Source organism: Cytobacillus spongiae (assembly GCF_021390075.1).
In genome coordinates this window covers 3,228,570-3,286,240 of the sequence record NZ_CP089997.1, presented here as the reverse complement: position 1 = coordinate 3,286,240, position 57,671 = coordinate 3,228,570, and the positions used below count along the sequence as shown (strand labels likewise).

Annotated in this window: 55 protein-coding genes and 1 other annotated feature (2 of these 56 cut by a window edge); of the genes, 40 read left to right on the top strand and 15 right to left on the bottom strand. The window is 38.4% G+C overall.

The features are described 5' to 3' along the window. On the top strand, positions 1–172 hold the 3' end of the coding sequence (locus tag LS684_RS16550; RefSeq protein WP_233807558.1) for a potassium channel family protein. 842 nt of this gene lie to the left of the window's left edge; the window shows 172 of its 1,014 coding nt (coding positions 843–1,014); its start codon lies beyond the left edge, outside the window; the stop codon is at positions 170–172. Positions 173–184: 12 nt separating this feature from the next. After that, positions 185–1,603, top strand: a complete 1,419-nt coding sequence (gene pepV / locus LS684_RS16545) for a dipeptidase PepV (RefSeq protein WP_233807557.1) — start codon at positions 185–187, stop codon at positions 1,601–1,603. Positions 1,604–2,063: 460 nt separating this feature from the next. On the opposite strand, the gene LS684_RS16540 is transcribed toward pepV, so the two are convergent. Together LS684_RS16540 and cysK are read right to left on the bottom strand one after the other, a co-directional pair. After that, positions 2,064–2,627: a glutathione peroxidase gene (locus tag LS684_RS16540; protein WP_233807555.1), complete on the bottom strand. Its 564-nt coding sequence runs from the start codon at positions 2,625–2,627 to the stop codon at positions 2,064–2,066. 176 nt (positions 2,628–2,803) lie between these two features. Continuing rightward, positions 2,804–3,736: a cysteine synthase A gene (gene cysK, locus LS684_RS16535; protein ID WP_233807553.1), complete on the bottom strand. Its 933-nt coding sequence runs from the start codon at positions 3,734–3,736 to the stop codon at positions 2,804–2,806. 215 nt (positions 3,737–3,951) lie between these two features. On the opposite strand from cysK, the gene thpR reads away from it, so the two are divergent. From thpR to LS684_RS16510, 5 genes are all read left to right on the top strand, one after another. Continuing rightward, the gene (gene thpR, locus LS684_RS16530) at positions 3,952–4,518 is read left to right on the top strand and encodes an RNA 2',3'-cyclic phosphodiesterase (protein ID WP_233807551.1); all 567 of its coding nucleotides are present in this window, start codon (positions 3,952–3,954) and stop codon (positions 4,516–4,518) included. A 231-nt stretch (positions 4,519–4,749) separates the two neighbouring features. After that, positions 4,750–5,733 (top strand): nuclease-related domain-containing protein, encoded by a 984-nt coding sequence (locus LS684_RS16525; protein WP_233807549.1) that lies wholly within the window; start codon positions 4,750–4,752, stop codon positions 5,731–5,733. Positions 5,734–5,754: 21 nt separating this feature from the next. Continuing rightward, positions 5,755–6,738, top strand: coding sequence for a diacylglycerol/lipid kinase family protein (locus LS684_RS16520; RefSeq protein WP_233807546.1), 984 nt, complete (start codon positions 5,755–5,757; stop codon positions 6,736–6,738). Beyond that, on the top strand, positions 6,725–8,866 hold the full coding sequence (pulA, locus tag LS684_RS16515) for a type I pullulanase (protein ID WP_233807544.1): 2,142 nt from the start codon (positions 6,725–6,727) through the stop codon (positions 8,864–8,866). Before LS684_RS16520 ends, pulA begins: the two co-directional genes overlap by 14 nt. Positions 8,867–9,135: 269 nt before the next feature. Further along, on the top strand, positions 9,136–9,921 hold the full coding sequence (locus LS684_RS16510) for a phosphotransferase family protein (protein ID WP_233807543.1): 786 nt from the start codon (positions 9,136–9,138) through the stop codon (positions 9,919–9,921). On the opposite strand, the gene LS684_RS16505 is transcribed toward LS684_RS16510, so the two are convergent. Together LS684_RS16505 and LS684_RS16500 are read right to left on the bottom strand one after the other, a co-directional pair. Further along, on the bottom strand, positions 9,918–10,196 hold the full coding sequence (locus LS684_RS16505; RefSeq protein WP_233807542.1) for a YtzH-like family protein: 279 nt from the start codon (positions 10,194–10,196) through the stop codon (positions 9,918–9,920). The two genes, LS684_RS16510 and LS684_RS16505, sit on opposite strands and share 4 nt — an antisense overlap. Positions 10,197–10,308: 112 nt before the next feature. Continuing rightward, positions 10,309–10,479 (bottom strand): hypothetical protein, encoded by a 171-nt coding sequence (locus LS684_RS16500; protein ID WP_233807541.1) that lies wholly within the window; start codon positions 10,477–10,479, stop codon positions 10,309–10,311. Positions 10,480–10,866: 387 nt separating this feature from the next. Here LS684_RS16500 and trmB point away from each other — a divergent pair, with 387 nt between their 5' ends. Further along, positions 10,867–11,505, top strand: a complete 639-nt coding sequence (gene trmB / locus LS684_RS16495; protein ID WP_233807540.1) for a tRNA (guanosine(46)-N7)-methyltransferase TrmB — start codon at positions 10,867–10,869, stop codon at positions 11,503–11,505. Between the two features lie 123 nt (positions 11,506–11,628). Continuing rightward, positions 11,629–12,471 carry a YtnP family quorum-quenching lactonase gene (locus tag LS684_RS16490; protein ID WP_233807539.1) on the top strand — a complete coding sequence of 281 codons (843 nt, stop codon included), beginning with the start codon at positions 11,629–11,631 and terminating at the stop codon, positions 12,469–12,471. Between the two features lie 332 nt (positions 12,472–12,803). Here LS684_RS16490 and LS684_RS16485 read toward each other — a convergent pair whose 3' ends face one another. Next, positions 12,804–13,118 (bottom strand): PepSY domain-containing protein, encoded by a 315-nt coding sequence (locus tag LS684_RS16485; RefSeq protein WP_233807538.1) that lies wholly within the window; start codon positions 13,116–13,118, stop codon positions 12,804–12,806. 631 nt (positions 13,119–13,749) lie between these two features. On the opposite strand from LS684_RS16485, the gene LS684_RS16480 reads away from it, so the two are divergent. The 5 genes from LS684_RS16480 (at position 13,750) to LS684_RS16460 (ending at position 18,428) form a co-directional block, all read left to right on the top strand. Then, a complete protein-coding gene (locus LS684_RS16480; RefSeq protein WP_233807536.1) occupies positions 13,750–14,823 on the top strand; it encodes a M42 family metallopeptidase in 1,074 nt (357 codons plus the stop codon). A 65-nt stretch (positions 14,824–14,888) separates the two neighbouring features. Then, positions 14,889–15,404, top strand: coding sequence for a DUF84 family protein (locus LS684_RS16475; protein ID WP_233807534.1), 516 nt, complete (start codon positions 14,889–14,891; stop codon positions 15,402–15,404). Between the two features lie 23 nt (positions 15,405–15,427). Then, positions 15,428–16,132: a helix-turn-helix transcriptional regulator gene (locus tag LS684_RS16470; protein ID WP_233807532.1), complete on the top strand. Its 705-nt coding sequence runs from the start codon at positions 15,428–15,430 to the stop codon at positions 16,130–16,132. Positions 16,133–16,215: 83 nt separating this feature from the next. After that, positions 16,216–17,127 (top strand): EamA family transporter, encoded by a 912-nt coding sequence (locus LS684_RS16465; protein ID WP_233807530.1) that lies wholly within the window; start codon positions 16,216–16,218, stop codon positions 17,125–17,127. A gap of 23 nt (positions 17,128–17,150) precedes the next feature. Then, on the top strand, positions 17,151–18,428 hold the full coding sequence (locus LS684_RS16460; RefSeq protein WP_233807528.1) for an MFS transporter: 1,278 nt from the start codon (positions 17,151–17,153) through the stop codon (positions 18,426–18,428). Positions 18,429–18,470: 42 nt separating this feature from the next. Here LS684_RS16460 and LS684_RS16455 read toward each other — a convergent pair whose 3' ends face one another. Next, positions 18,471–18,917: a YtoQ family protein gene (locus LS684_RS16455; protein WP_233807527.1), complete on the bottom strand. Its 447-nt coding sequence runs from the start codon at positions 18,915–18,917 to the stop codon at positions 18,471–18,473. 161 nt (positions 18,918–19,078) lie between these two features. Between LS684_RS16455 and LS684_RS16450 the strand changes: the two genes are divergently transcribed. Together LS684_RS16450 and LS684_RS16445 are read left to right on the top strand one after the other, a co-directional pair. Then, positions 19,079–19,594, top strand: a complete 516-nt coding sequence (locus LS684_RS16450; protein ID WP_233807526.1) for a lipoprotein — start codon at positions 19,079–19,081, stop codon at positions 19,592–19,594. 123 nt (positions 19,595–19,717) lie between these two features. Then, positions 19,718–20,938, top strand: coding sequence for an MFS transporter (locus LS684_RS16445; RefSeq protein WP_233807525.1), 1,221 nt, complete (start codon positions 19,718–19,720; stop codon positions 20,936–20,938). Positions 20,939–21,426: 488 nt separating this feature from the next. Here LS684_RS16445 and LS684_RS16440 read toward each other — a convergent pair whose 3' ends face one another. Together LS684_RS16440 and LS684_RS16435 are read right to left on the bottom strand one after the other, a co-directional pair. After that, complete coding sequence (locus tag LS684_RS16440) at positions 21,427–22,533, bottom strand: DUF1648 domain-containing protein (protein ID WP_233807524.1); 1,107 nt, start codon at positions 22,531–22,533, stop codon at positions 21,427–21,429. Positions 22,534–22,535: 2 nt separating this feature from the next. After that, the gene (locus tag LS684_RS16435) at positions 22,536–22,916 is read right to left on the bottom strand and encodes a GntR family transcriptional regulator (RefSeq protein WP_233807523.1); all 381 of its coding nucleotides are present in this window, start codon (positions 22,914–22,916) and stop codon (positions 22,536–22,538) included. A gap of 195 nt (positions 22,917–23,111) precedes the next feature. Between LS684_RS16435 and LS684_RS16430 the strand changes: the two genes are divergently transcribed. The 12 genes from LS684_RS16430 to LS684_RS16375 all read left to right on the top strand — a co-directional run bounded on the left by LS684_RS16430 (position 23,112) and on the right by LS684_RS16375 (position 35,269). After that, on the top strand, positions 23,112–24,140 hold the full coding sequence (locus tag LS684_RS16430) for a PTS sugar transporter subunit IIC (RefSeq protein ID WP_233807522.1): 1,029 nt from the start codon (positions 23,112–23,114) through the stop codon (positions 24,138–24,140). Further along, on the top strand, positions 24,127–24,438 hold the full coding sequence (locus tag LS684_RS16425) for a thioredoxin family protein (RefSeq protein ID WP_233807520.1): 312 nt from the start codon (positions 24,127–24,129) through the stop codon (positions 24,436–24,438). The genes LS684_RS16430 and LS684_RS16425 overlap by 14 nt, the downstream gene beginning before the upstream one ends. Before the next feature lie 160 nt (positions 24,439–24,598). After that, positions 24,599–25,405, top strand: a complete 807-nt coding sequence (locus tag LS684_RS16420; protein ID WP_233807519.1) for a DUF1444 domain-containing protein — start codon at positions 24,599–24,601, stop codon at positions 25,403–25,405. 15 nt (positions 25,406–25,420) lie between these two features. Further along, a complete protein-coding gene (locus tag LS684_RS16415) occupies positions 25,421–25,963 on the top strand; it encodes a GNAT family N-acetyltransferase (protein WP_233807518.1) in 543 nt (180 codons plus the stop codon). A gap of 181 nt (positions 25,964–26,144) precedes the next feature. Continuing rightward, the gene (locus tag LS684_RS16410) at positions 26,145–26,519 is read left to right on the top strand and encodes a hypothetical protein (RefSeq protein WP_233807517.1); all 375 of its coding nucleotides are present in this window, start codon (positions 26,145–26,147) and stop codon (positions 26,517–26,519) included. Then, positions 26,470–27,024: an RNA polymerase sigma factor gene (locus LS684_RS16405; protein ID WP_233807516.1), complete on the top strand. Its 555-nt coding sequence runs from the start codon at positions 26,470–26,472 to the stop codon at positions 27,022–27,024. Before LS684_RS16410 ends, LS684_RS16405 begins: the two co-directional genes overlap by 50 nt. Next, positions 27,021–27,257: a hypothetical protein gene (locus tag LS684_RS16400; protein WP_233807515.1), complete on the top strand. Its 237-nt coding sequence runs from the start codon at positions 27,021–27,023 to the stop codon at positions 27,255–27,257. The genes LS684_RS16405 and LS684_RS16400 overlap by 4 nt, the downstream gene beginning before the upstream one ends. Before the next feature lie 121 nt (positions 27,258–27,378). After that, entirely contained in the window at positions 27,379–27,639 is a 261-nt protein-coding gene (locus LS684_RS16395; RefSeq protein ID WP_233807514.1) for a hypothetical protein, read from the top strand. Between the two features lie 823 nt (positions 27,640–28,462). Next, entirely contained in the window at positions 28,463–31,546 is a 3,084-nt protein-coding gene (locus tag LS684_RS16390; RefSeq protein ID WP_233807513.1) for a DNA translocase FtsK, read from the top strand. 233 nt (positions 31,547–31,779) lie between these two features. Then, a complete protein-coding gene (locus tag LS684_RS16385; RefSeq protein ID WP_233811688.1) occupies positions 31,780–32,877 on the top strand; it encodes a nicotinate phosphoribosyltransferase in 1,098 nt (365 codons plus the stop codon). Positions 32,878–33,291: 414 nt separating this feature from the next. Further along, complete coding sequence (gene murC, locus LS684_RS16380) at positions 33,292–34,593, top strand: UDP-N-acetylmuramate--L-alanine ligase (protein ID WP_233807511.1); 1,302 nt, start codon at positions 33,292–33,294, stop codon at positions 34,591–34,593. Between the two features lie 193 nt (positions 34,594–34,786). Continuing rightward, entirely contained in the window at positions 34,787–35,269 is a 483-nt protein-coding gene (locus tag LS684_RS16375; protein WP_233807509.1) for an NUDIX hydrolase, read from the top strand. 142 nt (positions 35,270–35,411) lie between these two features. On the opposite strand, the gene LS684_RS16370 is transcribed toward LS684_RS16375, so the two are convergent. Then, positions 35,412–36,527, bottom strand: coding sequence for an aminopeptidase (locus LS684_RS16370; protein WP_233807507.1), 1,116 nt, complete (start codon positions 36,525–36,527; stop codon positions 35,412–35,414). A 287-nt stretch (positions 36,528–36,814) separates the two neighbouring features. Between LS684_RS16370 and LS684_RS16365 the strand changes: the two genes are divergently transcribed. The 3 genes from LS684_RS16365 to ytxJ all read left to right on the top strand — a co-directional run bounded on the left by LS684_RS16365 (position 36,815) and on the right by ytxJ (position 38,183). After that, a complete protein-coding gene (locus LS684_RS16365; protein WP_233807506.1) occupies positions 36,815–37,288 on the top strand; it encodes a DUF948 domain-containing protein in 474 nt (157 codons plus the stop codon). A 19-nt stretch (positions 37,289–37,307) separates the two neighbouring features. Then, positions 37,308–37,754 carry a YtxH domain-containing protein gene (locus tag LS684_RS16360; protein ID WP_233807504.1) on the top strand — a complete coding sequence of 149 codons (447 nt, stop codon included), beginning with the start codon at positions 37,308–37,310 and terminating at the stop codon, positions 37,752–37,754. Positions 37,755–37,853: 99 nt separating this feature from the next. Further along, positions 37,854–38,183, top strand: a complete 330-nt coding sequence (gene ytxJ / locus LS684_RS16355) for a bacillithiol system redox-active protein YtxJ (RefSeq protein WP_233807503.1) — start codon at positions 37,854–37,856, stop codon at positions 38,181–38,183. Positions 38,184–38,543: 360 nt separating this feature from the next. Here the strand turns inward: ytxJ and pilM are convergent, their stop codons facing one another. Further along, complete coding sequence (pilM, locus tag LS684_RS16350; RefSeq protein ID WP_233807502.1) at positions 38,544–40,706, bottom strand: cell division protein FtsA; 2,163 nt, start codon at positions 40,704–40,706, stop codon at positions 38,544–38,546. 241 nt (positions 40,707–40,947) lie between these two features. Here pilM and LS684_RS16345 point away from each other — a divergent pair, with 241 nt between their 5' ends. From LS684_RS16345 to motS, 4 genes are all read left to right on the top strand, one after another. Further along, complete coding sequence (locus LS684_RS16345; protein ID WP_233807501.1) at positions 40,948–42,024, top strand: bifunctional 3-deoxy-7-phosphoheptulonate synthase/chorismate mutase; 1,077 nt, start codon at positions 40,948–40,950, stop codon at positions 42,022–42,024. Positions 42,025–42,584: 560 nt separating this feature from the next. Then, the gene (gene ccpA / locus LS684_RS16340; protein WP_233807500.1) at positions 42,585–43,583 is read left to right on the top strand and encodes a catabolite control protein A; all 999 of its coding nucleotides are present in this window, start codon (positions 42,585–42,587) and stop codon (positions 43,581–43,583) included. A 139-nt stretch (positions 43,584–43,722) separates the two neighbouring features. Then, positions 43,723–44,544, top strand: coding sequence for a flagellar motor protein MotP (gene motP / locus LS684_RS16335; RefSeq protein WP_233807499.1), 822 nt, complete (start codon positions 43,723–43,725; stop codon positions 44,542–44,544). Continuing rightward, positions 44,534–45,301 carry a flagellar motor protein MotS gene (gene motS / locus LS684_RS16330; RefSeq protein ID WP_233807497.1) on the top strand — a complete coding sequence of 256 codons (768 nt, stop codon included), beginning with the start codon at positions 44,534–44,536 and terminating at the stop codon, positions 45,299–45,301. Before motP ends, motS begins: the two co-directional genes overlap by 11 nt. Before the next feature lie 46 nt (positions 45,302–45,347). Here motS and LS684_RS16325 read toward each other — a convergent pair whose 3' ends face one another. From LS684_RS16325 to LS684_RS16315, 3 genes are read right to left on the bottom strand one after another with little or no spacing between them, the layout of a single operon-like run. Continuing rightward, positions 45,348–46,517 (bottom strand): acetoin utilization protein AcuC, encoded by a 1,170-nt coding sequence (locus tag LS684_RS16325; RefSeq protein WP_233807495.1) that lies wholly within the window; start codon positions 46,515–46,517, stop codon positions 45,348–45,350. A gap of 2 nt (positions 46,518–46,519) precedes the next feature. Beyond that, positions 46,520–47,161, bottom strand: coding sequence for an acetoin utilization AcuB family protein (locus tag LS684_RS16320; RefSeq protein WP_233807493.1), 642 nt, complete (start codon positions 47,159–47,161; stop codon positions 46,520–46,522). Between the two features lie 31 nt (positions 47,162–47,192). Beyond that, complete coding sequence (locus LS684_RS16315) at positions 47,193–47,825, bottom strand: N-acetyltransferase (RefSeq protein ID WP_233807491.1); 633 nt, start codon at positions 47,823–47,825, stop codon at positions 47,193–47,195. 332 nt (positions 47,826–48,157) lie between these two features. On the opposite strand from LS684_RS16315, the gene acsA reads away from it, so the two are divergent. Continuing rightward, on the top strand, positions 48,158–49,876 hold the full coding sequence (gene acsA / locus LS684_RS16310; protein WP_233807489.1) for an acetate--CoA ligase: 1,719 nt from the start codon (positions 48,158–48,160) through the stop codon (positions 49,874–49,876). Positions 49,877–49,932: 56 nt separating this feature from the next. Here acsA and LS684_RS16305 read toward each other — a convergent pair whose 3' ends face one another. Beyond that, on the bottom strand, positions 49,933–52,899 hold the full coding sequence (locus tag LS684_RS16305) for a transglycosylase domain-containing protein (protein ID WP_233807487.1): 2,967 nt from the start codon (positions 52,897–52,899) through the stop codon (positions 49,933–49,935). A 168-nt stretch (positions 52,900–53,067) separates the two neighbouring features. Beyond that, positions 53,068–53,281: a binding site (T-box leader), on the top strand. Positions 53,282–53,464: 183 nt separating this feature from the next. Here LS684_RS16305 and tyrS point away from each other — a divergent pair. Next, a complete protein-coding gene (gene tyrS / locus LS684_RS16300) occupies positions 53,465–54,724 on the top strand; it encodes a tyrosine--tRNA ligase (protein ID WP_233807485.1) in 1,260 nt (419 codons plus the stop codon). A gap of 68 nt (positions 54,725–54,792) precedes the next feature. Then, positions 54,793–54,930, top strand: coding sequence for a hypothetical protein (locus LS684_RS16295; protein WP_233807484.1), 138 nt, complete (start codon positions 54,793–54,795; stop codon positions 54,928–54,930). Between the two features lie 303 nt (positions 54,931–55,233). Here LS684_RS16295 and rpsD read toward each other — a convergent pair whose 3' ends face one another. Beyond that, entirely contained in the window at positions 55,234–55,836 is a 603-nt protein-coding gene (gene rpsD / locus LS684_RS16290) for a 30S ribosomal protein S4 (RefSeq protein WP_233807483.1), read from the bottom strand. Between the two features lie 322 nt (positions 55,837–56,158). Between rpsD and LS684_RS16285 the strand changes: the two genes are divergently transcribed. Together LS684_RS16285 and LS684_RS16280 are read left to right on the top strand one after the other, a co-directional pair. Beyond that, on the top strand, positions 56,159–56,770 hold the full coding sequence (locus LS684_RS16285; protein ID WP_233807482.1) for a hypothetical protein: 612 nt from the start codon (positions 56,159–56,161) through the stop codon (positions 56,768–56,770). A 125-nt stretch (positions 56,771–56,895) separates the two neighbouring features. Continuing rightward, positions 56,896–57,671 carry the 5' portion of a sensor domain-containing diguanylate cyclase gene (locus LS684_RS16280; protein WP_233807481.1) on the top strand. 1,117 nt of this gene lie beyond the right edge of the window, so the window shows 776 of its 1,893 coding nt (coding positions 1–776); the start codon lies at positions 56,896–56,898; its stop codon lies beyond the right edge, outside the window.

Sequence of the window (57,671 nt, the reverse complement as noted above, 5' to 3'; positions counted from 1 at the left end):
GAGAACGTATCGAGATGCATTTAATGATTTACTAGAGCAAGGAGCAACACTTATTAGTGATCGAGAGCAGATGAACATTAATAAGCGTTTAGATGAGCCAATTAATGAAAATGCAGTGTTGTACATAATATGTGATGGTGAAACATATGAAAGGCTCACGGCTTTAAAATAAGGAGGAAAATAGATGTCAAATATCAATTGGATGCAGGAAGTTGAAACAAGAAAAGACGAACTACTTGCAGATACACGAAAGCTACTTCAAATAAAAAGTGTACTTGATGAAGAAGGTGCGACTGCGGATGCTCCTCTTGGAGAAGGGGTAAAAGAAGCTCTTGAATTTATGCTACAGCTAGGGGAGAAGGATGGATTTTTAGCAAAAAATGTAGGGAATTTAGCTGGTCATTTAGAATTTGGACAGGGTGAAGAAAGCATTGGGATTCTCTGCCATGTGGATGTCGTTCCAGAAGGAGATGGCTGGTCTAGTGATCCATATGGAGCAGAAATTCGTGATGGAAACATATATGCACGTGGTGCGATTGATGATAAAGGCCCGACAATGGCAGCTTACTATGCAATGAAAATTGTAAAAGAGCTTGGTGTACCTTTAAATAAACGAGTACGTATGATAATTGGTACAGACGAGGAAAGTAACTGGCGTTGTGTTGATCACTATTTTAAGCATGAGGAAATGCCAACGATGGGATTTGCTCCAGATGCCGATTTCCCAATAATTTACGCAGAAAAAGGGATTTCAGACTTTGACATTGTTCAAGAACCGCTGAAAGTAGAACAAGAAAATGACTATACTGCAATCGTAAAAACGTTTGCTGCTGGTCGAAGATACAACATGGTACCTGATTTTGCAAAAGCAGCACTTGTCTCATCAACAGAGCAAACGCGAGTGGTACAAGCATTCCAGGATTATCTTAAAGAACAAAGTTTAACAGGAAAAAGCTATGTAGAGAATGGTGAATTGATTCTTGAGGTGGAAGGAATTTCTGCTCATGGAATGGAGCCGAAAAATGGAAGAAATGCTGGCCTTTATTTAGCTCATTTCCTTTCACAGCAGAAAATGGATAAGCAAGCAGAACAATATTTTCAATTTGTTACAAAATACTTCTTTAAAAATTCCCGTGGGCACCAGTTAGGTATAGCCTATTCAGATGATATTACAGGGGACTTAACAATGAATGTCGGCAAGCTTTCTTATACACAGGAAACAGGTGGTATACTAGGCATCAATCTTCGCTACCCTGTAACAAACGATATGGATGAAACAAAGGCAATGTTAGAGAAATTATTGGAAGAGATTGGTTATCGAATTGAGAATTTCTCAGATTCAAAGCCACATCATGTGGATGAAGATGATTTCCTTATTCAAACACTAAAAAAAGTGTACGAGGAACAAACAGGTGAAAAAGCAGAGCTCCTTTCCATTGGTGGTGGGACTTATGCGAGATCATTGAAATCAGGCGTCGCATTCGGTCCATTATTCCCAGGAAGACCAGATATCGCTCATCAAAAGGACGAATATATGGTTGTTGAAGATCTACTGAAGGCGACTGCCATCTATGCTCAAGCAATTGCGGAGCTAGCAAAGTAACAAGAATTGTATATGTAAGTACATTTGCATTATATGTGAATAGGAATGGTCTTTAACTATAAAAAAGCATGTGAATTTTTTTCGCAAGCTTTTTTCTTATATTCTGTGTTAAACCTCAGTGTTGAATTTCTACCAAGGTTATTGAATTAAAGGTGGGAGACTTCATACTCCTGTAAGAATTGTTTCTGAGACTCTGCAGGAGCATTAGCTAGATAATGAAAAAACTGCTTATTGTCTCTTTTTACGTCTATTTTGTATCTCGGTTTCAGAACACTAGGTTGATTAGAACGGAAGGTGCATGGACTCCCGAGGGATAAGCATGACAGGCATGACCCAGCAGGGTGCCTTTCGTGCTAAGGAGGTTCATCTCCCCCCTCGGAAAGCCAAGCATCCTGTAGTGGAAATCAACCGTCCATGACCGAGAAACCCAATCTCGATCCCATGTTATTAAGAAGATATATTAAACAGCTACATTCTCTAATAATGATTCGATATCTTCCTCCATATCAATCGGGTCTGTTGTACTTTCAAAGCGTTTCATCACTTGGCCATCTACATCAATTAGAAATTTGGTGAAATTCCATTTAATGGAGTAATCATCAGCTAAATATTCTGGATGCTTCTCATTTAATAAAGGCAAAAGAATTTTGGCAACTGGATGAAATTTATTAAAGCCTTCAAATGGTTTCGTGTGTGACAAATACTCAAATAATGGATGTGCACCTTCGTCGCGCACCTTTACCTTTTGAAATAGCGGGAAACTCACTCCATAGTTTAACAAGCAGTTTGTTTGAATTTTCTCATTGGAATCTGGCTCTTGTTTATCAAATTGGTTACAGGGGAAGCCAAGAATAACAAATCCTTTGTCTTTATATCGATCATATAAACGTTGCATGTCTTCATATTGGTAAGTAAACCCGCACTTTCCAGCAGTATTAACAATTAAGACAACCTTTCCTTTGTACTCAGCTAAAGATTTGACTTGACCATTCATTGCTGTTGCTGAAAAACCATAAATGCTCATATGTAAGCCTCCTAATATATAGTAAAATATAACTAAGACTTTAGAATTAGTTTAATTATTATTATTATATCGATACGTACGGATTCGTCCAATTTAAATGCTTTGTACAGTGTAAAAGTTGTGATTTGAATATAAGAAAGGGGTCTGCAATGTATGCAAACCCCAAATAAACAGTCTTATTCAAATTTAAATAGATCGCTTGATAGGTACCTTTCTCCTGTGTCACAAACAATAAACACAACCGTATCAGACGGTGTAAGTCGCTCTGCTACTTTTAAAGCTGCAAAGCATGCCGCTCCAGATGATGGACCTACTAATAATCCTTCCATCGTAGCTAAACGCCTCGTCGTTTCATAAGCATCATCATCTTCAATTAAATGAATTTCGTCGTATACCTTTTGGTTTAAAATGTTTGGGATAAACCCAGGACTAGTTCCTACAAGCTTATGCTTGCCTGGTTTGCCACCTGAGAGTACTGGTGAACCAGCGGGCTCAACAACATGGACTTGTAGATCAGGATAAGTCTCTTTTAACACTTCACCTGTTCCAGTAATAGTACCACCTGTTCCAGCTGTAGCTACAAATGCTGTAAGGGAACAATTAATTTGCTTCATTCCGTCAATGATTTCGAGTGCAGTAGATTTACGGTGCGCATCTGGATTGGCTTGATTTTCAAATTGCATCGGGAGAAAGCTATTCGGAATCTCTGCTGCAAGCTCCTTCGCTTTTTTAATCGCACCAGGCATCTTTTCATCCCCTGGTGTTAAAACAACCTCAGCGCCGTAAGCCTTTAACAAATTGATTCGCTCTTGAGTCATCGTGTCAGGCATAACAAGAATGGAACGATATCCACGTGCAGCTGCATTCATCGCTAGGCCAATTCCTGTATTACCGCTCGTCGGTTCAATGATAGTCGAGCCTTCCTTTAGCCATCCTGCTTTTTCAGCTTCCATAATCATATTAAATGCCGCGCGATCCTTAACACTTTTACTAGGATTGTAAAATTCAAGCTTTGCATAAACAGTTGCGCCATTCTTAGAGGCAATATGATTTAATCTTACTAATGGAGTATCACCGATCAGCTCCGCTATATTTTGTACTACTTTCATATTCCAACTTCCTTTCAAGGTTTTACATATGGCTTTATTTGATACGACAATGTTTATTGTCATTCGATAAAATACATCCTACTTAATAAGCTTCTATCTGTATCATACAGAAAACGAACGATTCCAATCAACTCTTATGGAATAATAGTGTATATCACATATCTCCTAGGGTTGTAATTTGTTAAAATATAGTTAGATAAATGAGAGGGTTCACCATGAACATGAATAAACATTATTTCCTAGCGGTTAAAATTCCAATAGAAACGAAAAAAATACTGGCAACCCTTGTTGAGGGTATTAAGACAGAGCTTATATTCCGTAGCTGGGTTCATCCCGATGACTACCATATTACGCTTGCCTTTCTTGGAAATGCAACAACAGCACAATTACACCAAACGATTCGTGGAGTAGAGCAAACTGTTTTCAATTATCACCAATTTACCTTGCAAATTGAGCAATTCGCTACTTTTGGAAGAAAGGACTCTCCAAGGGTTTTTTATGGAGATGTTGTTGAGAATCAGCAACTGACAGAGCTAAGGGATTCTGTGTTTACTACCTGTGAAAAAGTGGGTTTCTTACTTGAAACAAGACCTTATAAGCCCCACTTAACACTCGCACGAAATTGGACGAAGGATGAACCTTTTCCACCAATCGAGCTTAAGCTGAACAACTTCTCTTGGGAAGATTGTCTGTTATTTCAAGCGGAAGAAGTTGTGCTCTATCAAACAAACATGGAGAAGACACCAAAATACGAAGAGATTCATGTTTTTTCACTTCGATAAGTGAAGTTGCACATTGTCCATTAGAGTAAATTTGCTTCATTCAAACATTCAAATTCTACAAAATGATTCGATATAAGAAATAGAGCCTGTTAATTATAGGCTCAATTCGAAAACCATTCATTCATTAACATTTTATGTTATCACAATATGTTTGAACGAAGATACAGGTTTGAAACTATTTCAAAGAGTGGAATTGTATAAAACAAATTGGACAAGGCAGGGCATTTAGCGATGGGACAATTGATCAAATTAGAGGACTATGTTTCTCGGTATGAACAGAATATATTTCTTTATCCTTCTCGTTTTGTGAGGTTAAAGAGGCAGCAATGGAACAATATTCAAAATGCCTGGGAAAATGATGAATTAGATATTCTTGCAGAAGAACAAAGAAAGGAATTATCAATGGTTGAAGAGGAGAAAGAACCTCTACTAAGTAAAATGAAGGGTCTATTAAAATTACGGAAACGAGAAAATGAAATTCTAGAAGATATGATTGTTATGGATCAAGACCAAGCAAAAGATGAGATGGCAGATCGTGGGTTGAAATTTTCAACTACTTTTCCTGTTGTTCCAGAGTCTCTAGAGGAACTTAAGAAGCAATTTTTAGACCAGCTCCTTCGTTTTCAGTTAAAGTGGGCAAGCTCAACATTAACGGAAAAATCCTTCTTAAATAAAAAATATTTATTTGACGAAAAGTTAAATTATTTTCTACAAAGGTTTCCTGATACATATCTTATAATGTATAACCCGATTTTTCTTCTACAACAGGCACCTGTAGAGGTAGATATTATTATTGTTAGTCCAACAGAGGCGATTTGTTTATCGTTTGTAGAAGAGGAGCAATCAGCTGTATTTATTGGGTCTAAGGAACGGTTTTGGTTAAAACGATATCAAGATGAAGAAAAGAAAGTATTGAATCCTCTTCTTTCACTAAATAGAACGGAAAAAATTGTCCGGAAAATCTTTGAAACATATGAAATTGATCTTCCGATTCAGAAGTTAGTAATGAGCAGAACAGGCTATATTGATTATCCGACAGCACCGTATGATGTGCAATTCGTAGAAAGAAGAAGCTATGATAAATGGTTTCAGGCTATGCGCTCAAACCGTACACCACTGAAGCATACCCAATTAAAAGCCGCTCAAGCCTTGCTACAATATTGCCAAACAACTAGTATTAAACGTTATGAATGGGAAATATCTGATGATCTATAAGTAGAATAAAGGGCTGATATTATGGAAAAGCTCTATTTTATTGTGAACCCACTTGCAAGGAACGGCTATAGTCAAGAGGTTTGGGACAAAGTGGAGGGAGAACTACAGACAAATCAAATACAGTATGCTGCCTATTTTACAGAATATCGTGGACACGCGAAGGAAATATGCTATGAGTTGCTAAAAAGAGTGGAGGACCATCCTTTATTCATTATTGTAGTAGGCGGAGATGGAACGATTCACGAAGTTATTAATGGAATGTCGAACGAAAGACAAGCTCGAATTGGTTTTATTCCTGCTGGTTCTGGGAATGATTTTTCAAGAGGATTTGGCTTCCCAAATAAACCATTAGAGGCATTTCGCTATGTGATTGATTCGATTGTTAAGGGTGAGGGCATTGTTGATATTGGAAACGTAATTAGCTCTTCTAATGAAAACACTTCTTTTATAAACAATTTAGGTGTTGGATTCGATGCATTAATATCCTATGAAGCAAACCGATCACCCATGAAAAAACGGCTTAACCGTTACTCTCTAGGGAGTCTCGTCTATGCCTATATATTGATTAAAAAGCTTTTTACCTTTAAGTGTAGCTCAATGGAAGTTGTGGTGGATGGCAAGGCATATGTCTTTCCGTCCGTTTGGTTTATCACGGTATCCAATCAACCATATTTCGGAGGTGGGATGATGATATCTCCAACAGCTTCTCCGACTGATGGCATATTAAACATTACAGTGGTTGATAATCTATCTAAGTTGAAGCTATTATTTGTGTTTATTAGTGTATTTTGGGGTGGACACACTGTCTTTAATGAGGTAAAGAGTCTAACAGGAAAACGAATCACTGTTCGAACATCTGTACCACAATTGGTTCATGTAGATGGTGAACATCTAGGGTGCACCCCAGTAGAAATACAAGTAAAGCCAAGGGCGGTGTCTGTTATCGGCAACGTGAAGGCAAAAAAGGGGGAAATCAAGGAGGCTAACGAGCATGATTTCCATTAAACGAGATTTTTATGCATATTTAGACAAGATGAACCTTATGACGATTCTTCTTCCATATGATTATCACAATGGACACTCTACTAAATTTACAATCGTAAATGACACAACTAACTTTCCTGTAAAAATCGAAAGGGTCATTAAATTATCCGATTCGATCAAATATATTTGTAAATTAGATCAAGAGCTAGAAATAGGAACCACTTATTGGATAGAAGAGGAACACGGTGGGAAAACAGATCTTCAAATTGGGGCGGTTATACGTACGGAAGAATTTGATGCTTCATTTTATTATGATGGGAGATTAGGGGTTAGCCACTACAAGGACAAAACTATTTTTACGATATGGGCGCCAACTGCGTCCCAAGTAAAATTGAAATTGGTCACTCCCTTGGGGGAGCCTCAAGACCCAGTGGAGTTGAAAAGGCATGATAAAGGGGTATGGCAGAAAGAGGTTGTTGGAGACTTAGAGGGGTATCTGTATTCTTATTTGGTTTGCATCAATTTAGAATGGCGAGAGGCAAATGATCCATATGCTGTTGCTGTTACTGCAAATGGGAAGCTTGGAGTAGTGGTTGACCTAAAGAAAACAGCTGTAGAAAAAAAGCAAATTACACCTCTAAAATCTCCTGTAGATGCAATTATATATGAAACACATATTAGAGACTTTACCGTTCATGAAAAAAGCGGAGTGAAGCAAAAAGGCCTATTTTTAGGTGCTGCTGAAATCGATACGGTTGGAGTAGACGGTAGTGCGACCTGTTTATCTTATGTAAAAGAGCTAGGGGTCACCCATCTCGAACTGTTACCGGTAAATGATTATGGAGGGATAGACGAATTAACTAGTTCGAAAGAATACAATTGGGGTTATAATCCAATCCACTTTAATACTCCTGATGGAAGCTATTCGAGTGATCCAAATAACCCGTATGCTAGAATTGTCGAGTTGAAGAAGCTTATAAACGTAATACATGAACAAGGAATTGGTGTAATTATAGATGTTGTGTATAACCATGTCTACATTCGAGAGGAATCCACTTTTGAAAAAGTGGTTCCGGGCTATTTCTTTCGTCATGATGAGCATGGCATGCCTTCAAATGGAACGGGCGTTGGAAATGACATAGCCTCCGAACGAAAGATGGTTAGGAAATTTATTTTAGATTCTGTCTTATTTTGGCTAATGGAATATGATATTGATGGTTTTCGCTTTGATTTAATGGGAATTTTAGATATTGATACGATGAATGAAGTGAAGAAGATCGTAGAACGCCATAAGTCAGGTGCATTAATTATTGGTGAGGGCTGGGATCTAAATACGCCATTGCCAGTAGAAAAAAAAGCAAGCATTCGAAATCAAGAGAAGCTGATTGGAATTGGTCATTTTAACGATTGGTTTCGTGATGCAATTAAAGGGAGTACCTTTAATATTTATGATAGAGGCTATTGCTTAGGTAATGAATCCTACTATGAGTCAGCAAAGCAGGTATTAGCAGGAAGCATAGGAATCGACAAGCGGGAACAGGGGCTATTTTCAGAGCCTTTTCAATCGGTCAATTATGTGGAATCTCATGACAATCACACTCTTTGGGATAAATTAACTGTTTGTTTTCCGGATGAGGATGAGCTAAACCGAAAGAGGCATCGGCTAGCTTCGGTAATGGTTCTTCTTTCTCAAGGCATTCCCTTTCTCCACAGCGGACAGGAGTTTTTTCGTACGAAAAAGGGTGTCGGAAATAGCTATCAATCACCAGATGAAATAAACCAATTAGATTGGGATAGGAAGACTATTTTCGCCGAGAATGTAGCGTATTTAAAAGGGATCATTGATATCAGAATGTCTCACCGAGCATTTCGATTTGCTAGCGCAAAAGAAATTCGAGAGCATCTGCACTTTTTGCCTTTACCAAAGCCTGTCATAGGAATTGGCTTAAGGGAGGTAGGGGAATATGGAGATTGGAATGACCTTTTGATTATCTTTAATCCAACTACAGTTACAAAAGAAATTCAACTTCCAAAAGGAAATTGGTATGTATTAGCGAATAACAAGCAAGCAAATAGCCAAACAACCCTTCAAGTTTCTAGCCCTGGATTAACGATAGAAGCATGTAGTGCATATATTTTAGCGAAATAGCGGTTTCTATCTATTAGATATACTTGACGAAAAAAACATATAAAGGATAGAATTATAAGGATAGCTATTGTATCTCTATTTACTTCAATAGCTGTCTTTTTTATTCTAATGCTTCAATATGCTGAATAAATAAAAGAAATTTGTAAGATTAATATTAATATGGTTATTCTCGATTGGACGAGTACAGCTAAAAACTCTCATTCCAATCATATAGTAAAGTTTTAATGTGCATAAGAATGGAAATTGTCATAAATTGAAGGTGAACCAATTTGGAACATTTATTTGGACAAGATTGGGAGATTGTTCCTGCTGGCGGGGCAACTGGGGAAGCGTTTATAGCTTTACATGAAGATCAGAAGCTCTTCTTAAAGCGAAATTCATCGCCTTTCCTAGCGGTTCTATCTGCTGAAGGGATTGTTCCTAAGCTAGTGTGGACGAAAAGATTGGAAAATGGCGATGTCATAACAGCTCAGCAATGGTTGGATGGCAGAGAATTAAAGCCTCCTGAAATGAATAACGAACGTGTGGCGAGGCTGCTAAAAAAAATTCATCGTTCAAAGCCGCTACTTGGTATGCTAACAAGGCTTGGAAAATCACCACTCTCTCCAGAAATGCTTCTTCACGTATTAGAAGAGCAATTAGATTCAGAATTAATGGATCAGCCAGTTATACAGAAAGCAATTGAATTTTTAAAGAAAGAAGTCGTTCATTTACATTGTAAAGAATTGGTGGTATGTCATTGCGATGTCAATCATAACAACTGGCTGCTTTCTGAAGACAACCAGTTGTATTTGATCGACTGGGATGGGGCCATGATAGCAGATCCTGCGATTGACCTGGGAATGCTTCTTTACTGGTATATCCCTAAAAACAAATGGAGAAGCTGGCTCAATCGCTATGGTCTGGAGTTAACTGATCAATTAGCATTACGTATGAAGTGGTATGTGATCGCACAGACGATTACTTCTATACAGTGGTATAAAAGCAAAGAACGCTTTCAGGAAATGGATCATTGGGTACATTTTTTATCAGATCATTTACAATCCACAGGCTAGGAGTATTGATTGATTTCTTCTACCCAGTTAGATAATGAATGTTGATTTGTCTCGATGTGCTGGTCAAGGTTACTGGAATTAATGCCATCTTGACTATAGCTATACACCTGCTCTAATATGGTTTTTACATTATTGTTGATACGAGAATTGGCTATTAAAGATTTCACTAAACGTTCTAATTGTTCACATTCAGAAACAGATCCACAACAGTCTGATTGATGGTTGTTTAATATATCGGTCAATAAATTAAGCTGATCTTGATTGCTAATCGGCATGGTACACACCCTTTCGTAACGTCCATTATATTGTTAATGCAAACAAAAAAGGAATTCACATTTAGGTTGTGAATTCCTTTTTTATTTATACCTCATGGAAAAGAAATAACGGTTAATCCTCTATCGGTGATCCTACTCTTGAATATGGTCTTGATGAATATTGTTTATTCTTCCATTTTTCATAAGGATATACGGTTAAGCTATACCCAACAAACATGAAACCAACAGCTGTTACAATGCCTAGTTCTGCTGTAGTTTCTAGTACTTTCTTCAATGTTTGCAATCCAATCAGCTCCTATTTAATTTCCCGGCAATCATTACATATTTAACGGTATCAAATTGCTTCTCAATTAGAAAATAGCAAGATAGATGAAATAGTCTGAAATGAATGGATATGTAGTGATGATTGCGTTTTCATTACTAGCTGTCGTTTGATTTCGAAGAGATCCTTTCAAATGCTTTGAATTAAACAAATTTAGGGTTGCATCGACAGATTTTGCATGATATTGTTTTTTAGGATAAGATGGGTCTTAGCTTATTAATACTCGAAACGATGGAGAAAAAGGGATCTCTTCATTTAAATTAGAAGCTTCAACTGGAACATCTACAAAGTGTTTGGTAGAACTTAAGAAATCTGAAATAGAGATAAATTATTTTTAGGAGTGTCGAAATGAGATTACGAAATAAACCTTGGGCGAAGGAAAAGCTGGAGCAAAACCCTCAATATGTGATTGCTTCACCGGAACAGTATAAAGGTAAATGGAATGAGTTATTCGGAAATGAACATCCATTGCATATTGAAATCGGAACTGGTAAAGGGCAATTCGTTACAGGAATGGCAAATGCGAATCCACATATCAACTATATTGGCATTGAGCTTTATGAAAGTGTCATTGTTTCTGCGCTAGATAAATGTATTGAAACAGATGTACCAAATGTTAAACTAATGAATGTGAATGCAAAGGACTTACTCGAGTATTTCGCAAAAGGAGACGTGAGCCGAGTATACTTGAACTTTTCTGATCCATGGCCAAAAACACGTCATGCTAAACGTCGTTTAACATATAAAAGCTTCTTGAAAATATACGAAGATGTTCTCGTCGACCAAGGTGAAATTCATTTTAAAACAGATAACCAAGGCTTATTTGAATCATCTTTAATGAGCTTTTCAGAGTATGGATTGTTATTAACATTCGTTAGCTTAGATCTTCATAGCAGTGATTTTGAAGGAAATATTATGACTGAATATGAAGAAAAATTCTCAGCTAAAGGTAGTAGAATTTACCGTAGTGAAGTCAGATACAAATAACCGTTTTCATATGGTCGATAAAAGGTATCGAGAGTAGAGTCTCTTGATACCTTTTTTAGCATTTTTCATATTTTTTCTCGCTCTATCTTAATGGTAAAATAAAGAAAAGAAAGGGAGATGGATATGGAAGTTTTAGAACTGAAAGGGATTAGACTAACTTGGTTAAACGGCGGTGTTACACATTTAGATGGAGGAGCAATGTTTGGTGTGGTACCTAAACCTCTATGGTCAAAAAAATACCCTGTAAATGAACAGAATCAAATTGAATTACGTACCGATCCAATTCTAATTCAAATGAATGGGAAAAACATTCTCGTTGAAACTGGTATAGGTAAAGGAAAGCTTACTGAAAAACAAAAGAGAAATTACGGAGTATTTGAAGAATCAGAGCTAGAAAATAATCTTACACATATGGGTCTCACCTTTCATGATATTGATTATGTATTAATGACTCACATGCATTTTGATCATGCGTGTGGTTTGACTACTTATGTGAATGGGGAATATGTATCAACCTTTCCAAATGCAGAGATTATTACATCAAAAGTAGAATGGGAAGAAATGAGACAGCCTAATATTCGCTCAAGAAATACATATTGGAAAGAAAATTGGCAAGCAATTGAAAATCAGGTTACCCCATTTGAGGGAGAATGGTCTCTAGGAGAGATCAAGATGGTGCATACTGGGGGACATAGTGATGGGCATTCGATTCTGTTAATAGAGCAAGTAGATCAAGTTGTTATCCATATGGCAGACCTAATGCCAACACATGCTCATGAGCATGTGCTATGGGTGATGGCGTATGATGATTATCCAATGGATTCTATTAGTGCCAAGCAAGAATGGATGGAGTACGGGAGAAGCAAGCAAGCCTGGTTTACGTTTTACCATGATGCTCATTATCGTGCAATTAAATGGGATGAAGAAGGATCAGTCCTTGAAAATATTGAAAGGAAGATGAAATAACAGTAGAGCTAAGTCTAAAGTGAATGTCCATTTTATTATCCTTTGGGGTTAGAGAATAGAGGTAAAAGGGAGATTATCGCTCCAATTCCAATTCCCTGGTTTGGCTTTCTAAACGGGAGATAATAATAAAAATTCCAAAAGTACATTGCTGAATGATGAGTCAATCGTAATCTTCTTCATCACTATTAGGATTTGGTAACAGCATGTTGATTACTGCTCCAATCCCTAGGCTAGGTTTTTTAAGCCGGTGGAACTCGAATAAAGGCAAAAGGCTGGAGGCAAACTCAAACAATTTGAGTTTGCCTCCAGCCTAGAGTTGTCACGTGTAGTGTCTACCCAATTGGATAAGCGTCTATGATTGTGCCTGTACGTGCATCGGCAATAAATTCATATTGTTCTGTAATATCGTCAAATGTTCGAGAGATGCCGCCTTTATAAACCTGATGTTGAATTTGGTTAACTTCATACGCTTCTGTCTTCATGTGAATCCATGATCCACTGATAGGTCCCAGCTTTTTGAAGGAAGCTTTTGCAGTAGCTAAAGCCTTTTCTGGGGATATATTTGTATTTTGTTGAAGAAGCTCTTTTGTTGCATAGCCACTAACAAAACCAATTCCTATTCCTACCATCAATGATTTCCAATTCATTCTCATCACCTCGCGTTTTATGTACCTCAGGAACGATCCCTACCTTGATTTCTTTATTTTATCATGCTAAGTGGCTCTTTGTAATGCAAAGGTTCGTTTCTTGGAAACATTTGTACAAAAATTGGGAAGATGGATTTCCACTAAAGGATGCTTCGCCCACCGCACGCTAATCCCGCAGGAGTCAACGCACCTTTCGTTCCAATCAACCTAGTGCTATTAAACCTAGATCTATAAAGAACTAAAAAAAGACCAAGGTACCTTTCAGTGGCCCCGCTAACGCTCATTTGGGGTATCCTAGAACCAATTTTCCACAGGAAACTTGAGTCTCCCACCTTTCAATACAATCAACTTGCTGTTTAAAATCAACAACAAAATTTAACAGAGCCTTTTTCTTAAGAACAAGCTCATTTCATACACCATTTTATAATGTTTGTTCTCTTTTGAGGTAGTGTGTTCTCAGATTCAAAACGTGTAGTATCGTACGAATGATAGGGAAAAGCGTTATTCTTGTTCTCAAATGGTGGTAAGACGTAAGAAAGTTCTGTAAAATATGATTATACATAATAGGCAATACCAGTTAGGCAGAGCCGAAATGCAGTCTGCCAATATATATGAAAAAGGGGTAGAATTCATGAATGAAAAAACGCTACAGCTATTTAAAACATTGACCGAACTGCCTGGAGCACCGGGAAATGAGCATCTTGTACGTAAGTTTATGCGAGAACAGTTGGAAAAGTATTCGGATGAAATCGTACAAGATAAGTTAGGCAGTATTTTTGGAGTGAAAAAAGGAAATGAAGCGGGACCTACCGTTATGGTTGCAGGGCATATGGACGAAGTTGGATTTATGGTAACTTCGATTACAAATAACGGTATGATTCGTTTTCAAACACTAGGCGGATGGTGGAGTCAGGTTCTACTTGCTCAACGTGTGCAAATTATGACTGATAACGGACCGATTACTGGGGTTATTGGTTCAATTCCTCCACATTTACTTGATGAAGCTAAGCGGAATAAGCCTATGGAAATGAAAAATATGCTTATTGATATTGGTGCTGATGATCGTGAGGACGCAAAGCGAATTGGAGTCAAGCCAGGACAACAAATCCTCCCAATATGTCCTTTTACGCCAATGGCGAATGAAAAGAAAATTCTAGCTAAAGCATGGGATAATCGCTATGGTTGTGGTTTAGCAGTTGAATTAATGGAAGAACTAAAAGATGAACAGCTACCGAATATCTTATACTCTGGTGCGACAGTACAGGAAGAGGTGGGATTAAGAGGAGCTCAAACGGCTGCCAATATGATTAAACCTGATATATTCTTTGCTCTAGATGCTAGCCCAGCAAATGATATGTCCGGTGATAAAAATGAATTTGGGCAGCTTGGGAAAGGCACCCTATTACGGATTCTTGACCGCTCGATGGTGACTCATCGAGGTATGAGAGAATTCATCCTAGATACAGCCGAACAATACCACATTCCATATCAATATTTTGTTTCACAGGGCGGAACAGATGCGGGAAGGGTTCATATTTCCAATGATGGTGTACCAAGTGCAGTTGTCGGTATTTGCTCACGCTATATTCATACACATGCATCAATGATTCATATAGATGATTATGCAGCAGCAAAGGAATTGCTTGTTAAATTAGTAAAAGCGTGTGATCAATCGACGGTAGATTCTATTCGTCAAAATAGTTAATTTCTGGAGGCGACGACTGTTGCCTCTTTTTCCTCTATTTATTATTTGTTTGTTAGGAGATACTGATGAGAATATTTGTTGGAACAAAGAATCCAGTAAAGATAAATGCAGTTCAATCATGCTTTAGCGGGGAGGAAGAGACGGTCATTTCGATACAGGTTCCTTCAGGTGTGAGTGAACAGCCTTTCACTGATGATGAGACGATAAAAGGAGCGATCCACCGAGCAGAAGCCGCCCTTGAGAATGGAAAAGGGGATATCGGCATAGGCCTAGAGGGAGGAGTTCAACAAACTGAATATGGTTTATTTCTTTGTAATTGGGGAGCTTTAGTAGAGCCAAACCTACCTCCATTAGTGGCAGGTGGTGCAAGAATACGTTTGCCAAATGAAATTGCTACAAGGCTTCTAAATGGAGAAGAACTGGGGCCAGTTATGGATGATTTTAGTCATAAACAAAACGTTCGAAAAAATGAAGGGGCTATAGGGATTTTCACAAATGGCCTGGTAGATAGAAGTGAAATGTTTACGCATGTAGTGAAATTATTAGCTGGGCAGTATGAGTATCGAAAGCAAATTAAATAGTCATAAACGGGGAGGTGGTTTCTTTGCAGGAAGGTCTACATGTAACTTGTGAAAAAAGAAGCTATTCTAGAGAATTTGATTCACATCAGCATTCGTTTGGCCAGTTTCTATTCCCTTTGGAAGGCTCTTTAGATATACGGACGAAGGTACAAAATTTACATCTTACCCCTGAGACCTGTTTTTATTTACCTCCAGGGTGTAACCATATTTATCGGTCAATGGATCGAAACGAATTTTTAATTCTGGATATCCCCGCGCATTATTTACCTAAATATACAGAGAGTATGTTTTCAGAGTTAGATCAGCAATGGGGAGCCATTCGGTTTTTATTGCTAGAAGAGATGAATGGCTATCAAACGTCATCCTCATCTCTTCACGATTTAACGAGATATGTGTCGAGGAAGCTTGCGATATCTGTATCCCCATCAATAGATTATATTCATACTCATTATAAGTCGCCCATTAAATTAGAGGATCTGGCTGCTATTGAACATTATCACCCAGTCTATTATTCTTCCTGGTTTAAGCGGAAGATGGGCAAGAGCTTACGTGAGTATATTTCAGAACTACGGCTTCAGGAAGCAAAGCAGTTGCTTATCTCTACCAATTGGTCGATCATAAATATTAGCCAAGAAATTGGTTTTGAGAATGCTTCATCATTTACTAGATGGTTTCTCAAATGTGAAGGAGTTTCTCCTCAGCAATTTCGAAAGCTTCATTTCAGATAAAAAGAATGTTAAACCTTGTAAAGTAAAGAGAGGTGGTTTCAATTAATATTAAGGTTAACTTTCTTTTTATGGAGTGAAATGGGATGAATCAAAAGCTATCATTTATATTAGTGTTAGTTGCTGGGGTTTTATGGGGGACAACTGGGACCTCTCAAACATTTGCGCCAATGGACGCCCACCCGATTGCCATTGGTTCGATCCGCTTAGCCATCGGTGGGGGGAGTCTGTTGCTGCTTGTATTATTATTTGGGAAATTGCATTTGAAGGATTGGCCCTTAAAACCTACACTTGTAGCATCGTTAAGTATGGCCTGTTATCAGCCATTATTCTTTACCGCAGTTACAATCACAGGAGTAGCGATTGGTACGGTCATTGCGATTGGTAGTGCCCCCATCTTATCTGGTCTGCTCGAGTGGCTTTTTTGGAAAAAGCGACCATCTAGAGTTTGGTGGTATTCTACTATTTTATCGATTATCGGCTGTACATTATTGTTTGTAAACCCGAATGCCATTCAAGTAAATATTTCTGGAGTGATTATGGCACTTGGGGCTGGGTTGTCTTTTGCCTGTTATACACTAGCAAGTGAAAGCTTAGTGAAAAGAGATTCTTCTTTAGCGGTAGTAGCAGTTGTTTTTTCAATAAGTGCGGTTTTTCTGTCTCCTTTTTTATTTATTTATGAACTCTCATGGTTACTAGAGCCGAGTGGGATGGCGGTTAGTCTTCATCTAGGAATTGTTACGACGGGCTTTGCCTATTTTCTCTTTGCTAAGGGGCTTAAACATATTTCTGCCTCAACAGCTGTTACCCTTTCGCTTGCGGAGCCTCTAACAGCTGCTCTATTAGGTGTTTTTCTAGTTGGTGAAAGACTAAGTATGATTTCTTGGGTAGGCTTAATTCTGCTAATCATTGGAATCAGTTTATTAGTCCTGTATTCGAATAAAGTGAGCGATGCCTCCATTGTTCATACAAGTGATATAAGGAAAAATTTAATATAATGGAAGAATTGTAGGTGGCTGATATGAAGGGAAGAAGACTTCATTATAGCTGGATGATATTAACCATTGCTTTCTTTTCAATCATTGTAGCAGGGATTGTAAGGTCGTCATCCGGGGTATTTATTGACCCTTTTGAAAAGGAATTTGGTTGGGATCGGTCCATGATTTCATTAGCGTTTGCAATTGGTTTATTTTTATATGGAATCTCTGGTCCTTTTATGGCAGCTTTAATCGAGGTAATTGGATTAAAAAAGATTATGAGTCTTTCCATGGCCACATTAATAATCGGGCTTACCCTTACCTTTATTATGCAGGATTCCTGGCAGTTGCTATTAATTTGGGGAATCATCATCGGGTTAGGTTCAGGTGTGTTCCTCACCGTTTTAAGTACGTATATTGCCAATCGTTGGTTTGAGAAGAGAAGGGGACTTGCTTTAGGGATATTGACTGCAAGTACGGCAACTGGCCAATTAGTGTTGCTCCCCATCTTAGCAATCATCATCGAGAATTATTCATGGCGTTATGCAGTTGGCTTAATTTTGATGTGTAGTATTGTCATGCTATTTGTCATCCTTTTCTTTATGAAAAATTCACCAAAGGATGCAGGGGTGCTTCCGTATGGTCAAGAAAAAGAGGTGGAAGCTGACTTAGAAAATGAAAAAAGAAATCCGATCGTCCTTGCATTTGCCGGATTAATAGAAGCTGTAAAAGTAAAAGAGTTTTGGCTTCTATCAGGCAGTTTTTTCATTTGTGGACTTTCTACAAGTGGGCTGATTGGAACCCATTTTGTCTCCTATTGCCTTAGCTTCGGCATTCCACTTGTTACCGCTGCTTCACTTCTTTCCTTTATGGGAATATTTGATTTAGTTGGAACAACGATTTCTGGTTGGTTGTCTGACCGCTTCGATAATCGCTGGCTGCTGTTTTGGTACTATTCTTTAAGAGGTGGCTCTCTCCTTCTCCTTCCATTCGCATTAGAGCAAGGTTCGATGGGGATGCTTATTGTTTTTTCTGTATTCTATGGTCTTGATTGGATCGCGACGGTTCCGCCAACAGTCGGGATTTCAAGACAAGTGTTTGGACTGAAGAAAAGTGGGATTGTTTATGGCTGGATCTTTGCCGCTCATCAAGCTGGGGCTGCAGTTGCCGCACTAGGTGGAGGAATGGTTTACCAATGGGTTAATTCGTACACTTGGGCATTTTTTTTAGCAGGTATTTTCTGCGGACTGGCAAGTTTATTTGTCATTATTATTAAAAAACAGCCCTCGTTAGTAGGAAGCCAACAGCAGTCAATTTCATAAGAAAAGAGCTTGAACGAACAAGCTCTTTTTCTCATGCCTCTCTTATTCTGTTTCGAGAATATAGGATAGCCCTTTAATTGCTTGGTCAATTGTTTCGACTGTTACACTTGCTTTTCTTGAAAGCTCTTTTAAAGGATGGTGTAATTCTCTCGGACGAATGACGATTAATGGCTTGTTCAAGTTAACTGCTGCACTTGCATCCATAGCTGTATTCCATTGCTTGTACTTTTCGCCAAATAACGCGATTACCAAGTCTGATTTTTGCATCAGTACTTCCGTTCTTAAGTTGTTAAAGCTTGAAGCTGCATCATCTCGGAAAATTGGATTTGGTTGCTCCCCTAATATTTCTTCCCCAATTAAGTCAGAGCGATCATGGTTTTCCATGGGACCTACAAATTGAATAGGTAATTCAAGGGTTTCAGCCTTCTTCTTCAATTCGTTTCGCCAATCAGAGTGAATTTCTCCAGCAAGGTAAACGGTTAACTCCATGTGATTCCTCCTCATATCTTCGGCTTCTGTTCATATTTTACCATTTTTTGTTTGGTTATTGACAATAATATGCTAAATTGTATTGGAAGGGTTGTCAGCTTATTAGGATGAAGGGTATGATAATATAAGAAAACTAGTTCCTTAGCAGGGAGGAAAATAGTATGATGAAATATACCATAAAAGCCTTGCTTATGGTAATTGCAATCACCGCTCTAAGTGCTTGCGGAGTATCCTTTGAAGAAGAGGAAGTAGCAGTGAAAGATGCCTTTAAGACGGGCTTTCAAGAAGAGCCGAAGAAGACAAATAAAGAAAATGAAGATATACAGTTCTATTTGCCATTTGGCTTTGAAATTGAAGAGCAATCAAAAAACAATGTGATATTAAAAAACGGCTCAAAAAAATACATCTTATTTTACAATCAACAGGAAGATACCTCGAGCAGAATCGTCTATGAAACGACAAGTCAATCAAAGGATGCCTTTGAGGTAAATGAAACCATAACAGACGATAATAGGTTTGGTTTTCTGCTTGTTAATCACAAAAGTGAGAAAGAGAATAATCTGATTATCGGAATTGGTGGCGTAAAGTTGTCTACCGAAACGAAGGTTCGTAACTTGGAAACAGAAGCCAAAACTTTGATTCAAATTGCCAATTCTGTTCAAACGAAAGACGAATAAAATAATCTATCGATAGTAGTGACGAAAGGTCCTACTATCTTTTTTTTTGGAATGAAAAGTATGGAGCTATATGTTAAAATAATTGAAAATTCTTATTAGTTCCTTATGAATTAGGGTGAAGAAATGACGTCTTGGAAGTATCCTGCACTATTAATAGCAGGAATAGGAATTTCCAATTTAGGAAATTGGATTTATTTGATCGCACTTAATCTTTCCATATTACATTTAACTGGCTCAGCTGCAGCAGTCGCTGGAATCTATGTAATTAGGCCAATTGCAACTCTAATTACGAATACATGGTCTGGAAGTGTAATTGACCGAGTGAACAAAAGAAAGCTCATGATTCTCATTGATGTGTTAAGAGGGTTATTCGTGTTGTTGCTTCCCATTATTATGGAGCTATGGATAATATATTTTATTTTATTCGTCGTTAATGTGGTCGGCGCGTTTTTTGGTCCAAGTTCATCTGCTTATATTACGAAATTAGTTCCTAAAGAGAAACGGAAACGGTTTAATTCAATTATGAGTATGACAAGCTCAGGTGCTTTTGTATTAGGTCCGGCAATTGCGGGTTTTCTAATTATGTTTGTTGGAACAGAGCTTTGTATTTTGATTAATGGGATGACCTTTTTGGTTTGTGCCCTTGTTATTTATTTCTTACCTAATGTTGAAAAAGACAATGACCATGTCCGAGAACCAATGAGATTCCAAACACTTCTGCATGACTGGAAGGTAGTCACAATGTTTGCCATAAAGGCTAAATTTTTTATCAGGGTATATTTATTATTTCAGATTGCCATGTTAATTGGCTTCGCCTTAGATTCACAAGAGGTCACATTTATTAAAAAAGTTCTTATATTGTCGAATCAAGATTATGGCCTGATTGTTAGTTTAACCGGGGTTGGTGCCATAACAGGCGCATTTGTATCTTCATTGGTTGCGAGGAGGGTTCCTTTAAAGCTATATATCGGTGGGGGAGTGCTTCTTACATCCATTGGTTATACCTTTTTTTATACATCGTCGACTTTCTTAAGTGCTACCTTATCTTTTGTGTTTTTAGGATTTTTTATGGCTTTTGCGAATGCTGGATATGCCACTTATTTTCAAAACCATGTGCCAGTTCAATTGATGGGAAGGTTTGGGAGTGTGGCTGATATGTTTCAAGGGATCGTTCAAATTGGACTTACATTAATACTTGGCTTTCTCTCTGAAATACTTTCTCTTCAATTGGTTTGTATCATTTTTTCTGTAATCAGTGCTCTATTTGGATTTGCTCTCTTCATGATCTTAATGCCAACGAAAGCAACATATTTCATGGAAGAATCTGAAGAGCTCAACCGCTAGAATGAAAAGGTTTGTCATCTTATTTTACATACCTCAGACTATAAAAAAATTCCCAAACCAGTTGATGGGAGGTGCCTTCAGAAAGTTCTCCGCTCTCTCGGAAAGCAGTGCTTTCTCTACCACTTCCCTCAAAAATGACTGAAGGCTGGGACAAACGTATTTCAGTCAATGATCTATCCGAACGATCAGGAGTTATCTCCTTTTACTGCTTCGGGTATTTTTATTTGTTCGGATAACAAATTTTTTAAAAAAGTGGAATGAAGCGGAAGACACTCGACTACTAAGGGAAATAGAGGAAAGACTGAGACACCAAAGCGCAGGGGGGAAGCCCAGCTTCCTCCCCGCGGAAAGTGAGTATCTGCAGTGCAGGTGGAACGAACTTGTTTTTACGACCTAACTATTTTAAAAAAGTCATTGTTCGTCTTTGAGAAAGAGTCATTTAATTACGTTCCAGCCTCATATCGATAATATCCCTTTTTTCTAATATGTTAATAGTTAGCAAAAGCTAAAAACAATATAAGCGCTATGGGGAGGAGTAGGATGAAATATCCAAGCGGATTGGCAAAATTCATAGTATAGCCAATTCCAAAGCGCTTTTCTACAAAAATAGAAGGATCATTTCGGTTAAAGTAAATTAATCCGCCTTTCCAATATTGATCTTCATCTATCCCTTCTTGTTTATTTGTTTCTTCTACTATTACCTTTCCTTCTAAGTCTGAATCAACAACTCCGACTTTAACCGCTAAATAAAGTGCACCAGCTAAGGTTATGAAGAAAAAGGATAAAGGAGCTACAACTAATATTGAATTACCGATGAGGTCTTCATATAGTAAATTCAGTTGTAAGAAACTAAATAAAATCGTCATCAGCAAATTAGTTACAAATAAAAACCAGCTTGTATATTTACGAAGTCTTAATTGTCTAAGACTTGATGCTTGAGTGTTACCTGCATTTACCTTTATGCCTGATTTCATGGTGGCTAAGTTTATACCGAAGAACATAAATTGTAGAATCAGCAGAATGATCGGTAATTGTAAGACTGACAACCAGCTTTTAGTTGTAAAGGCATCTGCCTCACCATTCGGTCCCCAATGAGTTGGAATTTCACTAGGCAATTGATCATATAGCGGAACAGTCAATAACATTAATGCAATCGTAAGCAAGGAAGGAATGAAATGCAGGAATGAAGGAAGCATTTCATCCTTTGATCTTATCGTTAAATCTGTTATACGGACCTGCTTTACCATGCTGTACCACTGTTTTGCTTTTTTTAGTTTAATCATTTTAAAGTGAAAATAAAAATAGAGAGCTAGACTTGAGAAGAGAATGATAAAAGGAAAAGCTACACCGTACACAACAAGCTCTGTTCCATCTTGATAACTTTGTTGCAAAATGATAAATCCAATTGTGACGATTGCTCCAATTAACAGAGTAATAAGTGCATATATTCGTTTAAACGCTATCACCTCTGGATTTTTGGCTTGCTCATATGGGATACTAACCCCGAAGACAACCGTGCGTTTTATGATGAAAGGAATAGCCACTTGAATAGCCGAAACAAACAATAGAACCATTAATAGTAGATAAAATTCCATTCTTAGCCCTCCTTAATATTTGTTATGATGTCAGAAATAAGCTGTTGAAGCTCTTTTTCTTGCATTCCTCTAACTAATACTTCAGCAACTAATGGTCTAAATTCTTTTGCGATAGATTGAAGACGATCTTTTGATAGGCCACCCTCCTTCAAAACAATAACCGCTCCTTTCTTGGGAACAATCTCAATAATACCCTTTGATACGAGCTCATGATAACTCTTGTTAACAGTGTGCATATTGATACTTAAGTCACTTGCTAAGGAACGAACAGAAGGCAACGTATCACCTGTTGACAAGGAACCTCTCGCAATTGCTTCAATAATCTCATTTGTTAATTGGATAAATATAGGAATGTCTGATTCTGGATCGATAGTAATCAACATGAATCACCTCTTTTTGTTATATATATAGTATAACAAATCTGTTATACAAAGTATATAACAATTATAAAGAAGAAGATTATTTTTTATTTTTATGTTCAAACTAATAGAAGAAAAATGCTTTAACTTTCTATTTAGTTTCCTTATAATAAAATCTGTCTTGTCAGATGTCGTGACTATAAATAGGGGTGAAAGCAAATGAGTTTTTTACATAAGAAAGGTGTTCGTCCTTCTGTCAAAGTTTACTTAATTGATGCATTAAGCAGTATGGCTTTAGGTTTGTTTGCATCGCTCATTATTGGAATAATCATTAAAACAATTGGTGACCAAGCAGCTATTAAGTTTCTATCGGAAATGGGAACGACTGCAATTGGGCTATATGGTCCTGCAATTGGGGTTGCGGTTGCTTATGGCTTAAAAGCACCACCCCTTGTAATGTTTTCAGCACTAATTAGTGGAGCTGCTGGGGCATCTTTGGGTGGGCCAGCTGGAAGTTACATTGCTGCAGTAATTTCAGTTGAGGTCGGAAAACTCGTCAGTAAAGAAACGAAAATTGATATCATCGTTACTCCACTCGTAACCATCTTTATTGGCTTTAGCGTAGCCACTCTGGTTGGTCCTGGTATCGATTATGTAATGAAAGGGTTAGGAAGTGTAATCATGTGGGGGACGGAGCAAAGGCCGATTCTGATGGGAGTCGTTGTCGCTGTTCTTATGGGGCTTGCTTTAACAGCTCCTATTTCAAGTGTAGCCATTGCGCTTATTTTAGACCTACATGGTGTAGCTGCAGGTGCGGCAACGATAGGATGTGCTGCGCAAATGGTCGGCTTTGCAGTAAGTAGTTATCGAGAAAATAAAACCGGTGGCATACTAGCAATCGGACTAGGAACATCTATGCTTCAAGTTCCAAATATTGTGCGAAATCCACTTATCTTAATTCCACCAACAGTAGCAGGAGCTTTGCTTGCTCCAGTTGGAACGACTGTGTGGATCATGGAGAATAATGCCTCTGGTGCAGGTATGGGAACAAGTGGTTTAGTAGGACAGATTATGACATTTACGACGATGGGATTTAGCGTAAGCACGCTTATAAAGGTTGCCATGTTGCATTTTATTGGACCAGCCATCATAAGCCTGCTATTATCTGAATATATGAGAAAAAAAGGCTGGATAAAGCTTGGTGATATGAAAATTCATACTGGAGGAGAAGTACATGAAAAAGCTTGAATCAATTGAACAATTTCAAGAAATGAGAGATAACGGAAAACATATCTTTATGTTTTCTGCTGACTGGTGCCCAGATTGCCGAGTAATCGACCCGGTATTACCTGAAATTGAAGCAAAATTTAACGAGTATGTCTTTATTTACGTAGACCGTGATAATTATATCGATCTCTGTATGGACATGGATATTTTTGGTATTCCGAGTTTCGTCGCATTTGAGGATGGAAAAGAACTAGGTCGTTTTGTTAGCAAAGACCGTAAAACACAAGAGCAAATTGAAGAATTTATTACAGGATTGTAATCGTAAACCAAGATAAGCTCCCTTAGTGGGGCTTATTTTTTTGAAAGGAAATGTTGTATGACTCTTTTTGGGAATTAGAAGGAGAAATTTGAATCCCTGCATTTTATCTAGAATTCATGTACAATAAGGTACGACAAACCCTTAGAAGGAGGGACAAGCTATGAAGATGGATAGCATTCGCATGAAAAAGGAATTGGAAAATAAATTAAACGATGGAACAAGAACATTTTCATTTGATCGTAAAAAAGATCAGCTGAGAATTGAGAATAAAGAAACTGGAAAAGGAATCACTATTTCTTTACCGGGAATCATAGCGAAATGGGAGCTACAAAAGGAAAAGGCAATTGATGAGGTTGTTTATTACGTGGAAGAAGGCTTAAACGCCATGGTGGGAGATATAGTTCTAACTGGAAAGGAAAAGAAAATCTTTCCTGTCATTCGCTCAACTTCATTTCCAATGGAAGCGGAAGAAGGTGTTCCCTTTCTAGTGGATGAGCATACAGCTGAAACGAGAATTTATTATGCTTTAGACCTCGAGAAAAGCTATAGATTGATTGACCAACGCTTAATGGAGAAAGAAGGCTGGGACCATGATCGCATAAAGGAAATAGCCTTATTTAATCTCCGTTCTTTATCTACAAGCATGAAGTCAGATCAAGTAGCAGGAAACACCTTCTACTTTTTAAATCAAAATGATGGCTATGATGCGAGTAGAATTCTAAATGAACGCCTATTAAAGGATATGAAGTCACAGATGAAAGGGAATTTAGCCGTGGCAGTTCCCCATCAAGATGTTTTAATTTTTGCCGATATCGAAAATGAAACGGGCTACGATATTCTTGCTGAACTTACAATGAGCTTCTTCACAAGTGGAAGAGTGCCAATTACGGCTTTGTCCTTCTTATATGAAGATGGAGAGCTTGAACCTATATTTATTCTTGGAAAAAATAATAAAAATACGAAGTAGGGTTTACTAAAACGTATGAAGCATATCGAGATTAGAAGGCCGCGCAAAGGCGAAAAAGTAGAGTTAATAGAATTTTTTAATACGGTCATAAAAGATACATTCCATAAGGAAGGGATCGGACATTTGGTTAAAGATATGCAGGATGAAATCAACATGAAGGCTCATTTTCTCAATGCTGATTTTGAAAGTGACGGGGTGCTCAGACACTTTCTTATTGCATGTGACGGTAATCAAATCATAGGAACAATTGAATTTGGTCCAGCAAGTTCTCTAATAACCAAATGTACCAATGGATTATTCGCAAACCTCTATGAGGTAGGGACCATTTTTGTTCATCCTCAATTTCAAGGGCAAGGCATAGCCAACCAGCTGCTAGAAAAAATGTTTGCTACGTTAAAGAAAAAGGGAATTGAAGAGTTCTGTTTAGATAGTGGATATACAATGGCTCAAAAAATATGGACAAAAAAATTCGGAGAACCAAATTACTACCTAAAAGACTATTGGGGAAAAGGCGCACATCATATGATCTGGAAGGTGCAAGTTTTGTCTCCATTTTAACTAAGCTCGTTGGGAATGAATTGCTATTCCTACACGAGCTTTTTTGAGGATTACACTCTCATTATCCTTTCAATTTTCATATCATAAGTGTTTCAGTTGAAAAAAAATCAACTAAGCGCTGAACCTTTTTAGCGGCTCGGTTGTATAAAGAAGTAGATCGTTGAAAAGGAGAGGATCACCTATGGCACTAGGATGGTTAGTTAGCACAATTGTAGGAGTGGTTCTTGGTACGATATTTGCAACAGTAATTAGTACCATGAATAAGAAGGTTGTTCGCGACAAAATGGGGAATATTGATTTTCGTCAGTCCGATATTTATTTTTACTGGACGAGGTGGGATTATACCATTATATTAGCTGCAGCCTACACATTTTTGTGTATTATCGGCTTATTTGTATTCTTACTTAGAGGAGATAACATCGATAGCCCGTTCATACAATTTTTTATCCACCAGACCTTTTTATTTTCATTAATAACGATGATTTGGTTTATTACGAGGATCGCTTATGTATTTAAAGGAATTAAAGAGCGGTGGTCCGATGAGTTTAAATCATAATGAACAGTTACCTGAGGATGCAAAAAAAGAAATGTCATTAGAGACTATTTTCATTCTCTATAAGGCGCCAATCTACCAATTTGTATACCGTTACTGTCAAGATGAACAGCTAAGTATTGATATTGTACAAGATACATTTGTTCGGTTTCATAAATATCAATCTCGGTTTGATGAGAACAAAGCTAGCTTGAAGACGTATATATTTGGTATGGCCTATCAGGAAATGATGAACCGGCTAAAAAGGCGGAATCGATTGAAAAAGCTACTTCCCTATTTATACCATCGAAATGATCAACCTGAAATAGCAATTGAGGATAAATTGAGCATTCAAGCAGCTGTACAGCAACTCCCTAATGAACAACGGGCCGTTATCTTATTAACGTATTATCATGATCTCACACAAAAGGACATTTCGAAGGTGCTCGAAATTCCAGTAGGGACCGTGAAATCAAGGCTTCATTCCTCGTTGAAGAAATTAAAGATTTTACTGGAGGTGAAGGAATGAGTAAAAGCGAGATTCCTAAGGAGCTTCAAACCAAACTGGATGAATTTCATGTGGATCTTCCTGAAATTCCAACTAAATTAAGAAAGCTAGATAGACTAGCGAACTGGGTACACGCTCCCGCGATGGATCCTCTTGAGATTTTTTCAATTAAAGGAAACTCTATAACGAAGCTAGTATTTTATCCACTGATTTGCTTACTATTCATATTTTTCACTCCAATCTTTCTTATATAGATTGGTGTAGTAGATTTTCGTCTTTTCTAAGAAAAAATAGAATAGAAGGTATGGGGGCAGATTGGGAGCGTGGGGCTTTTGCATAATTAATTTATTATGAGCTAAGGAGCCTAGGGGAAACATGAAAAATAGTGATTCAAAAATATATAAAATAGTGTCTAACAGCATTCTTATTTGTATTATTATAGCTGCCTTTATCGTTATATTTGATGAAGATTATACGAATGACTTTATTGGATGGTTCTTAATCATCGTTTTTTGGACAGTGAAAAGTATTATTAATTATAGAATCAACATAAAAAAAGGAAATACGAAAATAGCAATGGCTGACTTGTTATTAGTAGGTATAGCTCTAAGTTTTTTAATAACTCGTGTAATTTAATTTGCTCAAGCCTTTAGAAGGTTTGGGCATTTTATATGAGAAGATTCATGGTGTGTTTTTTGTGACATGATAGTGCTTGTTAGTTTACCTGTGACTGCCTTGATTTTCTGTAGAAGGAGGAAATCGAGTCCGAAGTGAGGGTGAGTTCGGACAGGGAAGTAAGAAAAAGAGGAAACGGAGTCCGAAGTGAGGGTGAGTTCGGACAGGGAAGTAAGAAAAAGAGGAAACGGAGTCCGAAGTGAGGGTGAGTTCGGACAGGAAAGTAAGAAAAAGAGGAAACGGAGTCCGAAGTGAGGCCAATTTCGGACAGGAAAGCAAGGAGAAGAGGAAACGGAGTCCGAAGTGAAGCCAATATCGGACAGGAAAGCAAAAAAAAGCTTCCAAATGTCTTCTCCATAGAATTCGATTATTTCATCTATATTTAGCACTTCAATTTCTTCATTGAAATAATTAACTATGTCTTCCACTATTTTCCCTCCCATTTCATAGGCGACTCATTCCCGTATAAGGTTTGGTTTTTAAAGAAAATAAATTACATGCGAATAACCGGGTGAACCATTAGACAAACTCTCCGGATAAGTCATAAGTAGTTACGGATATAATCATCGAAGCTGCTGAAAATCCTAATTTTTTCACGGATATTTCGAAGGAGGTTACGGATATCCCAAATATTAAAGATGACCTATGTAATAGATTGTGGGTATATTCCCCTTGAAATTGGAAAGAGTCCCCTACATTTCGGCTCAATCTCTTATTTTAACTCGAATTTTTAAGAATTACTGATAAAATAGAATGATAGAAGAAAGTAGAAAGAGTGATTTGAGTGAGTTGGTTTAAAAGAATTACCAAAATGTTTAAAGTACATGCTGAAGATGAATATATGAACGATTGGATAGAAGAGAAAGATGCGCCAGCTGAACCAAAAAAATCCAATAACACCAGCGAAAATGGTCAAGGTGCAAAGGTTCTTTATCAATATCCAAAAGGCAACTTTCGATTTCCTTTAATTCCTGATGAGGAGTTATATAAAAGTAGAGAACGATCCACCTCACCGAATCAGGAAAGTGTTGTGTCGATTGAATCCAATCAAAGGATGTCAAGAAGGGCAGAAAGGGCTTCTTCTATTAAGCAACCAGTGAAAGAGCCTGAATCACATCAAGCGAGTACTCAGAATAGGGACAGTTCAAATGAACTTCCGCGAACGAGAAACGAAGAAAAAGCGGCTATTGGGAAAAGACGTCCATTTAGACCGACAGAAATTCCTTCTCCGATCTATGGATATTCCCGGCCTAAGCCAAAGCCGACTGTTGAATTTGAATTAACTGAAACACCGTTTCGTATAAAAAATTCAAATGAGACTGTAGTCAATAATCAGGGTGATCCCCTTTTAATGGAAGGTATGAAAGAAACTCCTATTGTTCCAAAGCAAATGGATAGATCTCTTAGTCGGCTACTTGAGGTAGCAGAAATAGATGATCAAAAAGATAAAACAGTAGAAGAGACATCAATTGATGAGCTGGGATTAAAGTGGGAAGAACAAGCTGACCATCCAAAACCAGACGATACAGATTTGCCAACAGTAGAAAATGAAGCCCCAATATTCGAATACAATGTGGTGCACAGAGAAGATTCATTAACATCAAATGAAGTGAAAGAAGTAGAAAATCAAGAAGACCAGATAGTAACTCGACCAGATGACTATAGTAGCCATAAAGAAATTGAACATCCCACAGAGAATGATAAATTCTATTTTGAAGCTGATGAAACCGAGGATATCTTCTCTAAGGAAGAAGATGTGAACGATCATGAAAAGGAAGAAACAGATCGTTCAGAAGAAGCTTTCATGCTTATGGGCTATTCAGCAGAAGTGGCAGTAACAACAGAAATAGCCCTTCAGGAAGACTCAGTAGAACTAGAAAATACAAACGAGTCTAGTTCAAAGTTAATAGTACTAGAGGGAGAAGAAGAATCTACGTCAATGACAATAGAAAAGGAATATGAAGAAGAGACTGTGAAGGTGGCAGTAGAGAAGGAAAATGATGAAGAAGAATCTGCGTCAATGACAGTAGAACAAGAGCGTGAGGAAGAGTTTGTATCAATTATTTTAGATCAAGAAGATGAAGAAGTGGCTGATACTGATTCAAAAGAAGAAACGCCTCGTGAAAGACGTAGAAATATTCCTTTTAATGTTATTATGCTGAAGCAGGATAAGCAAAAGCTAGCGCAAAAGAAAGCCACTTTAGCTGAACAACATGTGGCTCCTTATACACAAGCAAGATCTGTAGCAGAAGGAATGGAGGAAATGCCGCACTCACAACATCTAACCCAAGAGCGTGAGGAGTCAAAAGAATCTCCCCAGCAGCTGAACCTAGGGCCGGAGAAATTCAATGAATCTTTCGATGACATGCTGATTCAAGAACAATTGGAATCTAATGAACTTATGGTTGAAAATCAATTGGGAGCTCCGCCAAGGGAGTCGATATTTTATGAACATCCATCTTTTGAGCTGCTAAATCCGCCTGTATTTAAAGAAGCAGATGAAGAATGGATTAATGGACAAAAGGAGTTGCTCAATCAAACGTTAGTTAACTTCAATGTGAATGCCGAAGTGGTGAATGTGACACAAGGACCGTCTGTGACTAGGTTTGAGGTACAGCCAGCTCCTGGGGTGAAGGTAAATAAAATAACCAATTTATCGGATGATTTAAAGCTTAGCTTAGCTGCACGAGATATTCGGATAGAAGCCCCTATCCCTGGAAAGCACACAATTGGGATTGAGGTGCCAAATCAATCAAGTCGCCCAGTATTGTTAAGTGAAATTATTGGTAGTGAAGAGTTTAAAGACCATGAGTCTCCACTTGCGGCTGCATTAGGCTTAGATATATCGGGGAAACCGATTTCGATTGATTTGCGTAAGATGCCTCACGGATTAATTGCAGGTGCCACGGGTTCAGGAAAAAGTGTTTGTATTAATAGCATTTTAGTTAGTTTATTGTATAAGGCAACGCCTGAGGAGCTTCGATTATTATTAATTGACCCGAAGATGGTTGAACTTGCTCCATATAACCATATCCCACACCTTGTAAGCCCTGTTATTACTGATGTAAAGGCTGCAACGGCCGCATTAAAATGGGCAGTAGACGAAATGGAGCGTCGTTATGAACTATTTGCTCATACAGGAGTACGGGATATTTCAAGGTTCAATGAACTAGCAATGAAGCATAATCGTTATTCAGACAAGCTCCCATACATTGTAATCATAATTGATGAGTTAGCTGACTTGATGATGATGTCTCCAGCAGATGTAGAGGAAGCCATTTGTCGAATTGCACAAAAAGCACGTGCATGTGGAATTCATTTAATTATTGCGACACAAAGGCCGTCGGTGGATGTCATAACAGGGCTTATTAAGGCAAATGTTCCGACAAGAATTGCCTTTTCTGTTTCTTCGCAAGTGGATTCAAGAACAATTATTGATATTGGCGGCGCAGAAAAACTATTAGGTCGGGGAGATATGCTGTTTTTAGAAAATGGCTCTTCTAAAGCCGTTCGACTTCAAGGAACCTATGTGGCAGATGAAGAGATTGATGATGTAGTAGCACATGTGCGTGACCAAAGACAGCCAGATTATCTTTTTCAGCAGGAAGAGTTATTGAAAAAATCACAGGTGCATGAAGAGGAAGATGAATTATTCTTTGAAGCGTGCGAATTTGTCGTGGAACAGGGCGGGGCATCGACATCAAGCTTACAACGCCGTTTTAAAATTGGGTATAACCGAGCTGCTAGGTTAATTGATATGATGGAGGAGCAAGGATTCATCTCTGAGACACGCGGCAGTAAGCCTCGAGACGTTCTCATTACGGAAGCAGACCTTGAATCGATACAAGACACTAGTACAATCATATAATACATGGTATTCTTTATTTGCATGTTTTAAATACTAAGTTTAATGATCGAACATTTGCTAATCGCATTCGCTCTGTTATTTGGTTTGTATTACGGCTTTGTTTATCAACTGTTATCAATATAAACAGAGCCTATGTTTGAAATGCCTCGTGACTCCAATAATGGAAGATCAACTGTGCTTTTAAACAGAGCCTATTGATTAACGATGTGATTTTATGAGGAGCATTTAGAATGATGAAGGAAATTGAATTAAAGCTTAAAGGTGAAATCAAACGCTTAACCAATCAAACGTTCAAATTCGATGAGCGTGTTAAGGAAGGTTGGTTTTCAGCAGTATATTTTTTGAAAACAAAAGAAATAGTTGAAAAATATTTGACAGATAATATTGTGACTATGCAATTTTTTCAGAAAAGTCATGCGGTCTTATGCGGAACGGATGAAGTCATTGCGTTGTTAAAAGAGTTTGCAAAGAATCCTGATGAGCTAGAGATATTTTCATTGAAGGATGGAGATAAAATCAGCCCGTTTGAAACGGTTCTGACAATCACCGGTCCCTATCAGAATTTCGGTTACTTGGAAGGGATTATTGATGGGATTTTAGCACGCCGTACCTCTGTTTCAACAAATGTGTATAACGCGATTAAAGCTGCTGGTATTTCAGGTAAGCAGAAAAAAGTGATTTTTATGGGTGACCGTGATGATCACTATATCACGCAAGCTGGAGATGGTTATGCTGCTTTTATTGGAGGCGCAACAGCTCAAGCAACACATGCGATGAATGAATGGTGGGGGAAAAAAGGAATGGGGACGATGCCACATGCCCTCATCCAAGTGTTTAACGGGGATCTTGTTGCCGCAACAAAGGCTTACAAAGAAACCTTCCCAGAGGACGAATTAATTGCTTTAGTTGATTATAATAACGATGCCATCACAGATGCATTGAAGGTAGCAAGAGAATTTGGAGACGAGTTAAAGGGTGTTCGTGTGGATACATCTCGTACAATGATTGATCAGCATTTTGTACGAAATCAACATTTGCTTGGAACCTTTGACCCACGTGGTGTGAATGCTGAACTCATCTTCGCTTTACGCAAGGCTTTAGACGATGAAGGTTATCACCATGTGAAAATTGTTGTAAGTGGAGGATTCAACGAGAATCGGATCCATGAGTTTGAAGAACTTGGAGTACCAGTTGATATGTACGGGGTTGGAAGTAGCCTTCTAAAAATTAATATTGGGTTTACCGGTGATAATGTAATGATCAACGGAAAGCATGAGGCAAAGGCTGGCCGGAAATATCGACCAAACCAAAGACTAGAAAAAGTCGAATAAACTTATATTCGATTTTCCAGTGATAAGAGTGTTCCAACTCAGCATACAAATAGAACAAATCGAGTGTGCATGATAAAGAAAGATCGATTGAGACTTTTTCAACATATAAAAAGCATAGTAACAGAGCCCGAAATTGTTTTGGGGCTCTGTTTTTAACATCTGTTTACTGCACAGAAATCAATTCAAAAATTAGTGGGTAGAATGTTGAAGCCTTCTGTGTAGATGGTTCGTTAGATATATTGTAGTGCATACATATAGGCTGAAGAGGCATTACCAGATGTTGCATAGTCTTTAGTATGAAAAGATGCTATAATGTTTGAATATGATAAATTGTTTCCATGTCAATGTTATGAGCAAATTTAGATATATGTCATATACTGTGTTACAGATAGACGATGGTTGGAGGTTCTTTATATGACTGTTTACCATTTTGTAGGTATTAAGGGGTCTGGAATGAGTGCACTGGCACAGATTCTTCATGATATGAACTTTGAAGTGCAAGGCTCCGATGTCGAAAAGCGCTTTTTTACTCAAGTAGCTCTTGAGCAATCTGGAATAAAGATCCTTCCCTTTGATAAGGAAAATGTTCAACCAGGGATGACGATTATTGCTGGAAATGCGTATCCTGATACTCATGAGGAAATAGAACAAGCGATGAAGCTTGGGCTTCCTGTCGTTCGATATCATCGATTCTTAGGGGATTTTATGCAAAACTTTACAAGTGTAGCGGTGACTGGAGCGCATGGTAAAACCTCTACAACTGGCTTGCTAGCCCATGTGATGAAGGGGGGCAAACCAACTTCTTTCCTGATCGGAGATGGAACAGGGAAAGGAGAAAAGGATTCGGAGTATTTTGTATTTGAAGCATGCGAATATAGAAGGCATTTCCTTTCGTACTTCCCAGATTATGCAATAATGACGAATATTGATTTTGATCATCCTGATTACTTTGCCAATATTGATGACGTATTTTCTGCCTTTCAAGAAATGGCTTGGCAAGTGAAAAAGGGTATTTTTGCGTGCGGCGATGATGAACATTTACAAAAGATTCAAGCAAAGGTACCTGTATTATTTTATGGGTTTGAAGAAGAGAATGATTTTCAAGCAAGGAATGTGAGTAAAACGACGGAAGGTACAACCTTCGATGTATTTGTGCGAAATACATTTTACGATACATTCTTCATTCCTGCATATGGGGATCACAATGTTTTAAATAGCTTAGCGGTTATTGCTCTTTGCCACTATGAAGAAATGGATGCAGAGGTTATTAAAGAGCAGCTGAATACATTTGGCGGAGTTAAGCGAAGATTTTCTCAAAAGAATATTAACAATCAAACACTAATTGATGACTATGCTCATCATCCTACGGAAATTAAAGCGACAATTGATGCAGCTCGCCAAAAGTTCCCTAATCGTGAAATTGTAGCAGTGTTTCAACCACATACGTATACGAGAACGCAAACATTTTTAGGTGAATTTGCGGAGAGCTTAAATCTAGCAGACCAAGTATATTTATGTGAAATTTTCGGATCTGCGCGCGAAAACCATGGGAAACTTTCGATTGAAGATCTTCAATCGAAAATTGACGGGGCATTGGTAATTACTGAGGATGAAACATCTCAGTTAACAAAGCATGAAGACGCTGTAATCATTTTTATGGGAGCTGGAGATATTCAGAAGTTCCAAGACTCTTATGAGAAAGTACTATTGGCATAGAGTGTATCAAGGGCTTAGTTAATGAACTCCTATCTTGGAGAAGCAATTAAATAATCATGTTGAAATAGAGTATAAAATCATGAAGATTTTATACTCTATTTTTTTGCAAGTGATCTTGAAGCTCATATCTATTTAATTCTGGAACAGTAAATTCATGGTATAATATACCATTGTAAGGTTTGGAGGTGCTCACGTGGAGGAATGGGATATTTACGACAACTATCGAAATAAGACGAATCGATTTCATGTGCGTGGAACACCGTTTGAAAATGGAGAATACCATATTGTTGTTCATGTTTGGATCATGAATAACAAGGGCGAAATCCTTCTAGTGAAAAGACACCCAAAGAAACCGTTTCCGAATCTATGGGAATGTCCAGGTGGTTCTGTTTTAAGAGGAGAAGATAGCTGTCAAGCTGCTATTCGAGAAGTACAGGAGGAAATCGGGGTATCATTGTTTCTATCGAATGGTAAGGTAATAAAAAGTGAGCGAAGAGATCATTTCAATGATTTCTATGATGTATGGCTCTTTAACCAAAGCTTTAATCTTGCTGATTGCGTTCTTCAAAAGGATGAAGTGAGTGATAGTAAATGGGTTACCAAGAGGGAGCTACATTCCATGTATAATGAAAAATACTTGGTACCAACGTTAAGTTATTTTAGAGAACTACTGTAAAAAATGTTGTCTACAAGAATGTAGAGTTAAGTCACCTATGTGTAAACCATTCTATTGCTGTCGGTGTAATAGAAAAAAGGATCGAGAGCGTACTCTGGATCCCTTTTTGTAACACATCTAGGTTTTATCTGTTTTTAGGATATTACTTTAACTTATCAGGGTTTAACGCTTCTAATTCTGGAAGAACAAATAGGCCATCTTTTCGAATGAGTACATCGTCAAAATACATTTCCCCACCACCATAATCTGCACGTTGAATATTTACCATATCCCAATGGATGTTAGAGTGATTGCCATTAAATGCATCATCATAGCATTGTCCTGGGGTAAAGTGGAAGCTTCCAGCGATCTTTTCATCAAATAGGATATCCTGCATAGGATGCAGGATATAAGGGTTTACACCTATTGCAAACTCCCCGATAAATCTAGCTCCTTCATCTGTATCAAAGATTTTGTTGATACGATCTGTATCATTAGCGGATGCTTCAACAATTTTTCCATCTTTGAAGGTTAACCTAACATTTTCGAATGTAAAGCCATGGTACGGAGATGGCGTATTGTAAGTGATTACTCCATTTACAGAGTCTCGAACAGGTGCTGTATACACCTCTCCATCTGGAATATTCATCTGACCTGAGCATTTAATCGCAGGGATATCCTTAATCGAGAATGTTAGGTCTGTTCCTTCACCAGTAATTCGGACTTTATCTGTCTTATTCATTAATTCAACAAGGTTATCCATAGCCTTGTCCATTTTTCCATAATCTAAGTTACAAACATTATAATAGAAGTCCTCGAAAGCCTCAGTGCTCATTTTCGCTAATTGGGCCATTGATGAATTTGGGTAACGGAGAACAACCCACTTCGTTTTCGGCACGCGAATGTCTCGGTGAACCCTTTTCCCTACAGTTGCTCCTTGAATTTTCATTTTATCATCTGGAACATCTGCTAGTTCGTTAATGTTGTCACCAGAACGAAGTCCAATATATGCATCCATCTTGCTCATAACGTTTGCTTCGAAATCAGCCATCATGTCGAATTGCTCCTCTTTAGCTCCCAAAAGCAATGCGCGGTCTACTTGCTGATCTTTCAAGGATACAAATGGATACCCACCTGCTGCGTACGCTTCCTTCACTAAAGCCATTACTAGCTCTTTTTGGAGACCAAAGTTCTCAATTAATACCTTTTCGCCTTTTTGAAAGCGAACAGAGTAATTGATTAGGTTTTTTGCTAACGTTTCAATACGTGGATCTTTCATACAGTTCCCCTCCATAATTATGTATCTAATAAGAAGTTATAAGTATTGCAGCTTCTTATCATTTTCCACCTCCTATTGTACCCAAAAAAGCAGAAATTGTTTAATAATAAATGGGCATCCTTCATATATGTGGTAGAATTGAAGGGAATATAGGACAATAGAATGAAATTGAATGATAAAAAAATGAAGGAAAATAGAAACCTGTATGGAATACGTAAGTAATGGACAAGTTTACTTGTTTTGACATCAGGGTAAATAGGAGTAAGCAGACAGCGGAGGTGCTTTTGGTGAAAATTATTTTATATTTAAGTGTTGCATTAATAGCAATCGCATTTTTTATACTTGTAATCTATGTTTCCAAAACATTAAAGTCTTTGCAAGGTACGCTAGATCGTGTGTCACATACATTAGCAGGTCTAGAAAGACAACTAGATGGTGTCACTCGTGAAACAACGGAACTTCTTTCAAAGACCAATACGTTAGCTGATGATATTCAGAAAAAATCAGAGAGCTTAAATAGTGTTGTCGATGCGGTAAAAGAAGTAGGCGATTCAGTGCGAGGGTTTAATCAGTCGATTACCAAAATTAGATCGACGATGAATAAGCAACTAGATGCAAATGAAGAAAAAATATCCCAAGTTGTCCAATGGAGCAATGTGTTCCTTGAATTAAAAGATAAATGGAAGTTGAAAAGACAGCAAAGTAACAGCAGTGATACAAGGAAGGACGTTTCAAGGGAAAGAGCTCGGGCAAGACAATAATCTTAAGGAGGAGATTCATATGGCAAATGAGGAACGCAGAGAAGATCAAATGAATACAAAGGATTTTGTAATAGGTGCCCTTGTTGGTGGAATCGTTGGAGCTGCAACTGCTTTGTTTCTAGCTCCTAAGTCTGGAAGAGAGTTGCGTGAAGATCTAAATGGACAAGCTTCTGTACTAAAGGAAAAGACGAATCAAATCCGTGAGTCAGCCATGACACATGGTTCAGCATTAGCTGCAGCAGCAAAGGAAAAAACGAATGTCGTCACTCAGGCCGTGCAATCGAATGATTGGGTGAATAAGGTGAAAACACTTAAAACAGAGAATGAACAAGAGTTCGAGGAAGCAGCAGAAGCTGAAGCTGAAGCTGAATCTATTGAAGTAGAGGAAGCTAATTATGATGTTCAGCAGAAATTAGAAGAAACGAAGAAAGCATTTGATGAAACAGAACAAATTTTAAACAAATAACAGTTGAACATCAACGAATAGGCAATCCATTTGTTTTCAGTGTGGTGAAGTGATAAGATTACTTCACCGCATATTTATTTACGGAGGTTTAGAATTTAAATGAAGAAAATTGATTCTATTGAACAGTTTCAAGATATTCTTGAAAAGGGCCATCCTTTCTTTTTGTTAAAGCACTCTTTAACATGCCCTATTAGTCAGTCAGGTTATGAGGAGTATGAAAGCTTTTTTGAAGAGCGTTCCGATATTGAAGGCTATTATCTAGCCGTTCAAGATGCACGTCCTTTGTCTAATCATGTAGCAGAAAAGTTTCATGTAAAGCATGAATCCCCACAAGCAATTTTATTTGCCAATAAAGATGTAGCATGGCATGCTTCTCATTGGAAAATCACAGTAAATTCATTGACTAGTGCTATGGAAGAAGTTCAATAATATATAGAAAAAAAGCAAGAAGACCATACATCTTCTTGCTCTTTTTATTGGCTGTTTTCGTATGCTTTGTTGCTTTTGAAAGATGGGCAGTTTTCTGGTCGAAGGTACTCTTTTGCCGCGAGACGTGCGGTGAGTATCCTTAAGCTTCACCTGTTTTGTCTCACCTGGTCCCGCTGCTCCCTCAGACGCCTCGCCTCCTTCCACTCCAAACGGTTTCCCTTTGTATGAAGAAGGGAATCTTATCTGGTATCAAACAACAAACTTTTTAAAAATAGATTTTTAATTACAAGATGCTTATTTCAAGCACTAATATTGAATCCAACTAATATGGCATACTAGCCTAGAGTGTGATGTTCATCATTAAGACGTCTGAGGAGATAGAGGCCAAACTATTTCTAATTTATCTCCTGGCTCGAGTGGAGCATGGAAGGTTGTTTTCTCACTATTTTTAAGTAAGGTAAAACGACCAGTTGCATCTGTAGGCATGTCAACTTCTACCTGTGTAAAAAGGTCCTGAAAGATAAATGGCTCTATTCGTTTTTGTTCAATTGTAATATCGTCACCATCATGTAGATAATCATCGGCCGAAAGCCTTTGGTCATCTCTTGTAAACACACTTAATTCTTTACGAAGTCGAATTTGCTTTCCATTAAAGGTAATTGGAATTGTGTAATCGAGCATAAGCTGCTTAATCTCTGCTAAATGAGCCACCTGTACTGGTTCTTTCTTTCCGATTGTGATGTCATCTCTGTCGTCTATGATGCTACTTGGTTTTATTTCGATCCCATTTCTGTAGACCTTACCTGATAGTGCAGGAATGAATGTTTCCCTGCCATTTATCTTTAAACGGAAAGGACGAAGATTAGTTAGTAAGGATTGTTTATTTAATCCCTTCATTATATCTTCCAGTGTATCAGGGAGAATACATTCTATTTGGTCCCGATCATCAAGATAGTTTTCAGGAGACACTGATATCCCATTCACGGAAAGGGTTGCATATATGGTATAGGGTTCGTCATTAATTGTAATTCTTTTTACTGGGATGTCATCAACTAAGTCTATTACCCTAACCATAGATGGACCACCATCTCGCCCTTTTTCAACGAAGAGCTGATCATTGCTTTCGATTTCATCATCCAATAAGCATGGTGTCCCATTGCGTAAAATCTTCGGTGGTTCCCCGTGCTGTCCTGGAAGGGTAATCTTTTGTCCATTTAATGTAACAATCTTAGCTAAGCCTGGTTTTCCGTATAACTTATTCATTTTTATTCCTGCTGCAAGTAGACAGTCACCTACCGTAAGCTTTTTCACTTCGAATAACCGAACGGGCTGTTCGTTCACATACACTGTACGATATTGAACTGGTGATTTTTGCGCAGCAATGGCAATCCCAATAGGGGTAACTAATTCAGGCCCTTTAGCGATGTGTTCCGATATCGTTAATGCAGAAATCGCATCTACTCCTCTAATAGCCACTCGGTTTTCTGGAAGGTTTAAATGACTAGCAACCCTCTTTGGAAGCTCAGGGGTTAAACTTCCTCCTCCAACTAGCATGATGGCTTTAGGTGACTTATGATTGTTTAATTGAAGGATCTCTTCACAGATGGCGCTCGCTAGGCGGTCAAGTGCAGGTGAGATCTGTTCAATGACATCTTCTTTTTTAACCTCAGTTTCAAATCCTAGAATATCTTCAACTTTAATCGCTTCTTGATGAATGAGCTCTCTTTTTGCTTTTTCCGCAAGTGGAAAGTCTAATAAAAACTGATCACTAATCGCTTCTGTGATCTCATCTCCAGCAATAGGAACCATGCCATAGGAAATCACGGTTCCCAAATCTGTGATAGCAATATCAGAAGTGCCGGCTCCTATATCCACTAATGCTACATTTAATCGTCGCATAGAAGGAGGAATTAACACATTAATGGCTGCGATTGGCTCAAGTGTTAATGCTTCCATTTCTAAGTCAGCCCGTTGTAAGGCAGCGATCAGTGATTCAACAACGACTTTAGGAAGGAAGGTAGCAATGATCTCAACGGATGCTTCATCCCCCTGTTGGTCTATTAAATTTCCAATCTCTTCGCCATCTAGTCTATAATAGAGAACAGAATAGCCGACGCAATAGTAGTAGTAGCTTTTTTCAATCTCGTGCTTTTGTGCTACAAGAGCCTGAGCCATTTGGACAGCACTTAATTCTAAATGTAAGATGTCCTGTTTTTGCATCATTGGCTTGCCTTTAATATCAACGGTTACTTTAGCGCGTTCTGTTTTGAGCGCACGTCCGGCTGCTGCCACACTAACTTTTTTTAACGGACCATGGCTTGCTTCTAGTTCATCTTTTATTTCTTTTATAATTTTAGATACAGCCATGACATCATGTATTTGCCCGTCAAGCATCGCTCGTTCTTTATGTTCCTTTGATAAAAGATCAATTGCGTGAAATTGTCCTTCGTTTTCTTCAAGTATAATGCCAACAACCGAACGGGTTCCGATATCTAAAGCAAAAAGCTTCTTTTTTTCGTGCAATTCCATACACCTTCTTTGGAAAAAGTTCATATATTACTTTAATACTTAAAAGCGTTTAATTAATAAAGATAAATTGCGTGACACAGAAGAATAATTCATATATAATATCTCTAATTATATAGAAAAATGTAACATATTTAAATGAGTCGATAAAGAAGAACAATAGGAAACTTGCTTTCTTATTAGAAGTTCTTATATTCTTCACACATCGACAGCAACGATTCGAAAGGACGGGATAGAAATGAGCAATAAAGAACTTGATCAGCTACGTAAACGAGTGGATGAATTGAACATTGAACTATTAGAGAAAATTAATGAAAGAGCTCAATTAGTTCAAGAAATTGGAAGAGTTAAGGAAACACAAGGGGTGTATCGTTACGATCCAGTTCGGGAACGGAAAATGCTTGATCTAATTAAAGAAAACAATGACGGTCCTTTTGAAAACTCGACAATTGAGCATATATTTAAAGAAATTTTTAAAGCCGGGCTAGAGCTTCAAAAAGATGATCATCGAAAAGCCTTGCTTGTATCTCGTAAGAAAAAGCCAGAAGATACGATTGTAAACCTTAGAGGTGAAAAAATTGGAGACGGAAATCCACATTTCGTATTTGGTCCATGTGCGGTAGAATCCTATGAGCAGGTAGCTACTGTTGCAGCAGCTGTGAAGGCGAAGGGACTTAAGCTCTTAAGAGGTGGGGCATATAAGCCTAGAACATCTCCATATGATTTCCAAGGTCTTGGATTAGAAGGCTTAAAAATCTTAAAGCAGGTAGCAGATGAATACGATCTAGCCGTTATAAGTGAAATCGTAAACCCTGCCGATATCGAAACTGCTGTTAACTATGTGGATGTTATTCAAATTGGTGCAAGAAATATGCAAAATTTCGAGCTGTTAAAAGCAGCCGGGGCAGTCAATAAACCAGTTCTCTTAAAAAGAGGACTCGCGGCAACAATTGAAGAGTTCATTAATGCGGCAGAGTATATTATGGCGCAAGGAAATGGACAAATTATTCTATGTGAGCGTGGAATTCGAACATATGAGAGAGCAACTCGCAATACATTAGATATTTCAGCGGTACCAATTTTAAAACAAGAAACACACTTACCTGTTTTAGTCGATGTAACTCATTCGACAGGCAGAAGAGATCTGCTTCTTCCTACAGCAAAAGCAGCTTTAGCTATCGGTGCAGATGGTATTATGGCAGAGGTACATCCTGATCCAGCTGTTGCCTTGTCTGACTCTGCACAGCAAATGGACTTAAACCAATTCGATGCATTCTTCAATGAGTTAACTGCAACGACTCGAATTAAAGCGTAAGAGTATGACAAGTCTTCTGCTTTTTAGCGGAAGACTTTTTCTATGTTTTCTTGCATTTAAACACCCATCACCAAGATAGCTGGAGTGAATGGACTGGGTGTTAATTGGTAAAAAACCCCACCTAAACTAACACCTTAATTTTTTCTAGCTATTTTCTAATAGATTGTTGTTTGATACCAGGTAAGAGTACATTCTTCATACGAAGGTTAGCCGTTTGGAGCGGAAGGATGGGAGGCGCATGCGGGAGCAGGAGCAGTTGGACAGGTAAGACCCCCACAGGCGAAGCCGAGGAAACTCAGCTTACGTTTCTCGACAACAGGTTTCATGGAGAGGAAATCTGCCCATGTTTTAAAAGCAATTATGCATACGAAAACAGCCTTTTATATCTTTTTTGTAAAAAAAGAATGCTTGACATTGCGACATGTCTCTGACTGTCGTATGATTAAATACATAATTAGGCATGTATTCGCTAGAAGAAAGTCTTAAATTATGACTAGTAAAGGAATATTAGCGAAAAAATAAACTAAATGTAAAAGTGTGTCTGTAAAGGAGTGCTAATAATGAATATTACGATATATGATGTGGCTAGAGAAGCAAACGTTTCCATGGCAACTGTTTCTCGTGTCGTGAATGGGAATCCAAACGTAAAGCCAGCAACTCGCAAAAAAGTACTAGAGGTTATTGAACGTCTTGGTTATCGACCGAATGCAGTAGCAAGAGGATTGGCTAGTAAGAAAACGACAACTGTTGGGGTAATTATTCCTGACATTGCAAGCCCATTCTTTGCTGAGTTGGCAAGAGGAATCGAAGATATTGCAACGATGTATAAGTACAATATTATTTTAAGTAACTCAGATCAAAATAAAGATAAAGAGCTTCATTTATTAAATACCATGTTAGGAAAGCAGGTAGATGGTATTGTCTTCATGGGTGGGAATATTACACAAGAGCATGTAGGCGAGTTTGGAAAGTCACCAGTACCTGTAGTTCTTGCCGGTTCAATTGAAGATTCCAATGAGATTCCATCTGTAAATATTGACTATGAACAAGCTGCATACGATGTGGTTCAATCGTTCGTAGATAAAGGTCATAAAGAGATTGCTTTAGTAATTGGGCCGCTTCATGAACCCATTAATCAAGAAAAAAAGCTTTCAGGTTATAAGCGTGCGATAGAAGATGCAGGTCTCCCATACAGAGAAGAGCTTATTATTGAAGGGGACTATACGTATGATTCTGGCCTAGAGGCGATTGAAAGGCTAATGGAGCTAGAGTCAAAGCCTAGTGCAATATTTGTTGGATCAGATGAAATGGCTTTAGGAGTTGTTCATGGTGCAGAAGATAGAGGCTATAAAGTTCCAGACGATTTCGAAGTGATTAGTTCAGATAATACAAGACTTTCTCTCATGGTACGCCCTCAACTAACTACCGTCGTTCAGCCTCTATATGATATTGGCGCAGTAGCTATGCGGCTTTTAACAAAATTAATGAATAAGGAAAAAGTCTCAGAACATATTGTAGTACTTCCGCACCGAATTGAGGAGCGACGTTCAACAAAATAGACTTTTTGCCGATATAGAAGAAGAACACAACAATCAGTGAGGACAAGTGCCTCACTGTTGTTGTATGCAGGCAGTTCTTTTTTACTAATGCTTGCAAATACATAGTCAGTTATTTTCGTTATAGTTAGGGAGAGGGATTATGAAGAAGTTTGACGCTTTAACGCCGATTGGAATTGTCGTCGGTATCGTTATGGTTATTTTCGGGATTGCATCAAATGCTGGAATAAGCGGCTTTATTTCCTTTATTGATCCGGCATCTATGTTTATCGTATTTGGTGGACTGTCAGCAGGTTTGTTAGTAAGCTTTACATTAAAGGACCTAAAGCATATGTTTAAGGTGATTAGGCAATCTTTTTCAATAAAAGAAGAAAGTCTTAGTCAATTAATCCGGACGTTTATTGGATTATCAGAACGAGCACGTCGTGAAGGCTTATTAGCTTTGGAATCAGAAATTGAAAATGTTGAAGATCCCTTTATCCGTAAAGGAATATTACTTGCCGTCGATGGAATTGAACCTGATGTGATTAGTGATATCATGAATGCTGAAATTGTAGCGATGGAAGAAAGACACCGAAAAGGTCGTAGCTTACTTGAAAAAGCCGGAGAGTATGCCCCTGCTTGGGGGATGATAGGTACACTAATCGGACTAGTCTTAATGCTAAAGAACTTGAATGACCCAACCACTTTAGGACCTAATATGGCGATTGCCCTTTTAACAACCTTATACGGATCCTTACTAGCTAATTTATTTTTCCTGCCAATTGCAGCAAAGCTCCAATTGAAAACTGAAAAAGAAGTGTTTTTTAAACAAATTATGATAGAAGGAATTATCGGAGTCCAATCTGGACAAAATCCGAAAATTTTGGAGGAGAAGCTAAATGCTTTTCTTTCAACACAAGAACTGGATGATGTGAAGCAAGCCTCTCTAAAAGGGGAGGAGGCTTTAAATAATGAAGCTTAAAAGAAGACCACCCAAGCCTCCAAAGGGAGCGCCACAGTGGATGGTTACCTTTTCTGATTTAGTAACTTTGATTCTCGTATTCTTTATTTTGCTTTTTTCAATGTCTCAAATTGATATTGTTAAATTTAAGGCAATTGCAGAGTCATTTAATCAGCGAGTCGTATTCGATTTTTATCCGTCAATTATTCCAGCGGAGAATCCGTCAGATATGAAGAAGAATATTGAAAATCAATCAGATCAAAAAGAGAATGAAAAGAGTCAAGCAGAGAAAGAAGAAGAATCACTTCAAAACCTGCTGACAGAAGTTCAATCCTTCCTAGACAAAAATGGTTTAGATGATGTGATTGTTGCCAATCGAACTGAACGAGGCGTCGTTCTTGTATTAGAAGAAAAAGTCCTTTTTGATACGGGTGAGGCAACAATCGTAAATAGCTCAAATGCCTTTCTAGATAAAGTAGGGGGGTTATTATCGAATATGCCTAACTTAGTTAAGGTAGAAGGACACACGGATAACCGCCCGATTAGTACATTCCGATATCCTTCCAACTGGGAGCTTTCAACCGCTCGTGCAAGTAGTGTTGTGCGCTATTTTATTGATAAGCATCAGCTAGATAGTGAGCGGTTTATCGCAGTGGGCTATGGAGATACAAGGCCTATTGTTGCAAATGATAGTGATGAAAACTATAAAAAGAATCGCCGGGTTGAAATCGTCATATCTGATCCAAAATATGATAAGGACGACTTGACGAGTAACTAATAACGAAAAGCTAAAAGAGAGGTCCCTTCTAAAGGGAACCTCTCTTTTAGCTTTTACTTCTTGATTGATTTCGAATGGGATATAGTGCTTTTTCGATTGTTTGTGCATTTTTCTCTGTGATTTCTGCTCTTCTAGGAATAGGTGGAAATAACCCCTCTGGGTCATCCCATTCTCTTGGGAGCTCGACAGGTGCTTTTTCTTGCCATGCTTTAAGCCATGCTTCTGGTAAACTGCCATAACAATTTGAGTTTTCAGTCATCTCAAGCCAAATGAGGGCCCATGCTCTTGGGACAACTCTCCAAATATCATATCCGCCACCACCGACAGCAATCCAACGTCCATCACAATACTCATGCGCAATCTCATGGGCAAGCTTCGGAATTTCTCGATAGATTTTCATGGTTGCGGATAAGTGGGTTAGTGGATCAAGATAATGTGAATCTGCACCATTTTGAGTTAATATGACATCTGGTTTGAAGAAGTCAGCTACCTCTTTCAAGGAAGCTTGATAAGCTTCGAGCCATGATTCATCCTCAGTAAAGGCATCTACAGGTATATTAAAAGAGTAGCCGTACCCCTTCCCTTGACCCCTCTCATTGACATTTCCGGTCCCGGGAAATAAATATCTACCCGTTTCATGAATTGACAGTGTGCATACATTTGGGTCGTCATAGAATGACCACTGAACACCATCCCCATGATGGGCGTCAGTATCCACATATAACACCCTAGCACCATAATTCTCCTGTAAGTACTTTATAGCAACAGAGCTATCATTATATATACAAAAGCCTGAAGCTTTTCCTCTAAAACCGTGATGCAATCCTCCACCGAGATTCAACGCGTGTTTTGCTTTACCTGACATCACATAATCAACTGCTGTTAATGTTCCACCAACTAGTAAAGAACTAGCTTCATGCATATTTGGAAAAATGGGTGTATCTTCTGTCCCTAGTCCGTAATTCTCGGCGATGTCATTTGCCAATTTGCCATGACCAGCCATTTTGACAGCGTTCACATAATTCGGATCATGAATCAACTGTAGTTCCTCCTCTGTTGCGCTTCGAGGAGGAACGATACAAGACTCATCTATTCCATTGCTTTTTCTTAATAAATCTAAAGTAAGTGACAAACGAATTTGATTGAAAGGATGATTTTTACTGAACCGATAACCTAACTGCTCTTCTGAAAAGATAAAGACTGAATCATACTTCATCTTTACATACCTGGAAGCTTAGGCCACATTACCTCGTGCCCTGCTCGTTTTAAATCTTCAATCATACTAGCAGGATTCATTGTTTGAACGCGAAGAACTAGTATTTTAAATTGTTCATCCTTTTGATCTGGGTAGACGAGGACGCTTTGGATATTCGCTTTTCGACTACGAATTACTGTAGCGATTTCGCAAAGCATTCCTGCACGATTCGGAACTTTCACTTCGATTTGTGAACCAGGTTGATGGGCACCGGTTAGCTCCACAAACGTATGCAAGAGGTCTGTCTCCGTTACAATGCCAACAAGCTCTCGATCTTTTAAGATAGGCAGACAGCTAATCTTATGTTCATAAAATAGAGCGGCTATTTCTTCTACAAAATCGAGAGGGTGGCCAGTAATGAGATCGGATTTCATAATGGATTTCAAAGGCTTATTTAAGTCTTCTCGATTCTCTTCAAAGTGAAATATAGACGGAGCGGCGTCTTTAATATCACGATCAGTGACGATTCCAATAACATGGTGTTTTTCGTTGATGATTGGAAGGTGGCGAATTTTCTTTTCTTTCATTAGAAGAATGGCTTCTGAAATGGAATGATCCTCAGTCAGTGTGGCCACATCTCTATTCATAATTTCTTCTACAATCATCGGTAAATCCCCCTATTTAGAAATCTACATACTAATACATAAAGCGGTTCATGAACCGTAATTGATCAAATCGTTGGATGGAGTCAGGGTCAATTCTCTTTCCAATTCTAGCCATTAAGCAGTTGGCTGGATGGGAGCTAATTTCTGGATCATCGGTGGCGTACCATTCCAATCCCCCTGCATTCATCATTTTTTCCATGACTTTGCGATATTCCCATACATTTAGTCCAGTTCCTTTTAAATCCCAATGCCAATAATACTCAGTTGTAATGGTGATATAATCCTCCATTGCATCGTCCATCATTGAAACGATCAGAAGATTTTTTCCAACTCGTGCACCCCTAAATTGGGGAATGACTTCAATTGCACCTAGTTCAATTAAGTTTTCCATATTCCCTTCAGACCATCTTTCTAGAGGATCTGGGTATAGGTAAGTGACGTAACCAACAATCATATGTCGGTGTCTAGCAATGATGATTCTACCCTCAGGGAGTCCCGCAATTTCGATTAGTGCTTTTTGCTGCTGAGCTGGAGGACGAAAGGCAACTAACCCCTCATGAAATTCATACTCTGCAAGCTTATCGGGTGTAACTGGTCCTTCAATGATTAAGTTTCCGTGGGGAGTTTTCAATTCTTTCGCGTTATATGTTTTTTTATGTTCCATTAGTTCACCACCTATATATACATGTTAGAAGTTACAATCTATTATACATGAAATCTAGTAAGATTAAGCGCTTTCACGAAATTTTCTGTTTATTTACAGATAAATTGTGACAAAAGAATATCGTATTCATAGAAAAAGGGTATACATCATATGCTTAAATTTAGAAGAAGCTTTCAATGGTGTAAGTCCACACCCTCATGTGTTAAAAGAAACGAATTAATACTAGAAATAAAAAGGATATGGCACTCTAAGGATAGAATATTTTAAAAATTGAGAAACTATTATATTTATTCTATAATTATATGTAAAAACATAAAGGGGGAGTATGTTTAATGAAAGTGGAAGCGCTACCAGCTACTCAAGGTGAATTTAATTTAAATAACTATCAAGAAATGTACAAGCAATTTAACTGGGAAGAAACAGAAAAGGAATTTTCTTGGGCATCAACTGGAAGAGTCAATATGGCATTTGAAGCGATTGATCGTCATGCTGAATCCTATCGAAAGAATAAAGTGGCCCTTTATTACCGCGATGGACAGAGAAACGAGAAATATACGTTTAAGGAAATGAAAGAGTTATCAAATAAGGCAGGAAATGTATTGAAAAACTATGGAGATGTAGAGAAAGGTGATCGTGTTTTTATTTTTATGCCACGTTCTCCAGAGCTCTATTTTGCGGTATTAGGTGCTATTAAGCTAGGTGCTATCGTTGGCCCGCTTTTCGAAGCATTTATGGAGGGAGCAGTCCGTGATCGCCTAGAGGATAGCGAAGCAAAAGTTCTTGTAACTACGCCAGAATTACTAAAACGGGTACCTATTGCTGAACTTCCTGCGTTAGAACATATCTTCCTAGTAGGAGAAGATATTGAGGAGAAGGGGCCCTTCATTGATTTTAAGAAACGCTTTGAAGAGTCTAGTAGAAAGCTAGATATTGAGTGGGTTGAGCGAACAGACGGGATGATTCTGCATTACACATCTGGTTCGACTGGGAAACCGAAAGGAGTTCTGCACGTTCATAATGCAATGATTCAGCATTATCAAACAGCGAAATGGGTGTTAGACATTAAGGAAGAGGATGTATATTGGTGTACTGCTGACCCTGGTTGGGTTACAGGCACTTCCTATGGAATATTCGGTCCTTGGTTAACAGGTACATCCAATCTAATTGTGGGCGGACGCTTTAACCCTGAAACATGGTATAAAATGATTGAGGAATATGGGGTTACTGTTTGGTATAGTGCGCCTACAGCTTTCAGAATGCTAATGGGGGCAGGAGATGAAGTGGTAAGAAGCTTTGATCTTAGCAGTCTTCGCCACATATTAAGTGTTGGGGAGCCACTTAATCCAGAAGTGGTTAGATGGGGAATGAAGGTATTTCATCTTCGAATTCATGATACTTGGTGGATGACAGAAACAGGTGGGCAATTAATCTGTAATTATCCTTGTATGGAAATTAAACCAGGGTCAATGGGGAAACCGATACCTGGAGTGAAAGCAGCTATTGTAGATGACCAAGGTAATGAGCTGCCTCCGTATCGAATGGGCAATCTCGCTATTCAAAAGGGCTGGCCTTCCATGATGCATACGATCTGGAAAAATGAACAGAAATATGAGTCATATTTTATGCCTGGAGATTGGTATGTTTCTGGGGACTCAGCATACATGGATGAAGATGGCTACTTCTGGTTCCAAGGGCGCATCGATGATGTAATCATGACTTCTGGAGAACGTGTGGGACCATTTGAGGTTGAAAGCAAACTAGTTGAGCATCCTGCTGTTGCAGAGGCTGGTGTAATTGGTAAGCCTGACCCGGTTCGTGGGGAAATTATTAAAGCTTTCGTAGCGTTAAGAGCTGGCTATGAAGCAACTGATGAACTAAAAGAAGAAATACGCCAATTTGTGAAAAAAGGTTTAGCTGCACATGCTGCACCACGTGAAATTGAGTTCCGTGATAAGCTTCCAAAGACACGTAGTGGAAAAATCATGCGAAGAGTATTAAAGGCCTGGGAATTAGATCTACCAACTGGTGATTTATCTACGATGGAAGACTAAGTATGTGAAACAGAAAACACCGCCATTTATTGGCGGTGTTTTCTTCACTATCTTGGCTAACTATTTGATCCATTTGATGGGGGCTTTTGCCCGTTTGACCCACCAGTTCCGCCAGTTCCAGGTTTATTAGGGTCTGTACCTGGGTTCGTTCCTGGATCGGTGCCAGGGTCTGTCCCAGGGTCTGTCCCAGGATCTGGATCTGTTCCTGGTTCATCTCCTCCATCTGTTGGAGGGTCTGTTGGCTTGTCTTGATCATCTTTTGGTTTATCCGTAGGTTCTTCTTTTTTTCCTATTTGAACGATATTAGATGGAGCGGATTCCTTACCAGCAATATCAACTGCTGTTACATAATAAGAGCCGTCAGTAGCTACAAATGAAAGGGCTTCGCCTACTTTAATACTTTTCACTTTTTGCGCACTATCCCCAGATTTCTTATAGACTCGGTATCCAACAATATCATTTTCAGCATTCTTTGCCCATGTTAATGTTTTACTACTTACTTTTAACGATAAAGCTCCAGGGACTTTTCCGTTCTCTTCTAGCTTATCGTCTGGTATTAAGATCTTTGACCAACGATCCTTTTTCGGAATTAGCTGATCTGGGTTTGCTGTTATCCCAAATAATTTCTCAATATACTCTGGGTTTAAGATAAGACCTGCTTCTGAGAATTCCTCAGGTGTTGAGTCTAAAGCTAAGTAGCGTTTATCCCCAATGGTTACAAATTTCCCATCCACTAAGCTGTCATCTACTTTAGAAGGAACATATTTTGCGTTAAACAAGTCTGTATCCACTAACCCAGCTTTTGAACATGCTTCAGATGGAAGTAGTCCAGACACCGCGCAGAAAGAACGCCTGACAATCCCACCAGGCATTTTAAATGTGTCTGCTGGGTCGATAAGCTCTGGTGCTACATCATAGGCAGCATTTAATAAATCAGCCCATAGATAAATGTTTCTGACACCATATGATAGACCTTTATATCTTCTTTCGAGTGGTTTTGGTGTATCGTATCCAATCCATACCCCGAAGGATACGTTCGGATTGGTCGCAACAAACCAGGCATCTTTATAATCTTGTCCTGTCCCTGTTTTACCTGCCCAATCTGAGTTGAATTTCAATCTTGAATTAACAGCTGTTGCAGTTCCGCTTCTAATAACATCTCGCATCATATCAAGGGTTAAATAAGCGGTTTGAGGACTAAATACATCAACAGGCTCTACTTCATGTTGATAGACAATGTTCCCGTCACTATCCTCAATTTTTTCAATCATATAAGCATCAATAAATTGTCCGTTATTCGCAAAAGTTCCAAAGGCATTCACATTCTCTTCGACAGTTACACCATTTGTTAAGCCGCCCAGTGCAGTTGAGCGATTTGTATAGTCCCCTTCTGTAAGAGAGGAGAAGCCCATTTTCGCTAAGTATTCTGCTGGACGCTGATTCAGAATATCCACATATGCTTTTACGGCTGGAACGTTATAGGACTTCGCTAAGGCATAGCGAGCAGAAACTAATCCGCTATAGCCACCATCGTAGTTGTGTGGCCATGGAGCGCTGCTTGCTGGGTTAAGGCTAAGCGCCACATCGGGCAGAATGGAACCTGGTGATAGAGAGCCTAGTTCAATAGCTGGAGCATAAACAAGTAATGGCTTCATTGTTGAACCATTTGGACGTAGCGCATTTGTTGCGTGATTTGTTTGCTCGCGTTCGTGGTCACGTCCACCAACAAAGCTTAATATACGACCTGTCTTGTTCTCAATTAATACGGCGCCGAGCTCAACTGGCTCATTTACAGTAGTCTCTTCTCCTGTTTCAGGATCTTTAACCGTTTCAGGTCGGTCACTTCCGTAGTATTGGAAGCCATCCTTCACAACTTGCATTTTATCGTACATGTCTTTATTTATCGTAGAGTGAATCTTGTATCCATTCTGGCGAAGATTACGATCGGCTAATGTCGTGTACTCTTCATTTAATTCAGCATCATTGTCAAGGTCGGCTTCTTCATATCCATCTTGCTCTGCTAACTTGACGGCTAAAATGCTGACAGCCCGTTTTTCAATTTCAATTGTTAGCCAAGGATATTTTTCAATTGGGCTAGCCTTAGAAGGTGTAAAATCCTTAGTGATATCGTAGGCAATCGCCTTATTATATTCTTCTTCTGTAATCGACCCATTATCATGCATCCGCTTTAATACAGTCTGCATTCTTGTTAGGCCAGGTTCAAGGTTCTCCTTTACCGTTCCTTCACGTGTAAAAGGAGTATATCCAAATGGACTTTGTGGCAGTCCAGCAATAAAGGCTGCTTGTGGCAATGTTAACTCTTTGGCGTTCACACCAAAAATTCCTTTGGCTGCTGATTGAACTCCAGCAATATTTCTCCCAGATGAATTTCTACCAAACGTAGATACGTTTAAGTAGGCTTCTAAAATCTCTTTTTTATCAAAGAATTTTTCTAAACGAAGGGCTAGCAGAATTTCTTTCGCTTTACGTTCAAAGGAAATCTCATTGGTAAGAATTTGGTTTTTAATTAGCTGCTGGGTAAGGGTACTTCCGCCTGATTGAACAGAGGAGTTAGTTACCTCTTGGAAGATAGCACGTAAGATGGCTTTTGGTACTACTCCATCGTGTTCATAAAAATATTCATCTTCCGTAGCAACAACTGCATCAATTAAATTCTCAGATACATCCTCAAGCTTTATCTCTTCTCGTTCGAGATCAGAGCGAAGCTTTCCTAAATATACATCGTTTGCAAAATATAGCTCAGAGGTTTCTTCATAGTTGTATATATCTTTTTTCATACTTTCATAGGAACGAATAGGCTCCTCTTTTACTAGGGAGGCAAAGTAGCCCGCACCGACTCCGCCAGCAAAAGCCCCGCCAAGTACAACGACAATCAGGAACAATAAGGTTAAGTTCCAAAAGACTTGGTAGGTAATACTCGCCCCTTTTACCGTTCTTTTATTTGTAAGTAGGGCTTGTACTGATTTTAATTTATCTTTTAAATTAGATTTCTGTTCATTCATTCGCATCAATCCCCCTAAAATCACATACATTATAGCATAAACAGACAGAGGAATATGACAAGCACCAGCATTTTTCTGAAATTTCCTCAATTGGTTTGACAAGTTAGCTGATTATATGATAAAAATGTTTAAAGAACTTGAAGAGCTTCGTGAAAATTTGATAATATTCGAAAAGCGATGATAGGAATGAGTAGTTTTTCTACCTCTGTAGCAGAAAGCCGACGGTTGCTGCGAGTCGGTACAAGTAGATAAATGAAGTACCTCCTGAAGCTTTCGCTGTGAACAAATAGTAGCAGCGAACGGGAAAACCGTTATATTGTTTGAGTGGAGGAATTTATTCCTCAATTTGGGTGGTACCGCGCAAAATATCTGCGTCCCTACATTTATGTAGGGACGTTTTTTATTTGGTTTCATTTATCAAATGGTTTTTTGTTCATTCTCTATCATTTTTTGGTGTTGAAGGTGTGTTGACATCCTTGGAAGCATCTCATCCTCAAACCACTTCAATGGAGTTTAACACCCCCATTTATCAGATGAAAGAAGCAATCATATAGGAGGAATTACAATGGAATTATTACAAGATCTTCAATGGAGAGGGATCATCTACCAACAAACGGATGAAGAGGGATTGAAAGATACACTACATAAGGAGAAAATCTCTCTATACTGCGGAATGGATCCTACGGCAGATAGTATGCATATCGGACATTTATTACCGTTCCTTACATTAAGACGCTTTCAAGAGCATGGACACCGTCCTATCGTATTAGTAGGGGGGGCAACTGGACTCATTGGAGACCCAAGTGGTAAAAGTGAAGAGAGAAAGCTCCAAACCCTTGAAATGGTACAGCATAATGTAGCAGGTCTTCAAAAGCAGCTAACACACATCTTTGATTTTGAAGGAGAGAATGGAGCTATCATGGTGAATAACTATGACTGGGCTGGCTCAATGGATATTGTTACCTTCCTTCGTGATTACGGGAAACATGTGGGCGTTAACTACATGCTTGCAAAGGATACAGTCGCCTCACGTTTAGAAACAGGGATTTCTTTTACTGAATTTACGTACACAATTCTCCAAGGGATGGATTTCTTCCGATTATACGAAGATCATAACTGTAAGATGCAAATTGGTGGAAGTGATCAATGGGGGAATATTACAACAGGTTTAGAGCTGATTCGAAAAATGACAACTGATGAATCGAAAGCCTTCGGGTTAACCATTCCGCTAGTGACAAAAGCAGATGGAACAAAGTTTGGAAAAACGGAAGGTGGAGCCATTTGGTTAGATCCTGAGAAAACCTCACCATATGAGTTCTACCAATTTTGGATTAACACAGCAGACGCCGATGTAATCAAATACTTAAAGTTCTTTACATTCTTGACTCGTGAGCAAATCGAAGCCCTTGAAGAGTCAATGAAAGAAGAAGCTCATTTACGTAAAGCGCAAAAAGCACTAGCTGAAGAAATGACTCGCTTAATTCACGGTGAAGCAGCATTAGAACAAGCGATCAAAATTTCTCAAGCGCTGTTCAGCGGGGATGTGAAGAACCTTACCGCAACTGAAATTCAGCAAGGCTTTAAAGACGTGCCTTCATATGAGCATAGCTCAGGTGAAGATATCAGCATCGTTGATCTCTTAGTGGAGTCTAAAATTTCTTCATCCAAGCGCCAAGCTCGTGAAGATGTAACAAATGGAGCCGTATCCATTAATGGTGATAGAGTTACAGACTTAGACTACATGATCGGAAATAAAGACCGAATCGAAGGTCAATTCACAATCATTCGCAGAGGGAAGAAGAAATACTTCTTAATAAAGTACTAAATGGATAAGCTGTCTCTTAGGAGACGGCTTTTTTTGTTAGGTCCTACTATTGGTATGGGAGGGTTTTAATGGGAGATAGACAGAAGGATATGTTTGCTAAAAAAGGAGCGAACGCTCCTTTTTCGAGCGTTCGCTCTGACTTTAAAGGATATCGCTCACATTTTCCGATTTTCGCTCGAATTCGACAGGATATCGATCCTGTTTGATAAATAATCGCTCAGACTTCACTATTTTTCGCTCATAAGGAGATAATTTAGAGGGTTAATGTTTTTTTATTGCTTCAAATGCATGCTGTTTGGTTTCATTTTACCTAGACCTAAAAAGTCTAAAAGTGATTAGTTGCTATTTAAGGTATGGTTCAATTGGGGCTTGTCATGAATGATATATCTGACGAATTTCATCTAAGTATTTTGATGGGGCTTGCCCTAACTATTCTACTTATAAAATAAATAAAAAACCCTTGAAATATAAAAATTTCAAGGGTTTTTCTATCCTGCAAATTACAAAGATTAACGAGAGTAGAACTCAACGATAAGAGCTTCGTTAATTTCAGCTGGAAGTTCTGAACGCTCAGGTAAACGAGTGAAAGTACCTTCTAGCTTATCAGCATCGAACGTTAAGAAGTCAGGTACGAAGTTGTTTACTTCGATAGCTTCTTTAACGATTTCTAGGTTACGTGATTTTTCACGTAAAGAAATTGTTTGACCAGCAGCTAAACGGTATGATGGGATATCAACGCGCGCACCATCAACCATGATATGACCGTGGTTTACAAGCTGACGAGCTTGACGGCGAGTACGAGCTAATCCTAAACGGTAAACTACGTTATCTAAACGAGACTCAAGAAGAACCATGAAGTTCTCACCGTGTTTACCAGTCATTTTACCAGCTCTGTCAAATAAGTTACGGAATTGACGCTCAGTCACTCCATACATATGACGAAGCTTTTGCTTCTCTTGTAATTGTAAACCGTATTCAGAAAGTTTTTTGCGTTGGTTTGGACCATGTTGTCCAGGAGCGTAAGGACGCTTTTCTAATTCTTTACCAGTACCGCTTAGAGAGATTCCAAGACGACGTGATAATTTCCAGCTTGGACCAGTATAACGAGCCATGAAAGACTCCTCCTTTATGTTTTTATTTTGGTAAAATAAAAACAGTTGTGCCCACATCATTTAAGACCATTTTGTTTTCATGTACCTTCGCCCTAGCAGCAGAGGGTTACACAGTACCCCATCATTAACTGAGGAACAAAATGAGATCCTAAAGGCGTTCACTAGGCTGCAATATTTTACACAAAGAGTATTATATTATTTTTATAGGGATAAAGTCAAGAGTATTATCAGGAAAAAATAATTATAGGTGAGTAAACGTTCTAATATCATAGTGGCCTCCTATGATATAATAGGAAGAAAATGAAACTAATGAGTGATTTGAGTGAAAGAGACTGTCAAGGAAAAGCGTTTGCGCTTATTGATACTAGTCATAATTGTTAGCTGCACTGCTGCAGCTTTCCTCTATCGTAGTCAACAAAGTCCACAGGAATCGACGACTAGGGAAGATGATAACCATTTAGCTTTGGTATTGCATCAAAGTACGAATATAAATGATTATCCACAGGTTGTGCTATATCAAAACGAAGAGCAAAAGCATGTTGTGGCTATCTATGATATTGAACTGCGGAATCAATATCGATTTCATGTAAAGGAGTCAGCTGTTCTTAACTTCCAACCAGAAGAACTAGCAACTGATACTAGCGGTGAAGGTTTTTGGGCAAAAACTAATACTAATTGGTATTACTTTAATGAACGGCTAGAGGTTGTAGATCGAAGCAGTCAATATCGAAAGGCATCAAAAAGCCAAATAAGCGAAAAGTTCCAGGATGGAAGCATCATTGCGGAACATAATGGACAACGAATAGATATCCCGTCAGATAAACAACCTTTGAATATTCATTCATTAGCAACAGATGGTTCGATTTGGTTATTGGTTTTTGAAAACGAAGTTAAAATCGCAACAGTTGATACCGAATATTCACAAAATAACTGAAAAAAAATGTCAAAATAAGATAGAATTAGTTTATAATGGGTAAGGTATAAAAATGTAATTAAATTAGCATGGATTAACAAAGCAATTGTAAACATGTTTCGATATGACTAATAGGTGATGATAGGATGGAACTACTTGAACGTCAAATGATCTTAACGTTAAAAAGCCGATTTTTTGACATCATTGATACAGATAAATCCTCATTACAATATGAGACACTATTAAATGAGATGCTTAAGACGATTCAAGTGTTAATGTATGCTCAGGAGGTCACTCTTTATTGTTGTAATGAATGGAAGCAACAGCTATTTATGGATGCTTCAACAAATAAGCAAACCATGGATTCTTTCGTTATGCCTGTCACCCCGTGTGCAGAGCTTGCAGACGCTACGATGAAGCAAAGTGTGTTACGAAAGCCCATAGCTTTTCCAGACTTTAAACAATACGATTTAGTGTTGCCCTTAAAAAAAGAAAATAAATTAATTGGCTGTTTAGCCTTAAAGGAAACGAAGGAAGGTACGTTCAGCCAGTTTCCTAATCATGTTTTAAAAGAATTTAGTGAAGAGTGCAGTGTATTTGTCTATAAGGCTCAAAATATTTCAAAGATCATAATGGAAGAAAAGCGGTATCGTCAGCTGTTTCGAGTGACAGAAAAATTTCATTCCTCCATGGATATGGATGCCGTTTTAGGAGAGATTATTTACACTCTTCAAGAAGTATACCCATCCTTCACTTATTATCTATTGTTGTCCCACGATAACAATAATCATGGAGATCTTCCTATAAAGGATCTTGAATATGATAGTGAGAACATTTCAGCTATGCAAGCATATGTAACTGGCTCGATTCAGTTTGAAGACTCATTACAAGAAAAACGATCAATTTTATATGCCCCATTAAA

Excerpts from the sequence above, each read along its gene's own strand:
- pepV (WP_233807557.1), top strand. The coding sequence starts at position 185 with ATGTCAAATATCAATTGGATGCAGGAAGTTGAAACAAGAAAAGACGAA.
- LS684_RS16540 (WP_233807555.1), bottom strand. The coding sequence starts at position 2,627 with ATGAGCATTTATGGTTTTTCAGCAACAGCAATGAATGGTCAAGTCAAA.
- cysK (WP_233807553.1), bottom strand. The coding sequence starts at position 3,736 with ATGAAAGTAGTACAAAATATAGCGGAGCTGATCGGTGATACTCCATTA.
- thpR (WP_233807551.1), top strand. The coding sequence starts at position 3,952 with ATGAACATGAATAAACATTATTTCCTAGCGGTTAAAATTCCAATAGAA.
- LS684_RS16525 (WP_233807549.1), top strand. The coding sequence starts at position 4,750 with ATGGGACAATTGATCAAATTAGAGGACTATGTTTCTCGGTATGAACAG.
- LS684_RS16520 (WP_233807546.1), top strand. The coding sequence starts at position 5,755 with ATGGAAAAGCTCTATTTTATTGTGAACCCACTTGCAAGGAACGGCTAT.
- pulA (WP_233807544.1), top strand. The coding sequence starts at position 6,725 with ATGATTTCCATTAAACGAGATTTTTATGCATATTTAGACAAGATGAAC.
- LS684_RS16505 (WP_233807542.1), bottom strand. The coding sequence starts at position 10,196 with ATGCCGATTAGCAATCAAGATCAGCTTAATTTATTGACCGATATATTA.
- trmB (WP_233807540.1), top strand. The coding sequence starts at position 10,867 with ATGAGATTACGAAATAAACCTTGGGCGAAGGAAAAGCTGGAGCAAAAC.
- LS684_RS16490 (WP_233807539.1), top strand. The coding sequence starts at position 11,629 with ATGGAAGTTTTAGAACTGAAAGGGATTAGACTAACTTGGTTAAACGGC.
- LS684_RS16485 (WP_233807538.1), bottom strand. The coding sequence starts at position 13,118 with ATGAATTGGAAATCATTGATGGTAGGAATAGGAATTGGTTTTGTTAGT.
- LS684_RS16480 (WP_233807536.1), top strand. The coding sequence starts at position 13,750 with ATGAATGAAAAAACGCTACAGCTATTTAAAACATTGACCGAACTGCCT.
- LS684_RS16475 (WP_233807534.1), top strand. The coding sequence starts at position 14,889 with ATGAGAATATTTGTTGGAACAAAGAATCCAGTAAAGATAAATGCAGTT.
- LS684_RS16465 (WP_233807530.1), top strand. The coding sequence starts at position 16,216 with ATGAATCAAAAGCTATCATTTATATTAGTGTTAGTTGCTGGGGTTTTA.
- LS684_RS16460 (WP_233807528.1), top strand. The coding sequence starts at position 17,151 with ATGAAGGGAAGAAGACTTCATTATAGCTGGATGATATTAACCATTGCT.
- LS684_RS16455 (WP_233807527.1), bottom strand. The coding sequence starts at position 18,917 with ATGGAGTTAACCGTTTACCTTGCTGGAGAAATTCACTCTGATTGGCGA.
- LS684_RS16450 (WP_233807526.1), top strand. The coding sequence starts at position 19,079 with ATGATGAAATATACCATAAAAGCCTTGCTTATGGTAATTGCAATCACC.
- LS684_RS16445 (WP_233807525.1), top strand. The coding sequence starts at position 19,718 with ATGACGTCTTGGAAGTATCCTGCACTATTAATAGCAGGAATAGGAATT.
- LS684_RS16440 (WP_233807524.1), bottom strand. The coding sequence starts at position 22,533 with ATGGAATTTTATCTACTATTAATGGTTCTATTGTTTGTTTCGGCTATT.
- LS684_RS16435 (WP_233807523.1), bottom strand. The coding sequence starts at position 22,916 with ATGTTGATTACTATCGATCCAGAATCAGACATTCCTATATTTATCCAA.
- LS684_RS16430 (WP_233807522.1), top strand. The coding sequence starts at position 23,112 with ATGAGTTTTTTACATAAGAAAGGTGTTCGTCCTTCTGTCAAAGTTTAC.
- LS684_RS16425 (WP_233807520.1), top strand. The coding sequence starts at position 24,127 with ATGAAAAAGCTTGAATCAATTGAACAATTTCAAGAAATGAGAGATAAC.
- LS684_RS16420 (WP_233807519.1), top strand. The coding sequence starts at position 24,599 with ATGAAGATGGATAGCATTCGCATGAAAAAGGAATTGGAAAATAAATTA.
- LS684_RS16415 (WP_233807518.1), top strand. The coding sequence starts at position 25,421 with ATGAAGCATATCGAGATTAGAAGGCCGCGCAAAGGCGAAAAAGTAGAG.
- LS684_RS16410 (WP_233807517.1), top strand. The coding sequence starts at position 26,145 with ATGGCACTAGGATGGTTAGTTAGCACAATTGTAGGAGTGGTTCTTGGT.
- LS684_RS16405 (WP_233807516.1), top strand. The coding sequence starts at position 26,470 with ATGTATTTAAAGGAATTAAAGAGCGGTGGTCCGATGAGTTTAAATCAT.
- LS684_RS16400 (WP_233807515.1), top strand. The coding sequence starts at position 27,021 with ATGAGTAAAAGCGAGATTCCTAAGGAGCTTCAAACCAAACTGGATGAA.
- LS684_RS16395 (WP_233807514.1), top strand. The coding sequence starts at position 27,379 with ATGAAAAATAGTGATTCAAAAATATATAAAATAGTGTCTAACAGCATT.
- LS684_RS16385 (WP_233811688.1), top strand. The coding sequence starts at position 31,780 with ATGAAGGAAATTGAATTAAAGCTTAAAGGTGAAATCAAACGCTTAACC.
- murC (WP_233807511.1), top strand. The coding sequence starts at position 33,292 with ATGACTGTTTACCATTTTGTAGGTATTAAGGGGTCTGGAATGAGTGCA.
- LS684_RS16370 (WP_233807507.1), bottom strand. The coding sequence starts at position 36,527 with ATGAAAGATCCACGTATTGAAACGTTAGCAAAAAACCTAATCAATTAC.
- LS684_RS16360 (WP_233807504.1), top strand. The coding sequence starts at position 37,308 with ATGGCAAATGAGGAACGCAGAGAAGATCAAATGAATACAAAGGATTTT.
- ytxJ (WP_233807503.1), top strand. The coding sequence starts at position 37,854 with ATGAAGAAAATTGATTCTATTGAACAGTTTCAAGATATTCTTGAAAAG.
- LS684_RS16345 (WP_233807501.1), top strand. The coding sequence starts at position 40,948 with ATGAGCAATAAAGAACTTGATCAGCTACGTAAACGAGTGGATGAATTG.
- ccpA (WP_233807500.1), top strand. The coding sequence starts at position 42,585 with ATGAATATTACGATATATGATGTGGCTAGAGAAGCAAACGTTTCCATG.
- motP (WP_233807499.1), top strand. The coding sequence starts at position 43,723 with ATGAAGAAGTTTGACGCTTTAACGCCGATTGGAATTGTCGTCGGTATC.
- motS (WP_233807497.1), top strand. The coding sequence starts at position 44,534 with ATGAAGCTTAAAAGAAGACCACCCAAGCCTCCAAAGGGAGCGCCACAG.
- LS684_RS16325 (WP_233807495.1), bottom strand. The coding sequence starts at position 46,517 with ATGAAGTATGATTCAGTCTTTATCTTTTCAGAAGAGCAGTTAGGTTAT.
- LS684_RS16320 (WP_233807493.1), bottom strand. The coding sequence starts at position 47,161 with ATGATTGTAGAAGAAATTATGAATAGAGATGTGGCCACACTGACTGAG.
- LS684_RS16315 (WP_233807491.1), bottom strand. The coding sequence starts at position 47,825 with ATGGAACATAAAAAAACATATAACGCGAAAGAATTGAAAACTCCCCAC.
- acsA (WP_233807489.1), top strand. The coding sequence starts at position 48,158 with ATGAAAGTGGAAGCGCTACCAGCTACTCAAGGTGAATTTAATTTAAAT.
- LS684_RS16305 (WP_233807487.1), bottom strand. The coding sequence starts at position 52,899 with ATGAATGAACAGAAATCTAATTTAAAAGATAAATTAAAATCAGTACAA.
- tyrS (WP_233807485.1), top strand. The coding sequence starts at position 53,465 with ATGGAATTATTACAAGATCTTCAATGGAGAGGGATCATCTACCAACAA.
- LS684_RS16295 (WP_233807484.1), top strand. The coding sequence starts at position 54,793 with ATGGGAGATAGACAGAAGGATATGTTTGCTAAAAAAGGAGCGAACGCT.
- rpsD (WP_233807483.1), bottom strand. The coding sequence starts at position 55,836 with ATGGCTCGTTATACTGGTCCAAGCTGGAAATTATCACGTCGTCTTGGA.